At 71.9% G+C, this 54,620-nt stretch carries 49 protein-coding genes and 2 pseudogenes (1 of these 51 cut by a window edge); 28 read left to right on the top strand and 23 right to left on the bottom strand.

Annotation, left to right across the window (positions count from 1 at the left end; genetic code table 11):
- Positions 1–628 (bottom strand): MFS transporter (locus ACFV2X_RS21730; protein ID WP_385618860.1); only part of this gene is annotated, 628 nt, incomplete at its 3' end.
- A 109-nt stretch (positions 629–737) separates the two neighbouring features.
- Between ACFV2X_RS21730 and ACFV2X_RS21725 the strand changes: the two genes are divergently transcribed.
- A complete protein-coding gene (locus tag ACFV2X_RS21725; RefSeq protein ID WP_385618784.1) occupies positions 738–1,511 on the top strand; it encodes an AraC family transcriptional regulator in 774 nt (257 codons plus the stop codon).
- A gap of 14 nt (positions 1,512–1,525) precedes the next feature.
- Here the strand turns inward: ACFV2X_RS21725 and ACFV2X_RS21720 are convergent, their stop codons facing one another.
- Together ACFV2X_RS21720 and ACFV2X_RS21715 are read right to left on the bottom strand one after the other, a co-directional pair.
- Positions 1,526–2,368 carry a hydrolase gene (locus tag ACFV2X_RS21720; protein WP_385618781.1) on the bottom strand — a complete coding sequence of 281 codons (843 nt, stop codon included), beginning with the start codon at positions 2,366–2,368 and terminating at the stop codon, positions 1,526–1,528.
- A gap of 368 nt (positions 2,369–2,736) precedes the next feature.
- On the bottom strand, positions 2,737–3,327 hold the full coding sequence (locus tag ACFV2X_RS21715) for a hypothetical protein (RefSeq protein ID WP_385618780.1): 591 nt from the start codon (positions 3,325–3,327) through the stop codon (positions 2,737–2,739).
- Between ACFV2X_RS21715 and ACFV2X_RS21710 the strand changes: the two genes are divergently transcribed.
- Positions 3,304–5,217 carry a sulfatase-like hydrolase/transferase gene (locus ACFV2X_RS21710; protein WP_385618778.1) on the top strand — a complete coding sequence of 638 codons (1,914 nt, stop codon included), beginning with the start codon at positions 3,304–3,306 and terminating at the stop codon, positions 5,215–5,217. The two genes, ACFV2X_RS21715 and ACFV2X_RS21710, sit on opposite strands and share 24 nt — an antisense overlap.
- Before the next feature lie 12 nt (positions 5,218–5,229).
- Here the strand turns inward: ACFV2X_RS21710 and ACFV2X_RS21705 are convergent, their stop codons facing one another.
- Positions 5,230–6,207, bottom strand: a complete 978-nt coding sequence (locus tag ACFV2X_RS21705) for a zinc-binding dehydrogenase (RefSeq protein WP_385618776.1) — start codon at positions 6,205–6,207, stop codon at positions 5,230–5,232.
- Between the two features lie 172 nt (positions 6,208–6,379).
- Positions 6,380–6,589: pseudogene (locus tag ACFV2X_RS21700) on the bottom strand (transposase); the annotation flags it as partial.
- A gap of 83 nt (positions 6,590–6,672) precedes the next feature.
- Here ACFV2X_RS21700 and ACFV2X_RS21695 point away from each other — a divergent pair.
- The 8 genes and pseudogenes from ACFV2X_RS21695 (at position 6,673) to ACFV2X_RS21660 (ending at position 11,578) form a co-directional block, all read left to right on the top strand.
- Entirely contained in the window at positions 6,673–6,957 is a 285-nt protein-coding gene (locus ACFV2X_RS21695) for a helix-turn-helix domain-containing protein (protein ID WP_385618773.1), read from the top strand.
- 12 nt (positions 6,958–6,969) lie between these two features.
- Positions 6,970–7,476 (top strand): annotated as a pseudogene (locus ACFV2X_RS21690) (RNA-guided endonuclease InsQ/TnpB family protein); the annotation flags it as partial.
- An 82-nt stretch (positions 7,477–7,558) separates the two neighbouring features.
- Positions 7,559–7,723: a zinc ribbon domain-containing protein gene (locus ACFV2X_RS21685; protein ID WP_385618858.1), complete on the top strand. Its 165-nt coding sequence runs from the start codon at positions 7,559–7,561 to the stop codon at positions 7,721–7,723.
- A gap of 177 nt (positions 7,724–7,900) precedes the next feature.
- Positions 7,901–8,314, top strand: coding sequence for a hypothetical protein (locus ACFV2X_RS21680; protein ID WP_385618865.1), 414 nt, complete (start codon positions 7,901–7,903; stop codon positions 8,312–8,314).
- On the top strand, positions 8,272–8,622 hold the full coding sequence (locus ACFV2X_RS21675; RefSeq protein WP_385618855.1) for an amidohydrolase family protein: 351 nt from the start codon (positions 8,272–8,274) through the stop codon (positions 8,620–8,622). The genes ACFV2X_RS21680 and ACFV2X_RS21675 overlap by 43 nt, the downstream gene beginning before the upstream one ends.
- Positions 8,623–8,718: 96 nt before the next feature.
- Entirely contained in the window at positions 8,719–9,564 is an 846-nt protein-coding gene (locus ACFV2X_RS21670) for an inositol monophosphatase family protein (protein WP_385618770.1), read from the top strand.
- A 50-nt stretch (positions 9,565–9,614) separates the two neighbouring features.
- Positions 9,615–11,024, top strand: a complete 1,410-nt coding sequence (locus ACFV2X_RS21665) for a phytoene desaturase family protein (protein ID WP_385618852.1) — start codon at positions 9,615–9,617, stop codon at positions 11,022–11,024.
- Between the two features lie 107 nt (positions 11,025–11,131).
- Positions 11,132–11,578, top strand: coding sequence for a nitroreductase family deazaflavin-dependent oxidoreductase (locus tag ACFV2X_RS21660; RefSeq protein ID WP_385618768.1), 447 nt, complete (start codon positions 11,132–11,134; stop codon positions 11,576–11,578).
- 18 nt (positions 11,579–11,596) lie between these two features.
- On the opposite strand, the gene ACFV2X_RS21655 is transcribed toward ACFV2X_RS21660, so the two are convergent.
- Positions 11,597–12,496, bottom strand: a complete 900-nt coding sequence (locus ACFV2X_RS21655; RefSeq protein ID WP_385618765.1) for a LysR family transcriptional regulator — start codon at positions 12,494–12,496, stop codon at positions 11,597–11,599.
- 97 nt (positions 12,497–12,593) lie between these two features.
- Here ACFV2X_RS21655 and ACFV2X_RS21650 point away from each other — a divergent pair, with 97 nt between their 5' ends.
- Positions 12,594–13,550 (top strand): PhzF family phenazine biosynthesis protein, encoded by a 957-nt coding sequence (locus ACFV2X_RS21650; RefSeq protein ID WP_385618763.1) that lies wholly within the window; start codon positions 12,594–12,596, stop codon positions 13,548–13,550.
- 106 nt (positions 13,551–13,656) lie between these two features.
- Here ACFV2X_RS21650 and hemC read toward each other — a convergent pair whose 3' ends face one another.
- Entirely contained in the window at positions 13,657–14,592 is a 936-nt protein-coding gene (gene hemC / locus ACFV2X_RS21645; RefSeq protein ID WP_385618760.1) for a hydroxymethylbilane synthase, read from the bottom strand.
- A 112-nt stretch (positions 14,593–14,704) separates the two neighbouring features.
- Here hemC and ACFV2X_RS21640 point away from each other — a divergent pair, with 112 nt between their 5' ends.
- Together ACFV2X_RS21640 and ACFV2X_RS21635 are read left to right on the top strand one after the other, a co-directional pair.
- A complete protein-coding gene (locus tag ACFV2X_RS21640) occupies positions 14,705–15,055 on the top strand; it encodes a hypothetical protein (protein WP_385618757.1) in 351 nt (116 codons plus the stop codon).
- Between the two features lie 124 nt (positions 15,056–15,179).
- Positions 15,180–16,853 (top strand): hypothetical protein, encoded by a 1,674-nt coding sequence (locus ACFV2X_RS21635; protein WP_385618754.1) that lies wholly within the window; start codon positions 15,180–15,182, stop codon positions 16,851–16,853.
- Here the strand turns inward: ACFV2X_RS21635 and ACFV2X_RS21630 are convergent.
- Positions 16,850–17,335, bottom strand: a complete 486-nt coding sequence (locus ACFV2X_RS21630) for a CU044_2847 family protein (protein WP_385618752.1) — start codon at positions 17,333–17,335, stop codon at positions 16,850–16,852. The genes ACFV2X_RS21635 and ACFV2X_RS21630 overlap by 4 nt on opposite strands.
- Before the next feature lie 164 nt (positions 17,336–17,499).
- Here ACFV2X_RS21630 and ACFV2X_RS21625 point away from each other — a divergent pair, with 164 nt between their 5' ends.
- The 4 genes from ACFV2X_RS21625 to ACFV2X_RS21610 all read left to right on the top strand — a co-directional run bounded on the left by ACFV2X_RS21625 (position 17,500) and on the right by ACFV2X_RS21610 (position 21,316).
- Positions 17,500–18,972, top strand: coding sequence for a DNA-3-methyladenine glycosylase 2 family protein (locus ACFV2X_RS21625; protein ID WP_385618749.1), 1,473 nt, complete (start codon positions 17,500–17,502; stop codon positions 18,970–18,972).
- A 27-nt stretch (positions 18,973–18,999) separates the two neighbouring features.
- A complete protein-coding gene (locus ACFV2X_RS21620; protein WP_385618747.1) occupies positions 19,000–19,509 on the top strand; it encodes a methylated-DNA--[protein]-cysteine S-methyltransferase in 510 nt (169 codons plus the stop codon).
- 86 nt (positions 19,510–19,595) lie between these two features.
- Entirely contained in the window at positions 19,596–20,144 is a 549-nt protein-coding gene (locus ACFV2X_RS21615; protein ID WP_385618745.1) for a SigE family RNA polymerase sigma factor, read from the top strand.
- Positions 20,141–21,316 carry a hypothetical protein gene (locus ACFV2X_RS21610; protein WP_385618742.1) on the top strand — a complete coding sequence of 392 codons (1,176 nt, stop codon included), beginning with the start codon at positions 20,141–20,143 and terminating at the stop codon, positions 21,314–21,316. The genes ACFV2X_RS21615 and ACFV2X_RS21610 overlap by 4 nt, the downstream gene beginning before the upstream one ends.
- Positions 21,317–21,340: 24 nt before the next feature.
- Here ACFV2X_RS21610 and ACFV2X_RS21605 read toward each other — a convergent pair whose 3' ends face one another.
- A complete protein-coding gene (locus ACFV2X_RS21605; RefSeq protein WP_385618739.1) occupies positions 21,341–22,087 on the bottom strand; it encodes an NAD-dependent deacetylase in 747 nt (248 codons plus the stop codon).
- A 118-nt stretch (positions 22,088–22,205) separates the two neighbouring features.
- Between ACFV2X_RS21605 and ACFV2X_RS21600 the strand changes: the two genes are divergently transcribed.
- Positions 22,206–22,931 carry a hypothetical protein gene (locus tag ACFV2X_RS21600; RefSeq protein ID WP_385618737.1) on the top strand — a complete coding sequence of 242 codons (726 nt, stop codon included), beginning with the start codon at positions 22,206–22,208 and terminating at the stop codon, positions 22,929–22,931.
- 24 nt (positions 22,932–22,955) lie between these two features.
- On the opposite strand, the gene ACFV2X_RS21595 is transcribed toward ACFV2X_RS21600, so the two are convergent.
- Entirely contained in the window at positions 22,956–24,050 is a 1,095-nt protein-coding gene (locus tag ACFV2X_RS21595; RefSeq protein WP_385618735.1) for an ADP-ribosylglycohydrolase family protein, read from the bottom strand.
- 179 nt (positions 24,051–24,229) lie between these two features.
- On the opposite strand from ACFV2X_RS21595, the gene ACFV2X_RS21590 reads away from it, so the two are divergent.
- The gene (locus ACFV2X_RS21590; RefSeq protein ID WP_385618849.1) at positions 24,230–25,363 is read left to right on the top strand and encodes a glycerate kinase; all 1,134 of its coding nucleotides are present in this window, start codon (positions 24,230–24,232) and stop codon (positions 25,361–25,363) included.
- A 135-nt stretch (positions 25,364–25,498) separates the two neighbouring features.
- Here the strand turns inward: ACFV2X_RS21590 and pssA are convergent, their stop codons facing one another.
- From pssA to ACFV2X_RS21550, 8 genes are all read right to left on the bottom strand, one after another.
- Positions 25,499–26,368: a CDP-diacylglycerol--serine O-phosphatidyltransferase gene (pssA, locus tag ACFV2X_RS21585; RefSeq protein ID WP_385618733.1), complete on the bottom strand. Its 870-nt coding sequence runs from the start codon at positions 26,366–26,368 to the stop codon at positions 25,499–25,501.
- A complete protein-coding gene (locus ACFV2X_RS21580; protein WP_385618730.1) occupies positions 26,355–27,002 on the bottom strand; it encodes a phosphatidylserine decarboxylase in 648 nt (215 codons plus the stop codon). Before ACFV2X_RS21580 ends, pssA begins: the two co-directional genes overlap by 14 nt.
- A 183-nt stretch (positions 27,003–27,185) precedes the next feature.
- On the bottom strand, positions 27,186–28,400 hold the full coding sequence (locus ACFV2X_RS21575; RefSeq protein ID WP_385618727.1) for an acyl-CoA dehydrogenase family protein: 1,215 nt from the start codon (positions 28,398–28,400) through the stop codon (positions 27,186–27,188).
- Position 28,401: 1 nt separating this feature from the next.
- Complete coding sequence (locus ACFV2X_RS21570) at positions 28,402–28,908, bottom strand: MaoC family dehydratase (RefSeq protein WP_385618846.1); 507 nt, start codon at positions 28,906–28,908, stop codon at positions 28,402–28,404.
- 5 nt (positions 28,909–28,913) lie between these two features.
- On the bottom strand, positions 28,914–29,933 hold the full coding sequence (locus ACFV2X_RS21565; RefSeq protein WP_385618724.1) for an HpcH/HpaI aldolase/citrate lyase family protein: 1,020 nt from the start codon (positions 29,931–29,933) through the stop codon (positions 28,914–28,916).
- The gene (locus ACFV2X_RS21560) at positions 29,930–31,966 is read right to left on the bottom strand and encodes a protein meaA (RefSeq protein WP_385618722.1); all 2,037 of its coding nucleotides are present in this window, start codon (positions 31,964–31,966) and stop codon (positions 29,930–29,932) included. Before ACFV2X_RS21560 ends, ACFV2X_RS21565 begins: the two co-directional genes overlap by 4 nt.
- The gene (ccrA, locus tag ACFV2X_RS21555) at positions 31,963–33,327 is read right to left on the bottom strand and encodes a crotonyl-CoA carboxylase/reductase (protein ID WP_385618720.1); all 1,365 of its coding nucleotides are present in this window, start codon (positions 33,325–33,327) and stop codon (positions 31,963–31,965) included. The genes ACFV2X_RS21560 and ccrA overlap by 4 nt, the downstream gene beginning before the upstream one ends.
- 361 nt (positions 33,328–33,688) lie before the next feature.
- On the bottom strand, positions 33,689–36,559 hold the full coding sequence (locus ACFV2X_RS21550; RefSeq protein WP_385618718.1) for a Tat pathway signal sequence domain protein: 2,871 nt from the start codon (positions 36,557–36,559) through the stop codon (positions 33,689–33,691).
- A 163-nt stretch (positions 36,560–36,722) separates the two neighbouring features.
- On the opposite strand from ACFV2X_RS21550, the gene ACFV2X_RS21545 reads away from it, so the two are divergent.
- Positions 36,723–38,585: a glycoside hydrolase family 97 catalytic domain-containing protein gene (locus ACFV2X_RS21545; RefSeq protein WP_385618716.1), complete on the top strand. Its 1,863-nt coding sequence runs from the start codon at positions 36,723–36,725 to the stop codon at positions 38,583–38,585.
- A gap of 33 nt (positions 38,586–38,618) precedes the next feature.
- Here the strand turns inward: ACFV2X_RS21545 and ACFV2X_RS21540 are convergent, their stop codons facing one another.
- Both ACFV2X_RS21540 and ACFV2X_RS21535 read right to left on the bottom strand, forming a co-directional pair.
- Positions 38,619–39,440: a TetR family transcriptional regulator gene (locus ACFV2X_RS21540; RefSeq protein ID WP_385618713.1), complete on the bottom strand. Its 822-nt coding sequence runs from the start codon at positions 39,438–39,440 to the stop codon at positions 38,619–38,621.
- Positions 39,441–39,534: 94 nt separating this feature from the next.
- Positions 39,535–41,388, bottom strand: coding sequence for a 3-hydroxyacyl-CoA dehydrogenase family protein (locus tag ACFV2X_RS21535; protein ID WP_385618711.1), 1,854 nt, complete (start codon positions 41,386–41,388; stop codon positions 39,535–39,537).
- 387 nt (positions 41,389–41,775) lie between these two features.
- On the opposite strand from ACFV2X_RS21535, the gene ACFV2X_RS21530 reads away from it, so the two are divergent.
- Positions 41,776–42,453, top strand: coding sequence for a HEAT repeat domain-containing protein (locus tag ACFV2X_RS21530; RefSeq protein WP_385618708.1), 678 nt, complete (start codon positions 41,776–41,778; stop codon positions 42,451–42,453).
- Positions 42,454–42,781: 328 nt separating this feature from the next.
- Here ACFV2X_RS21530 and ACFV2X_RS21525 read toward each other — a convergent pair whose 3' ends face one another.
- The gene (locus ACFV2X_RS21525) at positions 42,782–43,318 is read right to left on the bottom strand and encodes a GNAT family N-acetyltransferase (RefSeq protein ID WP_385618705.1); all 537 of its coding nucleotides are present in this window, start codon (positions 43,316–43,318) and stop codon (positions 42,782–42,784) included.
- A gap of 58 nt (positions 43,319–43,376) precedes the next feature.
- Between ACFV2X_RS21525 and ACFV2X_RS21520 the strand changes: the two genes are divergently transcribed.
- Both ACFV2X_RS21520 and ACFV2X_RS21515 read left to right on the top strand, forming a co-directional pair.
- On the top strand, positions 43,377–44,165 hold the full coding sequence (locus tag ACFV2X_RS21520) for an SDR family NAD(P)-dependent oxidoreductase (protein ID WP_385618703.1): 789 nt from the start codon (positions 43,377–43,379) through the stop codon (positions 44,163–44,165).
- A gap of 48 nt (positions 44,166–44,213) precedes the next feature.
- Positions 44,214–44,570, top strand: a complete 357-nt coding sequence (locus tag ACFV2X_RS21515) for a MerR family transcriptional regulator (RefSeq protein WP_385618701.1) — start codon at positions 44,214–44,216, stop codon at positions 44,568–44,570.
- A gap of 15 nt (positions 44,571–44,585) precedes the next feature.
- Here the strand turns inward: ACFV2X_RS21515 and ACFV2X_RS21510 are convergent, their stop codons facing one another.
- Together ACFV2X_RS21510 and ACFV2X_RS21505 are read right to left on the bottom strand one after the other, a co-directional pair.
- Positions 44,586–45,656 (bottom strand): Rv2578c family radical SAM protein, encoded by a 1,071-nt coding sequence (locus tag ACFV2X_RS21510; RefSeq protein ID WP_385618698.1) that lies wholly within the window; start codon positions 45,654–45,656, stop codon positions 44,586–44,588.
- A gap of 108 nt (positions 45,657–45,764) precedes the next feature.
- A complete protein-coding gene (locus tag ACFV2X_RS21505; protein ID WP_385618843.1) occupies positions 45,765–47,216 on the bottom strand; it encodes an MFS transporter in 1,452 nt (483 codons plus the stop codon).
- Between the two features lie 237 nt (positions 47,217–47,453).
- Here ACFV2X_RS21505 and ACFV2X_RS21500 point away from each other — a divergent pair, with 237 nt between their 5' ends.
- From ACFV2X_RS21500 to ACFV2X_RS21480, 5 genes are all read left to right on the top strand, one after another.
- A complete protein-coding gene (locus ACFV2X_RS21500; RefSeq protein WP_385618696.1) occupies positions 47,454–48,032 on the top strand; it encodes a TetR/AcrR family transcriptional regulator in 579 nt (192 codons plus the stop codon).
- Positions 48,033–48,155: 123 nt separating this feature from the next.
- Positions 48,156–48,605 (top strand): SRPBCC family protein, encoded by a 450-nt coding sequence (locus ACFV2X_RS21495; RefSeq protein WP_385618694.1) that lies wholly within the window; start codon positions 48,156–48,158, stop codon positions 48,603–48,605.
- A 366-nt stretch (positions 48,606–48,971) separates the two neighbouring features.
- Positions 48,972–51,410, top strand: a complete 2,439-nt coding sequence (locus ACFV2X_RS21490) for an MFS transporter (RefSeq protein WP_385618841.1) — start codon at positions 48,972–48,974, stop codon at positions 51,408–51,410.
- 97 nt (positions 51,411–51,507) lie between these two features.
- Complete coding sequence (locus tag ACFV2X_RS21485; protein WP_385618690.1) at positions 51,508–52,458, top strand: hypothetical protein; 951 nt, start codon at positions 51,508–51,510, stop codon at positions 52,456–52,458.
- 113 nt (positions 52,459–52,571) lie between these two features.
- A protein-coding gene (locus ACFV2X_RS21480; RefSeq protein WP_385618688.1) for a SpoIIE family protein phosphatase crosses the window boundary here: on the top strand, positions 52,572–54,620 show its 5' portion. The gene runs 501 nt beyond the window's last position; only the first 2,049 of its 2,550 coding nucleotides appear in the window; it begins with the start codon at positions 52,572–52,574; its stop codon lies off the right edge, out of view.

The following is a 54,620-nucleotide window of genomic DNA, read 5'->3' as shown; positions in this document are numbered from 1 at the left end:
GCCCTTCTTTTTTTACCCACCGCCTCACTATCCCCCCCTCCCCCCCCCGCACCCCGGCCCTGGGGGCCGGGGGGGGCCCCCGGGGGGGGCGCCGCGCGCCCCCCCCGCGCCGGGCCAGGGACCGGATCGCGGAGGCCGTCAGCACCACCCCGGCCACCGCGGGCACCATCAGCCACGGCGATGCGTTCAGCCCTCCGGCGGACAGGACGGGGGATACGGCGACGGGGGCGAGGGCGAAGCCGATGTTGCCGCCGAGGGAGTACCAGCCCATCGCCACATGGCTGCCGCGGCTCGCCGTCCGGGCCAGCCGCGCCGACTCGGGGTGGTAGGCGGCCACCCCGATGCCCGAGAGGGCGACCGCCAGGCAGGTGAGCGCATACGAATCGCCGGGCCCGGACAGGGCGATGCCAAGACCCGCGCCCAGGGAGCTCACGGGGATCAGCCAGGGCATCGTCCACCGGTCGGTCAACGCCCCGAACAGGGGCTGCACGATCGAGGACAGCAGCGTGGCCGCCAGCACGATGCCGGACGCCGCCGCGTATCCGTAGCGGCGCTCGGCCACCAGGAACGGCACCAGGGTGGGCACAGCGCCCTGGTAGAAGTCCACGGTCGCGTGGCCGATGGCCATCATCGTGATCGGTCTGGATACGGAGCGGTCGCGGGAGTGGTTTTTCGGTGTCACGCCGACGATCCTCGGGGCGCGGCGGGTTGGCAGGCTTCCGATAAACTGCCAGGTGATGTCGGTATCCCGCCAAGCGTCCCGCCGGACCGTCCCGGCCCGGCCGCACCGGCCGACGACCACCCGCCTCCTGGACCCGGGCAGCGGGTTGTCCGCACACCGCCATGACGTACACCAGGTCGTCTACGCGGGGCGCGGTGTGCTGTCGGTGACCACCGAGGCCGGGAGCTGGGTCGTCCCCGCCACCCGGGCGATCTGGGTGCCCGTCGGCACCCTGCACCAACACCGGGCGTACGGGCGCACCGTGCTGCACGGCGTCGGGCTGTCGGTGGAGGCCAACCCGCTCGGCCTGGACCGGCCCGCCGTACTGGCGGTCGGCCCGCTGCTGCGCGAGCTGATCATCGCGTACAGCCGCCCGGACGCCGACCCCGGGACGGCGGAGTCCCGCCGGCTGCTCGCGGTCCTGCTCGACCAGTTGCGGCAGGCCCCGCAGCAGCCCCTGCATCTGCCCACGGCCCGGGATCCGCGGCTGGCCGCCGTATGCGCGCTCCTCCAGCACGACCCCGCGGACCCCCGGCCGCTGCCCGAACTGGGCGCCGGGGTGGGGGCGAGCGCCCGCACGCTCACCCGCCTCTTCCGCGCCGAGATGGGCATGACGTTTCCCCAATGGCGCACCCAACTACGGCTGCACCACGCGCTGTTGCTGCTCTCCGACGGCCTGACCGTCACGGCGGTCGCCCACCGCTGCGGCTGGGCCTCGGCCAGCGCGTTCATCGACGTCTTCCGCCGCGCCTTCGGATACACCCCCGGCGACTACCGCACGCAGGGCTGATGCTCGCGTGACGGTCAGCCGCAGCCGATTCGCGCGGTCCCGACGGCGACGTCGTCGTACCAGAGCGTGTCATCGCCCTCGCCGTAGCTCTCCCAGCCCAGCCGCAGATCCGTGGGCGCGGGGCGCCAGCCGCCCCGGGCCAGCCACTGCTGGTCGACATCCTGGGTCGGGGTGCCGTCCACGACCAGGCCGGTGACGAGGGAGCCGTTGACCCAGGTGTCGAGGCGGCCCGCGGAGCGGTCGAGCCGGAACTCCAGACAGGTCCAGGTGTTGAGCGGCAGCGGCGTGGACAGCGCCACGCCTGCCGGGCTCTGCGCGGGGAGGGTCGCGTCGTCGGACTCGCGGTTCCACTGGAGGGCCTTGTTCTGCCCGCCCATCCGCAGGTCCTTGGAGTTGTCGTTGGTGTCGCGCAGGGCGGCGAACGTGACGTGCTGGGCGGGGAGCGCGGTGGTGTGGCGGACCCAGAAGCGCGCGTACAGCTCGGAGCCGGCCGGGACGTCGGACAGGGACGTACCGGCGAAGGCGTGATTGCAGTACCCGGCCTTGCCGGTCACCCGTACGGATTTGGTGCCGGCGTGGGCGACGGTGGAGTCCACGGTCGCGGTGCCGGTGCCGGTGCAGTTGGCCACGGTCGTGGTCCAGCGGCCTGAGGGGGCGGTGCCGGTCTGCGACTCGAAGTCCTCGCAGAAGCCGTTCGCCGCGCACGCGGCGGCGGGGCGGGCTTGGGCAGAGGGAGCGGCGGCGGAGGCGGCGGGGGTGACGGCCGCCGCGGCGGCCAGTGCGGCGGTCGCGGCGGCGAGGGTGCGGAGGCGGTTGGGCTTGCGGGGGTGGGGGTTCGGGCGCGGGTCGGGTGCCATGGGGGGTCCTCCTTCGGGGGTGCGGGAGTTGGCATGTATGGGAGCGCTCCCATCCAAGGAATGTAGCTGTGAGCATGACAGTCCGGAAGTCAGTCGGCGGTGTTTTGAACCGATGCCGCCGACGAGCCGTAAGGGATAACGGCGGCCCAGACCTCCCGAGCCTGGTCCGCCGTGCCACCATCAGGCTTCGCAAGCACGGAAGGAACTTCGGGGTGTCGCTCTTCACGCGCTCTCGTCAGCTGCCGGACAGGGACAAGACGAACGCTGAGGAGGGCCCAGCACCGGACGGCCTCGCGGCGCACTCGCCGGACGGGGCCGCCGCCACGGGTGATGCCGCCGAGAGCGCGTCGTCTGCGGACGAGGTCGCCTCAGGTGGCATGGCTGCGGATGGTTCTGCGGGTGTTGCGGTGCCGGGTGCCCCCGCTGCCGACGAGGTCGTAGCGGGTGACGCCGTGGGCGTCGCCGCCCCTGAGGGTGGCAGCCTCGTGGGTGCCGTCGGGTTGGATGACGCTGCCGAGCATGGCAGCCCTACGGACGCCACCGCTTCGGGTGTCGCCGCTGGGCGCGGGGCCGGTGGCGACACTTCCGTGGGGGACGCTGCGGACGATGCCGCCGCTGGCGGCGCTCCTTCGGAGGCCGCTGCGGGGCGTGGCGCTTCTGCGGGTGCCACCGCCCGCGGCGATGCCTCCGACGGGGGCGCCGGTGCGGGGGGTTCCGCGTCTGATGCGGACGTTGCCGGTGTCCCTGGCGCGCGTGATAGCGGCGATGGGCACACCTCCGCGCGCGCCGCCGAGCCGGCTGCCGCCTCTCCGGGCGATGCCACCCCCGGTGATGCCGCGTCGGGTGCTGCCGCTGGGCGCGGCGTCGGCGGCGACACCGTCGCGGGCGACCTGGCGGGTGGCGCCGCCCCGGCCGACGCCGCCTCCCGAGATGCCGTGCCGGTTGGCGCTGCCTCGCACGCCGCCTCCCCGGGTGCAGCCGACCTGGAGGCCGACGCCCCCGGTGACGACGGCCTGAACCCCGCCACCCCGGGTGACACATCGCCGGGCGATGCCAACGCCGCCCCAGGCGGCGATACCACCACCGACCAACCCCCCACCGAGGCCGCCGCAAGCGGCGGCTGGCGGGGTAAGTACCCCGTCGCCGCACGGGCCTTGGCGTGGGGGGCCACGGCCGTGTCCGTCGCGTTGGTGTTCTTCGCGCTGCTGCTGCCGAATCAGCTTCCCCTCATCCAACCCCGCGCCTTCCTGCACATCCCCGTGGAGGGGGTGCTCGGTGCGGGGGTGTTGCTCATCCTGCCGCCGATTCCGAGGCGGGTGGCCGCGGTGCTCGCCGGGGTGTTCCTCGGGCTGCTGACCATCCTCAACCTCCTCGACATCGGCTACAACGAATTCCTCGGGCGCGGGTTCAACGTGGTGCTCGACTGGATCCTGCTCGACGACGCCCAGTCGTACCTCGAGGACTCGCTCGGCTCGACGACCGCGACGCTCGCCGTGGTCGGGGTCGTGGTGCTCGTTCTCGTCCTGTTCGCCGTCATGGCGCTGGCGTGCCTGCGGATCGGCGAGGTCATGGCACGGAACAACACCGTGGCGACCCGTACCGTCCTCGTGCTCGGGACCACGTGGGTGGTCTGCACGGCGCTCGGGCTGCAGGTTTCCGGGGCGCCGATCGCTTCCAGGAATACGGTCGTGCTCGTCCAGAACCGGGTGAAGTGGGTGAAGGCGACCCTCAAGGACGAGCGGGAGTTCAAGAAGGTGGCGGCACGGGACTCCTATGGGAACGTCCCGGGCGATCAGCTACTGACCGGACTGCGCGGCAAGGACGTCATCTTCACCTTCATCGAGAGCTACGGCCGCAGCGCCATCGAGGACCCGGAGATCGCGCCGGGGGTCGACGCGGTGCTCGACGAGAAGACCAAGGAGCTGAGCGACGCCGGGTACTCGTCCAAGAGCGGCTGGCTCACCTCGGCGACGTACGGCGGCAACAGCTGGCTCGGCCACTCCACCTTCCTGTCCGGACTGTGGATCGACAACCAGAGCCGCTACCGCACCGTCACCGCGGGCGATCACACCACCATCACCAGCGCCTTCAAGCGCACCGGCGCCTGGCGCACGGTCGGCATCATGCCGGGGGTCACCAAGGGGTGGCCGGAGGCGAAGTTCTACGGCCTCGACAACCTCTACGACTCCCGGGACCTCGGTTACAAGGGCCCCAAGTTCAGCTGGTCGACCATGCCCGACCAGTACGCCCTGACGGCTTTCGAGCGTCTTGAGCACGGCAAGAAGCACGACAAGCCGCTGATGTCGGAGATCATCCTGACCTCCAGCCACCAGCCGTGGGCGCCCATCCCCAAGATGATCGGCTGGGACGAGGTCGGTGACGGCTCGGTCTACGACGACATCAAGAAGGCGGGCAAGGACCCCAAGGACGTGTTCACGGACTCCACCCAGGCGCGCGCCGAGTACGGCAAGTCCATCCAGTACTCGCTGAACAGCCTCATCGACTACGTGGTGAAGTACGGCAACAAGAACACCGTGCTCGTCTTCCTGGGCGACCACCAGCCCATGGCGAAGGTCAGCGGCGACAAGGCCAGCCACGATGTGCCGGTCGCGATCGTCGCGCACGACCCGGCCGTGATGAAGCGGATTTCCGGCTGGGGGTGGCAGGACGGGCTGCGGCCCGGCGCGGACACCCCGGTGTGGCGGATGGACACCTTCCGGGACCGCTTCCTGAACGCCTACGGTCCGCAGCCCGGCTCCGGAGCGCCCGGCTCGGGGTCGTCCGGTTCCGAGGCGTCCGACTCACAGCCGGCCGGCTCCAAGTCCACCCGTTCCAAGTCGTCCCGCTGAGCCGATCGGCGATCAGCCTCCGATGTCCAGCACCGCCTTCCCTCGTACCCGCCGCCCCAGCAGCGCCGCCACCGCCTCCGGCGCCCGCTCCCACGAGCCGCGCCAGCCGATCTGCGGGTCGAGTCGGCCCTTGGCCAGCAGGCTCACCAGATAGGCGAGGTCCGGGCCGAAGGGGGACCGTACGACGAAGGGTTCGAGCCGCCGGTCACCGCCCGTCAGCCGTTCGCGCTCGAAGTCGATGGTGGTCGGTTCGAGCGACGCCTTGCCGATGGACTGGGCCGAGCCTCCGGGCTCGACCAGGGCGAACGCCTCGGCCAGCAGCGGGCCGCCCACGTTGTCGAGGACGCCGAAGACCGGTGCGGTGACGTGCTCGAGGCCGACGACGACCTCGTCGGCGCCGAGTTCGCACAGCCCCTCGCCGCGCTGTGGGCCGCCCACCGCCGCGATGACGTACGCGCCCGCGAGCGCGGCCAGTTGCACCGCGAAGCGTCCCAGGCCGCCCGAGGCGCCGGTGATCAGCACTCGGCGGCCGATCACCGGGCCCAGCGCGCGCACGGCCTGGAGCGCGGAGACCCCCGCGCCCGGCAGCGCGGACGCCGCGCCGAGTTCGACGGCGTCCGGGACCACGGCGAGCTCGGCGGTGTCGACCGCCCGCCGCTCGGCCCACGCTCCCGGTGGTCCGAAGGACACCACGCGGGTGCCGGCCGCGGGGCCGGAGCCGTCGGCGGCGGCGTGGACGACGACGCCCGCCGAGTCCAAGCCGAGCACCTGCCCGGGACGCGCTCGCTCCTCCCGGTAGGCGAGTTCGCCGAAGTTGAGGGATGCCGCGTGGACCTCGACGAGGGCCTGTGCGTCGTGGGGCACCGGCTCCGGGGCCTCTCCGAGCCGCAGGCCCTGGGGAGCCTCGGGGTCGTACAGCAGAGCGCGCATCGCGGTCGCGTCCCTTCCGGTCGTTTCGTCCGGCGCCGCGTCGGCGCCGTCGCGTTTCACGCTGCCTCCGGGATCCGACCGCTGTCCAAGACCTCTTGTTATAGCCATCCGTTATCAGGGGGGAGCCGTGGGGCGGGGCGCTTGCAATCGGCTGTCCGGCATTTCGTCCTTCCCTTGAGCCGTCCTCAAGTGCCGGACCGGCCGGGTGAGTCCGAGTGGCTGGACGGAGCCTGCGTGAGCTGACGCCCTTGAGGGAGTTGTCGAGCGTGGTGAGAGCGACCTTGGGCGGGAAGGTCACGAGTGGGTGGACGGGGCTGGCATCGCCGTCGAACTCGATGAGCTCGGTTCCGGAATCCGCGCACACGGCCTGCGTGATCCTCTCCATGTGCCGCGCATGCTGGTTCAGCGAACACGTTGTGCCTGTACTTCGTAACGAAAACAAAGCATATAGAGAAGAATGAGACAGTTTATGTCTGTTCTGAACTCTCGGACTCGCCCATAAAGCAACATCCGTACGATGCCAGCATGCAGCTTCGCTTCCAGTACAGCGTCACCTTGACGCCCGCCCAGCGCATCCGCGCTGCCCGGGTGTTCGGGTGTCGGCGCGTGGTCTGGAACGACGCGCTGGCGATGCAGAAGCCGCGCAAGGCGTCGAACAAGCTGCTCGGCCCTCCGAAGGACCGGATCGCCGAGGGCCCGTATCAATCGATCCCGAAGAACGCCGAGCTGGGCAGGACGCTGATTACGGCGGCGAAGAAGACGAAGGAGCGGGCGTTCCTGCGCGAGGCGCCGGTCGGCGTCATGCAGTAGACCCTTCGCGATCTGGACGCGGCGTGGAAGGCGCACGAGGACTCCAAGGCTGGTAAGCGCAGAGGACCGAGGGTCGCCCCGCCGAAGTTCAAGAGCCGCAAGGACAATCGGCAGACCGCGCGGTTCACCCGTTCCGACCGCTGGTCGATACTCGAAAACGGCAGGCTCCGCCTTCCGGAGATCGGTGATGTGAGGGTCAAATGGACCCGCGACCTGCCGTCCGAGCCCAGCCCGGTGACGCTGGTCAAGGACCGTTCCGGCCGGTACTGGGTGTCCTTTCACGTAGAGACCGACCCGACCGCCGACATCCTCCCGCCGGCCGATGGGGATCAGGGCATAGACCTTGGCCTGGTCCGTTTTGCGGTGCTCGCGGATGGCTCGCACATCGCCTCCCCGAAGTACCTGAGGAGGGCGGAGAAGAAGCTGAAGAAACGGCAGCGGGAGCTGTCGCGCAAGAAGAAGGGCAGCAACAACCGGGACAAGGCCCGCATCAAGGTCGCCCGTGCCCACGCCGCCGTGGCGGACGCGCGCCGGAACTTCGCCCACCAGTGGTCTCACAGGCTGACGCGCCGCCTGCGGACACCGGGATGGCCCCAAACCCCTGCACATCCGCACCTGGACCTGCCCGAACTGCCGGACGACCCACGACCGGGACTGGAATGCGGGGCGGAACGTCCGCGACGAAGGCCGCCGCATCCTCGCGGGCGACAAGACAGCACCACCCACGCCCGGACCGGGGGCCCCGTGCCGGCAACGGCACGGGTAAACGCCTGTGGAGCGCCGTTAAGACCAGGGGATGCCCTGGCAGCGCGTGTAACCCCCACCCGGGTGGGGAGGAAGCAGGAACCCGCCCGAAGTCGGTGGTCTCTCATCGCGAGAAGCCACCGTCAGACGGAGAATCCTCGGCCTTCAGGCCGATGGAGGAGGTCAAGCCTACGACGACATGACCGAGCCCCTGATCGCCTCCGGTATGGCCTTCACCCCGACCTTCGGGCTGTCCGGCGCCGGTCTGCCCGCCACCCGGGCGGCGCTCTACCGCTATGCCGAATGGGCGGTCGGCGACCGGCGGCTCACCTCGCTGATGAGCGAGGCGGAGTACGAGGAGTTCCGCGGTGGCGTGGCGGCGGCGCAGCAGACCGTCCCCACCGACCTGCTGGCCTTCGTCGCCCGGCACGGGGCGACGGTGCGCAGGCTGCTGGAGGGCGGGGCGCGCGTCGGAGTGGGCACCGACAGCCCGCTCGTACCCCCGGCCATCTACTACCACCTCAACCTCCAGGCCATGGTCCGCTACGGCGCCACCCCCCCCACCAGGCGCTGCGCTCCGCCACCGCCGAGGGCGCGCGGGCGCTGGGCATGAGCACGCGGATGGGCACCCTGGAGCCGGGGCAGCTCGCCGACCTGGTGCTGGTGGAGGGCGACCCGCTGAGCGACATCCGCGCGGCCGCGGCGGTGCGGAGCGTGGTGCTGGGGGGTGCGGTGCACTCGGTGGACGACCTGGTGAGCGGGAAGTCCTCGGGCACGGTGGCGGGCGTACGCAGCGCCGCGGCCGTACGCGGTACCTCGTCCGTACGGGGGGCCGCGGCCCCGGCCGACGTACCGCAGGGCCCCGCCCGCGAGCGCTACTGGTGGCACCAGGAGGAGCACGCCCACCACTCCTGCTGCTGAGAGCCGGGAATCGGCTGCTGAGGCCGTTCACGCGGCGGCCATTCTGTGGCCGCCGCCTGGTCACCGGCCGTCGCCGGGACATGGTTCCATGAGGGCATGTTCGAGCAGTTTCTGGTCTCCGGTGCACTGTCCGATGTCGAGGAGGCGGTGCGCAAGGCGGCCGCCGCCGAGGTCATGCCGAGGTTCCGGCGGCTCGCCGACCACGAGATCGTCGAGAAGAACGGCCCGCACGACCTGGTGACGGTCGCCGACCGCCAGGCCGAGAAGCAGCTGACCGCCTCGCTCACCGCGCTGCTGCCCGGCTCGGCCGTGGTGGGCGAGGAGGCCGTACACGCCGATCCGTCCGTGCTCGGCGCGCTGGGCGGGGAGGCGCCGGTGTGGATCGTCGACCCGGTCGACGGCACCCGGCAGTTCGTCCACGGCGACCCGGGCTTCGCGATGCTGGTCACCCTCGCCCACCGCGGCGAGCTGCTGGCCTCGTGGACCTACGCCCCGGCGCTCGACCTGATGGCCGTCGCGCACCGCGGCGGGGGAGCGGTGCTGAACGGCGAGCCGATACGCGCCGGCCGGCCGGAGCACGGCAAGGATCTCGAAGTCGCCATCTCGCACCACGACTTCACCACGGACGCCGAGAAGCGCACCCTGTCCGTACTGCGGACACCAGGTGTCGCGCCGCGCCCGTGCGGCTCGGCCGGCCTGGAATATCTGAACGTGGCCCGTGGCCTGCTGGACGCGGTGGCCTTCACCTGGGAGAACGCCTGGGACCACGCCGCCGGGCTGCTGCTGGTCGCCGAGGCTGGCGGCGCGAGCGCGACGCTGGCCGGCGATCCGTTCCGTATCACGGGCGGAAACGCTCTTCCTTTCACCGCGGCGCGGGACGCGGCGACCGTACGGCATATCCTGAGCGTGCTGGGCGCCCCGGCCGACCGGGCCGCCGGCTGACAAAGCTTCAGGAGTCCTCAGGACGGGGAGGGAGACCCGACGTGCCGTCCATGCTCGACGCGGTCGTGGTGGGTGCCGGGCCGAACGGGCTGACCGCGGCCGTCGAACTGGCCCGCCGCGGCTTTGCGGTGGAGATCTTCGAGGCCGCCGGGACGATCGGCGGCGGCGCCCGCACCGAAGAGCTCACCCTCCCCGGCTACCGGCACGACCCCTGCTCCGCGGTGCACCCGCTGGGCATCGGCTCCCCGGCCTTCCGCGCCATGCCGCTCGCCCGGCACGGCCTGGAGTGGCTGCACCCCGAGCTGCCGCTGGCCCACCCCTTCCCGGACGGCACGGCCGCCGTCCTGGCCCGCTCGGTCGGCGAGACGGCCATGTCGCTGGGCCCGCGCGACGCCGGTACGTACCGCCGGCTGGTCGCCCCGTACGTCGGCAGATGGGACAACCTCGCCCGCGACTTCCTGCGCACCGCGTGGGACGGGGTGCCCGCCGACCCGGTGACCTGGGCGCGCTTCGGGCTGCACGCCATCCAGCCCGTCACCCTCCTCAGCCGCCGCTTCCGCGACGAGAAGGCGCGCGCGATACTCGCCGGGATGGCGGGCCACGCCATCTCGCCGACCAGCGGCATCGGCACCGCCGGCCTGGCGCTGTTCTTCGCGCTCGCGGGCCACGCCGTCGGCTGGCCCGTCCCGCGCGGCGGCTCGCAGTCGATCTCGGACGCGCTCGGGTCGTATCTGCGCGAGCAGGGCGGGGCGATCCACGTGGGCGTTGAGGTCAAGCGGCTGGACGAGCTGCCGCCCGCCCGCGCGTACATCTTCGATACGTCACCGACCGCCCTGGCCCGGATCGCCGGGCTCGGCAACGCGTACCGCCACTTCCGCTACGGGGCCAGCGTCTTCAAGATCGACTACGCCCTGGACGGCCCGGTGCCCTGGACCGCGCAGGAGGCCCGGCGCGCCGGAACCGTCCACGTCGGCCCCACCGCCCGTGAGATCGGCGCCGCGCTGCGGGCCGCCACCGAGGGGCGCGCCCCCGGCGTCCCCTTCCTGATCACCGCCCAGCCCAGCGTGGTCGACGACTCGCGCGCCCCGGCGGGCAAGCATGTCTTCTGGGCGTACGGCCATGTCCCGCGCGGCTGGGACGGGGACGCGACCGAGGCCATAGAGCGGCAGATCGAGCGCTTCGCGCCCGGCTTCCGGGATCTCGTACTCGCGCGGGCCGTGGCCGGGCCGCCCCAGCTCGCGATGCGCAACGCGAACTACGTGGACGGCGACATCGCATGCGGCGCCTTCGCGGGCCTGCAGACCGTGATCCGCCCCAAGCTGGCGCGCGTCCCGTACGCCACGGCCCACCCGTCGGTCTTCCTGTGCTCCTCGGCCACCCCGCCGGGGCCCGGGGTGCACGGCATGTCCGGGCACCACGCGGCGCGCGCGGTGTGGCGGCGGCTGCGCGGCCGGGGCTGACCCTGGCCCGGCTGTCCGGCGGCCCCGCTGGAATGCCGGGGCGGCGGCCGGGCGTTGCACCCTGCGAGAGGGCCAGTCACGAGTCGTTCGACGATGGGACGGAAGCCATGCCTCTGCAGGGCGAGTACGAGCCGAGCCCCGAGAAGTGGGTGCGTGATCAGGTCGAGCAGATCGAGAGCTCTGGTGGCACCAAGGGGATGTCGATCCGGGGACTGCCGGTCATCCTCCTGACCACCCGGGGCGCGAAGACCGGCAAGATCCGCAAGAGCCCGCTCATGAGGGTCGAGCACGAGGGCAGCTACGCCGCGGTCGCCTCGCTGGGCGGCTCCCCCAAGAACCCCGTCTGGTACTACAACGTCGTCTCCGACCCCCGGGTCGAGCTGCGGGACGGCACGGTGAGCCGGGACATGACGGCCCGGGAGGTCCACGGGGAGGAGAAGGCCCTGTGGTGGGCGCGCGCGGTCGAGGCGTACCCCGACTATGCCGACTACCAGCAGAGGACGGACCGCCAGATCCCGGTCTTCGTCCTGGAGCCCGCGGCCGAGGACCACTGAGGATCGCCAGCGGCTGATCTACCGGCCGATCAGACGTGTCAGCTCATCGGCGACCACCTGGCCCGCGGGCGAGATCCAGCGTCTGCGGTGCCGGGTGAGCTGGACCGGCACGGGCGGCACCGGCGGCCCGTCGACCCGGGCCAGGAGGCCGTCGCGCAGCTGCCGCTCCAGGGTCGCCTGCGGCAGCAGCGTGAGCCCGAGCCCGGCGGCCACGCAGGAACGGGCGGCCTCGATGCTGCCGAACCGGGTCAGCCGGGGCCGCGCGTCGGGGAGCGCGAGCAGGGAGCGCACCAGCCGATCGCTGTACGAGCAGCCCTCCTCGTGGACGAAGAAGCTCTCGTCGGCCAGCTCCGGCCACCCCGCCTCGCGCCCGGCCAGCCGGTGGCCGGGCGCGGCCACGTACACCAGCGGCTCGTACGCGATGGGCTGCGCGACCAGGTCGGCGGCCTCGATCTCCGGCTCCAGGAGAAGCGCCAGGTCGAGCCGCCCCGAGCGCAGCCCCTCCATGGCCGCGGCGGTGCCGGCCGCGTGCAGATGGACGTCCACGCCCGGGTGGGTGCGCCGCAGCGAGGCGATCACCCGGGGCAGATGCGACGAGCACAGCGACTCGCCCGCGCCGAGGGCCACCTGGCCCTCCACCGCCCCGTCCGCCCCCGCGCCGTTCCCCGCCGCCGCGGTCGCCCGCAGCCGGGCCTCGGCGTCCAGCACCCGCTCGGCCTCTTCGAGCAGCCGCCGTCCGGACGGGGTCGGGGTGGTGCCGGCGGGCAGCCGGTCGAACAGGCGCGTGCCGAGCTCCCGCTCCAGCGAACGGATCTGGACGGTGACGGTGGACTGGGCGAGATGCAGCTCGGTGGCCGCGGCGGTGAAGCTGCCGGTGCGGGCCAGCGAAACGAAGGTGCGCAGAAGTCTGGTGTCCATCAGAACCTCAGCCTAGCCGGGGCTATCGATGTTCTCGATGGGTGCGAGCGAAAAGAATCGTTGGACGCGATGGGTGGCCCGGTGAAACGGTATCCCCATGACCGCACACACGGCACCCACCGCAGACAGCACCTCCACCGCACACGGCGCACTGACCGCCGAGACCGATCAGGTCCTGCGCTACTCCGCCTTCACCACCGACCCCTCCGGCGGCAACCCCGCCGGCGTGGTGCTCGACGCCACGGCGCTCGAAGACGCCGAGATGGTGGCCGTAGCCGCCCGGATCGGCTACTCCGAGACCGCGTTCATCACGGCGCGGGACGAGGCCGCGCGCCGCTACGGGCTGCGCTACTTCAGCCCCCGCGCCGAGGTGGCCTTCTGCGGACACGCCACGATCGCCACCGCGGTCGCGCTCGCCGAGCGCATCGGCCCGGGTGAGCTGGTCTTCGACACGATGGCCGGCGAGATCCGCGTGGCGACAACCCTGGATGAGGGAGCGGAGGGGGGCCGCGGGAACGGCGGGAACAGCCGGGCCCCGCAGGCCACCCTCACCAGCGCGCCCACGCACTCCCACCCGGCCGACGAGGCCCTGACCGAGCAGGTGCTGAAGGCCCTGCGCTGGACGCGGGACGACCTGGACCCGGCCCTTCCGCCGCATATCGCCTTCGCGGGCAACGACCACCTCGTCCTCGCCGCCGCCACCCGCGAGAGGCTGGCCGCCCTGGACTACGACTTCGACGCGCTGGAAGAGCTGATGCGGGTCCACGGGTGGACCACGGTCCACCTGGTGTGGCGCGAGGCCGCGGACCGCTTCGACTTCCACGCCCGCGACCCGTTCCCGCCCGGCGGCGTCGTGGAGGACCCGGCCACCGGCGCGGCGGCCGCGGCCTTCGGCGGCTATCTGCGGGCGCTCGGGCTGGTGACGGAGCCGACCAGGGTCCGGATCCGGCAGGGCGAGGACATGGGGCGGCCCAGCGATCTTCTCGTCGACATACGCCCCGACGAGGAGCGGGTGCGGGTCACGGGCCGAGCGGTGGCGATCCCGGGAGCGTAGGGGTGCGTCGGTCACCTGAGTTCGCGGTGAGTACGAGACAGGGACACGCCGACGACACGGCGTGTCCCTGTCTCCTACTCACCGCAAAGTGCCGGCGCTCAGTGCCTCAGTGCGGGATGGTGTCGATCACCTCGCGCGCCCCCTGGCGCAGCAGGGCCACCGCCACCGAGGTGCCGAGCGTGGCCGGGTCGAGCGGGCCCGCCCACTCGTGCGCGTCCAGCACCGTCTTGCCGTCCGGGCTGAACACACGGGCGCGCAGGGAGAGGCGGCCGTCGCGCTCGGCCCTGGCGTAACCCGCAATGGGGGAGTTGCAGTGGCCCTGGAGCACATGCAGGAGCATGCGCTCCGCCGTGATCTCCTTCCAGGCGTCGGCGTCGCCGAGCCCGGAGACCGCGTCGATGGTCGCGGTGTCGTCCTCGCGGCACTGCAGCGCCAGCACCCCGGCCCCGATCGGCGGGCACATCGTCTCGACGGGCAGGATCTCGCTGATCCGGTCCGTACGGCCGATGCGCTCGAGCCCGGACACCGCCAGCAGCAGCGCGTCGCACTCGCCCGCGTCCAGCTTCTCCAGGCGGCGGTTGGCGTTGCCGCGCATCGGTACGCACTCCAGATGCGGGTGGGAGACCGCCAGTTGCGCGATGCGGCGCACCGACGAGGTGCCGATCCGCGCGCCCTCCGGCAGCTGATCCAGCGTCAACCCGCCGGGGTGTACCAGCGCGTCGCGGATGTCGTCACGCTTGAGGTAGGCCGCGAAGACCGTGCCCGCGGGCAGCGGCCGGTCGGCGGGGATGTCCTTGACGCAGTGCACGGCCAGGTCGGCCTCGCCCGCCAGCAGCGCCGCGTCGACCTCCTTGGTGAACGCGCCCTTCCCGCCGAGCGCCGACAGATCGCCCATCCACCGGTCGCCGGACGTGGTGACCGGCACCACCTCGGTACGGATGCCCGGACGCAGCGCGGCCAGTTCGGCGCGGACCCGCTCGACCTGTGCGAGGGCCATGGGGGAGGAGCGGGAGACAATGCGGATGAGGTCGGTGGACGACATGGCGTACACCATAGGCCCTCCGCAGCGCGCCCCCGGCACCGGCCGGTGGCGCCCCCATGCGATTCCCCATCGGTGCTGGTGGGAGTGGGGGCGGGGACGACGCGGAGCCGTGGTGTGGGTACTGCTGGGCATTCTCGGGGCCGTCGCCGTGCTCGGGATCTTCTCCTCGGTGCTGTACACGCTGGTCATCCCCCGCTCCAGCTTCATGGTGTGCCGAGCGTTCCGGCTGGTGGCCGACCAGCTGCCGGGCGCCGAGGCCCAGGACCGGGCGCTCGCGCCCGTGGCTGCAGTGGCCATTGTCGTCACGCTGATCGGCTGGCTGATATCCATCACGCTCGGCCTGCCAGCTCGCCGTTGGCCTCGGTCAAGACGTAGACGGCGGGCCGCGAGGAGGGCTTGCGGTTCGGCAGCTGCTGATTCGGTTGTTGGCCATGGTTGGCCAACGCATCCCCCGTCAGGGTGAATGGGGCCGTTTTCCGGGACGGCATGTGTGCGGGGAACGCATGATCGGTGGTGGCAAGTGGGTTCGTGGTGCTCCGAGGGAGAGAGGGAGGCCGGTGGCGCGTCAGCGGGGGAGGAACCGTCTGTTGCGTGCGATCGCGCCAGCGTTCACTGTGGCCGCGCCCTCGGGTGCCCGGATTCGGGACCGGCTGCGGGTCGATGGCGCGGACGAGACGGTCCTCACCTTGGTCGGGCAGCACCTGGGCCGTCATCAGCGGGCTGATCTCGCCGAGCGGGTTGCGATGGGCCTGGTGCCGGTGAAGGAGACCCGGCGGGCCGGGCGGAAGAGGAAGCTGACGGCGGTGTCGTCGTCGCCCTGGGCGGGGGCGATGACCCGTGCCGCCGAGGACCAGTACCAGCTGAGCATGCGTTGCCTGTACGACGAGCGTGCCGGGCTCCGTCGCGCCATCGGGAAGGTCGCCCGTCGCCTCGCGGTGCCGTGCGGGCAGCGGAAGGGCAGGGTTCGCGGCTACCAGGACCGGGGCGAGCGCTTCCAGAAGCAGCGCCGCCTCCAGGCAATCCAAGCCCGTCTTGCCGTGGTCGAGCAGCGCATCGCCGAGGGGCGGCCGTCCGTGGTCGTGGGCGGACGTCGTCTGGCGAAGACCCGGCACCACCTTGCCGACGCCGGGATCACAGCCGGGGAGTGGCGCGAGCGGTGGGATGCGGCCCGGCTGTTCCTCACCGCGGACGGCGAGTCCGGGGCCCCGTACGGGAACTACACCATCGCGGTGGATCCGGCGGACGGCAGCGTGACGATCGTGCTGCCCGAACCGCTCAGGCATCTGGCGAACGCGCCGCGTGGCCGCTACCGGCTGGCCTGCACCGTCACCTTCCACCACCGCAGGGCGGAGTGGCTGGACCGCGTCACCGCGAACCAGGCCGTCCGCTACGACATCGTGCGCGACCCCGGGCGTGGCCGCTGGTACCTCGACGCCTCGTGGTCGGCGGCGAAGAGCATGCTGTCGTCGCCGCAGGAGATCCGGGCGGCGGGCGGGTACATGCTCGGGGTCGACCTGAACGCCGACCATCTCGCAGCGTACGTACTCGACCCGCACGGTAACCCGGTCGGCGAACCTGTCACGGTGCCACTGGAGTTGACCGGCCCTGCCTCCCGGCGGGACGGCAGACTGCGGGCCGCTGTCGCCTCGCTGATCAGGACCGCCAGGATGCACGGCTGCATGGGGATTGTGGTCGAGAATCTGGGCTTCGCCGACGCCAGGCAGACGGGCCGGGAGACGATGGGGCGCGGTCGGTGTGGCAAGGCTTTCCGGCGCACGGTGGCCGGTATCCCGACCGCCCAGTTTCGGGAACGGCTGCGCGGTATGGCCTGCCACCAGGGGCTGGTGGTGGTCGCCGTGGACCCGGCCTACACCTCCCGGTGGGGCGCCCAGCACTGGCAAGCGCCCCTCGACGATCAGTCGACGACCACTGTCACCCGGCATCACGCGGCCGCGGTGGCGATCGGCAGACGCGGCCTGGGACAACGGATCCGGCGTCGGCCAGGTGTGACCGCTCCCGACCGGAGGATCGGACAGCGGAGAGCTACCGGCCAGACCGCATCCGTACCCGGGCCGCATGGGACCACGAGCCCGCCCAGGACCACAGGCACGCCCGATGGGGGCGGTAAGACCTGCCGGAGCCGAAGTGACCAGCTCGTGCTGTTCCCCGCACCCAGGACCGTTCGGAGTGCACCCGGCACCAGACGCCCTCCTCCTGGCCCGGAACGCGTTGATGCGGCCAACACCGGCCAACAACGCTAGGAACGGTGTGGAACCACCCCATGGCCGGAGCCGTCGCCCGGCCGTGTGGCGGCAAGCTGGCCCTGGCCGTCTGCCTGACCGCCGCCCGGCCTGCCCGCCTCGGCCGCCAGCTGCCAGGTGGCCGAAACCGTCAGGCTGGCCTGCCCGTTGGCGCCCACGATGCCCAGCTTGAGGTCCTGTCCCACCTGCACACCGAACTGCACATTGATCTCATGCGGCGGGTTCGGCGCGGCGCACACCGCGTCGTGCACCTCCTGCAGCAGCGGGCCCAGCGGCCGCAGCACCGTACGCAGCGCGTCGGTGGCCAGCGCCGCCGCGGCCCGCGAACCGCGCCCCACCGGGGTCACCCCGCCCACCCCGCCGAGCCCGCCCGGCTTGGCGGGCTGGGTGCCGCTCGCGGCCGTGCCCGCGGGGGCCAGCTCCAGGCGTACGGAGGTGTCGTCGGCAAGCACTATTTCGGCGTAGTCCGTCACACCTTCCATGATGCCGATCACAGCGCCTCTGGACTGCCCTTTCGCGCCAATATGCCGTGGCTCGGCGGGGCGAGTGGACACCCACGGACCCACCGCGGAGCCACCTTCGCCCCCCAGACGTCGATGTCGGATTCTCGCGAGCCAGGGGCCTTCCGATGGCCGATGCTTGAGCCATGCATACCGACACCGACCGGTGCCTGCGCGCCGCCCAGGCCAAGGACGCGCGGTTCGACGGATGGTTCTTCGTGGCCGTCGTCACCACCGGCATCTACTGCCGTCCGAGCTGCCCGGTCGTCGGCCCCAAGCCCGAGAACATGCGCTTCCACCCGAGTGCGGCGGCCGCCCAGCAGGCCGGGTTCCGGGCCTGCAAGCGCTGTCGCCCCGACGCCAGCCCCGGCTCGCCGCAGTGGAACGAGCGCGCCGACCTGGTCGCCCGCGCGATGCGGCTGATCGCCGACGGGGTGGTCGACCGCGACGGGGTGCCCGGCCTCGCCGCCCGCCTCGGGTACAGCACGCGCCAGATCGAGCGGCAGCTGCGCGCCGAGCTCGGCGCGGGTCCGCTCGCCCTGGCCCGGGCGCAGCGCGCGCAGACCGCGCGGCTGCTCATCGAGACCACCGGGCTGCCGATGGCGGAGATCGCCTTCGCGGCCGGCTTCGCCAGCATCCGGGCGTTCAACGACACCGTCCGTGAGGTGTTCGCGCTGTCGCCCACCGAGCTGCGGCAGCGGGCCAAGCGCGGCGGGCGGTCCGCCGCGCCGGGCGCGCTGACTCTGCGGCTGCCGTTCCGGGCGCCGCTGTGCCCGGACAACCTCTTCGGCCACCTGGCCGCCACCGCCGTGCCCGGGGTGGAGGAGTGGCGCGACGGCGCGTACCGCCGCACGCTGCGGCTGCCGTACGGACACGGGGTCGTGACGCTGCGCCCGGAGCCGGACCACATCGGCTGTCAGCTGTCCCTCACCGATATGCGCGACCTGGCCGGGGCGATCAGCAGATGCCGGCGGCTGCTGGACCTGGACGCCGACCCCGTCGCGGTCGACGAGCTGCTGCGCACCGACCCCGACCTCGCGCCGCTGGTCGACAAGGCGCCGGGGCGGCGGGTGCCGCGTGCGGTGGACGCCGACGAGTTCGCGGTCCGCGCGGTGCTCGGGCAGCAGGTGTCCACGGCGGCGGCCCGTACGCACGCGGCCCGGCTGGTGACCGCACACGGTGAGCGGATCGAGGACCCGTCGGGCGGGCTGACCCATCTCTTCCCGACCGCGCGGGCCCTGGCGGGCCTCGACCCCGAGGCGCTGGCCATGCCGCGCACCCGCCGCGCCACGCTCCTCGGCCTGATCGACGCGCTCGCCTCGGACCGCCTCGCACTCGGCATCGGCAGCGACTGGGACGAGGCGCGGGCGCGCCTGGCCGAGCTGCCCGGGATCGGGCCGTGGACCGTCGAGGTCATCGCGATGCGCGCGCTGGGCGACCCGGACGCGTTTCTCCCGACCGACCTCGGGGTGCGGCACGCCGCCGCCGAACTGGGGCTGCCCGCCACCCCGGGGGCGCTGACCCGGTACGCGACCCGCTGGCGGCCCTGGCGCGCGTACGCCGTCCAGTACCTGTGGGCCACCGGCGATCACCCGATCAACTACCTGCCCGCATCGTAGGAAACCCGGAATCGAGAGAAACCCAGCATGTCCCGCACCCACACCACCATTGACAGCCCGTACGGGCTACTGACCCTCGTCGCCGACGAAACCGCCCTGGCCGGGCTCTATATGACCGACCAGCGCCACCGTCCGGCCGAGGAGACCTTCGGCGCCCCCGGCGACCCCGACGAGTCCCCGTTCGCCGAGACCATCCGTCAGCTGAGCCGCTACTTCGCGGGCGAGCTGACCGAGTTCGACCTGCCGCTGCGGCTGTCCGGCACCCCGTTCCAGCGCCGTGTCTGGTCCGAGTTGCAGCGCATCCCGTACGGCGAGACCGTCTCGTACGGACAGCTCGCCGACCGCCTCGGCCGGCCGACCGCATCCCGCGCCGTGGGCCTGGCCAACGGCAAGAACCCGGTGGGCATCATCGTCCCCTGCCACCGCGTGGTCGGCTCCACCGGCAGCCTCACCGGCTACGGCGGCGGGCTCGACCGCAAGCGGCAGCTGCTGGACTTCGAGGCGCGGGGGCGGCAGCCGGGCCTCCAACTTTTTTGACCGGCCCGGCATAGCGGAGCGCCCCCGCACACGTCCAAGGAGGTGAGAGACGACCGCGAGACGAAGACGACCGATCACGGGGAACCATGAATGACGAGGAAGAGCGCCGCTTCCGCGAATTCGTCGCGGCGCGCTCGCCCGCGCTGATGCGCACGGCGACCCTCCTGACCGGCGGCGACACCCACGCCGCCGAGGACCTGCTGCAGACGGCGCTGGCGAAGGCAGCGGGGCGCTGGGGCAGGCTGGAGAACCCCGAGGCGTATCTGCGGCAGGTGCTCTACCGGCAGCAGGTGAGCCTGTGGCGGCTGCTGCGTACGCGCCGTGAGACCACGGTGGCCGAACTCCCCGACGCCGCCGGGCGCGAGGACGTCACCGGCGCGGCCGAGCTGAGAATCCAGCTGCGCCGGGCGCTCGCCCGGCTGACGGCGCGTCAGCGCTCCATGTTGGTGCTGCGTTACTTCGAGGACTGCCCCGAGGGGGAGGTGGCCCAACTGCTCGGCTGCTCGGTGGGCACCGTCCGCAGTACGACACACCGGGCGCTGGCCAAACTGCGCAAGCTCGTACCGGAGTTGGCCCCCGGCGCCGTCTCCTGTGGCCCCGATTTCGGCAACTCACCTGCGGAGGTGTGGAAGTGAACGCTGACCAGCTGTTGCGGGACACGCTGCGCGAATGGGCCGAGGAGACACCGACCCCGGCCCGGCCCGACCTGGCCGGCCGGGCCCTGCTGCGCCGCCGCAGGCGCCGGGCCACCGCGGTGACGGTGACGGCCGCCGCCTTCGCGCTGCTGGCGGGCGGCGTGGCGGTGCCGGTGCTGGCGGAGCACGATCAGCCCGCCCAATCGGGGCCGGCGCAACGGATGCCCAACGACGTGTCCGCGTACCCGCGCGAGTCCCCGCCGCGCCATCTGATCGCCGCCGGGGGCGTCGCGGTGTCGGCGTATCAGGCGGACCGGAAGACCCGGAAGCAGGACGGGGTCGAGCGGACGACGTACACCTGGTATCTGTACGACCCCGGGACGCAGCAGTACGAGAAGACGCGTTGGGGCTGGCTGGATGTCGCCCCCGGGATGCGCCGAGCGGCCGTCCTGGAGAAGACACTGCCCGCGTCCCGGGTCGGGATCCTCGATCTGGACACCGGGAAGGTGACGAAGTGGATCCCGCTGGAGCGCAAGGCGGGCGGGGTGCAGTGGTCGCCGGACGGAAAGCGGCTGGCGGTGACCACGTACAGCGGCTATCCGGATGTCGAGACCGATGCCCGCAACCGGTTCACGTCCCATGCGAGGACCGGCTATTACCTGGTCGACGTCGACTCGGGCCGGAAGGAGTACCGTCCGAAGGGCGTCGACACGGATGACACGTTCATCGGCGTCGGCCGTCTGGACGTGCGGTGGAGCCGGGACGGCAAGCTGTTGCTGGTCCCGTTGCCCCCGGGCGGCGCCATGGAGACCTGGTACGACCTGGAAGGGCGGTTGAGCAAGAAGGCCCCCGCGTACGAGGAGGGCGTGGTCGGGCCGTTTGCCGGCCTATCGCCGGACGGGCGCTACTACACGGTGGGCGACGGCTGGACGGCGACCGTGAAGGAGACGCGGACGCACCGGACGGTCGGTGCGCCGGGCGGGATGACGGTCGCCTGGGCCGACAACGACCGCCTGGTTCGCTGGGACTGCCCGCCGGATCGGCGCTGCACACGCGATATGGGTGAGCGGCTGGTGCTGACCGACACCACCGGGCGCATCAAGATCCCGCTCACCGGCTACCGCTACAGCGACACCCCCCAGGACTGGGACCCGCTGATCACCCGCCGCTGACGGGCGCCCGGTTGTCCCCGGCTCTCACCCTTCCGCCGCGATGCGCTCCAGCAGCGCCGGCAGGGCCGTGCCGATGGGCTCGCGGATCAACTGATCCGCGAGCTCGTCGTACGACGTGGGCTCGGCGTTGACGATGATCAGCCGGGCCCCCGACTCCGAGGCCATCCCGGTGAGCGAGGCCGCGGGCTGGACCTGGAGGCTGGTGCCGACCGCGATGAAGATCTCGCACGCCTTCGCCACCGCGACCGCGCCCGTCAGCACCTCCGGATCGAGGCTTTCCCCGAACATCACCGTGGCCGACTTCAGGATCCCGCCGCACGCCAGACAGGCCGGGTCGGGCTCACCGCCCGCCACCCGCTCCAGGGCCTCCGCCATCTCGGAGCGCACCTTGCAACGCGTGCACTGCACGGCCCGCGCCGTGCCGTGCAGCTCCAGGACCTTGCGCGCGGGGAGCCCGGCGAGCTGGTGCAGTCCGTCCACGTTCTGCGTGATCACCCGGACCGGCGTGCCTGACCGCTCCAGCCGCGCCACGGCCTCATGCGCCTGGTTCGGCTCGGCGCGCAGCGCCTGGCTGTCCCGCCGCATCTGCCAGGAGCGGCGGCGGATGTCCGGGTCGGACATGTAGTACTCGTACGTCACCAGCTTCTCGGCCTCCGGATCGCGCCGCCACAGCCCTTGCGGGCCGCGGTAGTCGGGGATCCCGGAGTCCGTGGAGATACCGGCCCCGCTCAGGATCGCCACGAGCGGTCGGCGCGTCGCTTCGGTGCTCATGGGGCGAGCGTACGCACCGAGTAGGGACGGCAGCGAGCGCGTTTATCCGGACCGTTTATACGGAGCGGTAAAGTCCGCCATCGAACATGATCGGCGCGGCGGAGGCGGAGAGTTCCAGATGACGCGGTCTGTGTGGCTGAGCGATACGAGCGTGCGGCGAAAGGGGGATCCGCCGCCTCAGGACGGGCGCGTCACCCTGGAGATACGCACCTCCGACGGCCCCGACCCCGAGGGCGGCGAGGTGATACGGACCGTGGCCTACCCCGAGCGGCGGCTTCCGCCCGGCGGCGGCCACGACGAGTACCGCGCTGCCCGCAAGCAGGGCGTCCGCGCCTTCGCTCTCTGGGCCGACCCGCACCGCACGCAGGTGTTCGCCCAGGTCGTGACCAAGTCGGCGGCCAAGGGCGCCCCCGCCACCTACGAGGTGCTGGGCGCGGCCGGCGAGCCACTGGCTCTCGTCGTCCGCGAACCGGCCATGACGGGCGGCCGGATCCGCACCCGCTGGACCGTCCAGCCGGCCGGGGCGCAGCCCGTCACCGGGCTCAAGGGGCGGGCCTTCTGGTGGGGCGTGTGGTGGCTGATCTCCCCGATCCAGCTGGCCATCATGGTCGGCAGCCTGATCGCGGCCAGCGGCGACGTCGCGCGCATGCCGCGCCGTACGAAGTGGCGCGCGGGGGACCGGGTTGTCCTCGACTACCACAGCGGGGTGGGGGACAGCTTCGTGCTCGACGCGGTGGCGGACGGATGGGACGAGCGCGTGACCGCGTCGCTCCTCGCGCTGCTCGACAGCTACGACAGCTGGCTGGGCGACGCGTGGGACGCGGTGGACCGGACCCGCGCGTAACGGCTCGGCCCTCTGGGCACATGCTCAGCCCACAGCCGCCCCCGCTCCCGCCCGTGCCATCGCCAGCCGGTGCGTGCGCGCCGCCAGGTCGCTGATCCGGGCCCCGTCGAAGCCGAACACCGCGCTGCGCACCCGGTCCCGCAGCGGTTCGGTCCACTGCGGGGGGATCGCCGCCGCGCCGTACAGGACGCCCGCGACCGACCCGGCCGTCGCGCCGTTGGAGTCGGTGTCCAGGCCGCCGCGCACGGTGAGGGCAATGGTCGAGGTGAAGTCGCCCTCGCCGTAGAGCAGCCCGGCCGTGATGACGGCCGCGTTGGGCACGGTGTGGATCCAGTGCAGCCCGCTGGTCTCCCGCTCCAGCTGGTCCAGCGCGTCCGGCCGGCTCACCCCCGCCTGGTACAGGGCGGCGGCCTTGCGGACCGTACGGGCCAGGCGGCAGCGGGGCGGGATGCGGTCCAGCGCCGCTTCGATCGCGTCGCGCGGGCCGTCGGCCGTGAACGCGGCGGCGATCAGGGCGGCCGCCCACATCGCCCCGTACACGCCGTTGCCGGTGTGCGACAGTACGGCGTCGCGCCGGGCCATCGCGGCGGCGGTGCGCGGGTCGCCGGGGTTGACCCAGCCGTGGATGTCGGCGCGGATGAGGGCGCCGATCCACTCCTGGTAGGGGTTGTCGAGGGTGGCGGTGAGCGGTGGCTTCACCCCGGCGGTGAGGTTGCGGTAGGCGACCCGCTCGGCGGTGAAGGTCTGGAGATACGGCAGGCGCAGCAGCCACAGGTCGCCGACCTGCTCGGTGGTGAAGTCGAAGCCGTGGGTCTCCAGGAGCTGCAGCCCCAGCAGGGTGTAGTCGATGTCGTCGTCCCGGCAGCTGCCGTGGATCCGGCCCCGGGTGCACTCCTGCCACTCCGGGCGCAGCTCGAACTCCACGGGGTCCGGCGGCGGCTCCAGCGCGGGGAAGTAGTCGGTCAGGGGCAGGGCGTCCGCGCGGCGCAGATAGCGGTCGATCCGCTCCCGGGTCCAGTGGTCACCGCGCTCCACGGGCTTGCCGAGCATGTTCCCGGCGATGCGGCCGAGCCAGCCGCCGAGGATCCGATCCGCGAGTGTGCTCCCGCCTAGGGCCATGTGGTCAGGTTTACCCGAGCCGGTGCGCATACGCAGGCCGGACCGCCCGATATAGGGTCCGGCTGAGGGGTGGCGGGTCGTCGGCCGGGGGCGGAGAGCGAGAGGTTACGACGGTGACGGATGCTGCGAAGGCAGGGGCGCGGGGCCGGGACGGGATACGGCCGGGGGCGCCGAGGCGGGTGTTGATCGCCGCGGACAAGTTCAAGGGCTCGCTGACGGCCGTGGAGGTCGCCGAGCATGTGACGGCCGGGCTGCGGCGCGGGGCGCCGGGCGGGGCCGGGGCGGTGAGCGTCGAGGCGCTGCCCGTCGCCGACGGCGGCGACGGGACGGTGGACGCGGCGGTCGCCGCCGGGTTCGAGCGGCGTACGGCACGGGTGACGGGGCCGCTGGGCGAGCCGGTGACCGCGGCGTACGCGCTGCGCGGCGAGGTGGCGGTGGTGGAGATGGCCGAGGCGTCCGGGCTGCGCCATCTGCCCAAGGGGGTCTTCGCGCCGCTGACCGCGACCACGTACGGCAGTGGTGAGCTGCTGCGCGCGGCGCTGGACGCGGGCGCCCGCACCATCGTCTTCGGGGTCGGCGGCAGCGCGACCACCGACGGCGGCGCGGGCATGCTGGCCGCGCTGGGCGCCCGGCTGCTGGACGACGCGGGCGAGCCGGTCGAACACGGGGGTGGTCCGCTGCGGGGGCTGGCCACGGGGGATCTGAGCGGGCTGGACCCGCGCCTTGCGGACACCGAGATCGTTCTGGCCAGCGATGTGGACAATCCGCTGACCGGGCCGAAGGGCGCGGCGGCGGTGTACGGCCCGCAGAAGGGCGCGACCGAGGCCGATGTCGCGGCCCTGGACGCCGCGCTCGCCCACTACGCGGAGGTGCTGGGGCGGGCGGTGGGGTCGCGGGCCGCGGAGTGCGCGCAGGCGCCCGGCGCGGGCGCGGCGGGCGGCATCGGCTACGGCGCGCTCGTCGGCCTCGGCGCGGCCTTCCGCCCCGGGATCGAGGTGATGCTCGACGTCCTCGGCTTCGCGCCCGCGCTGGCCCGCGCCGACCTGGTGATCACCGGCGAGGGTTCCCTGGACGAGCAGACCCTGCACGGCAAGGCCCCGGCGGGCGTGGCGGCCGCGGCGCGGGCGCGCGGCGTCGAGGTGGTCGCGGTCTGCGGCCGTCTCGCACTGCCCCCGGAGGCCCTGGCCGACGCGGGCATCAGCCGTGCCTACCCCCTGACCGCCCTGGAACCGGACCCCGCCCGCTGCATCGCCGAGGCCGGCCCCCTCCTGGAACGCGCGGCGGAACAGCTCGCGGCGGACTTCCTCGCCTGAGCCGGTTCCGTGGCCGGAGCACCAGTGGCCGGAGCTCTATACGTACGATCCCGAGGGGCCGCGAGAACACCGAAACGGGGTGGGCCCCAGCGATTCGCGCGGGGCCACCCCCATTCCGTATGGCGGGTAGCCGCGCTACCGCCGCTGCGCCGCCCACGCCCCCCCGCCGGTGTGGCGGAAGGCGGTGACCCCGCCGGCCCAGGGGAAGAGGGGGATCACCGCGCCGAGGACCAGCTGCAGGGCGCAGGCGGTCTGGAGCAGCAGCTCGCCGCCGGGGGCCTCGAAGGCCCAGGCCGCCAGGAGGGCCATGCTGGTGACGATCCAGCTCAGCATGGCGACCGCGAGCCGGCCGCGGGGCTTGGGGTACTCCACGCGGCTCACCATCAGCCAGGCGACGCCGACGATGGCCAGCAGTGTGGGGACGAACGGCAGGCCCAGGAGCACGACCGACACCACGGTGAGCGCGCCGAAGGGGCTCGGCATGCCCTGGAAGACGCCGTCGGGCATGGTCACGCAGGAGAATCTCGCAAGCCGCAGCACCACCGCCAGCAGCACCACGATCGCGGCGACCGCCGTCACCCGCTGGTACGCGTCGGGGGCGGCGACCATGCCCCACACCACCACGAAGTACGCGGGGGCGAGCCCGAAGCTGATCAGGTCGGAGAGGTTGTCCAGCTCCGCGCCCATCGCCGAGCTGCGCAGCTTGCGCGCGACGAGCCCGTCGAACAGGTCGAAGACGGAGGCGAGCAGCATCAGCATGACCGCGGAGGCGGCGCTGTGCCGGGTCATGCCGCCGTCCTCGCTGCCCGTCAGGTGCGGGATGAGGACGCCGGTGGTGGTGAAGTACACCGCCAGGAAGCCACAGGTCGCGTTTCCGAGGGTGAGCGTGTCCGCTATCGACAGGCGCGTCGACAGCGGCATGTCGTCCGTCTCGTCGATGTCCTCGTCCACCTCGGCCCCGGGGGCCCAGGCGGCGGCCTGTGTTTCGGGATCAGTGACGGTCAAGGCGAGTCACCCCCGCTGTGGTGGTCTGGCCGACCTCGACCGCGACGTCGATGCCCTTGGGGAGGTAGATGTCGACGCGCGAACCGAAGCGGATCAGGCCGATCCGCTCGCCCTGCTCCACCTTGGTGCCCTGGGGCACATACGGCACGATGCGCCGGGCGACGGCACCGGCGATCTGCACCATCTCGATGTCGCCGAGCTCGGTGTCGAAGTGCCAGACAACCCGCTCGTTGTTCTCGCTCTCCTTGTTGAACGCGGGCACGAAGCCGCCGGGGATGTGCTCGACGGACGTCACGGTGCCGGCCAGCGGGGCGCGGTTGACATGGACGTTCAGCGGGCTCATGAAGATGGCGACGCGGGTGCGCCCGTCCTTCCACGGCATGATGCTCTGCACCACGCCGTCGGCCGGAGAGATGACCCGGCCCTCAGCGATCTCTCGCTCAGGGTCGCGGAAGAACCACAGCATGCCCGCCGCGAGAGCGGTGGCGGGCACGGCGACCGCCGCCCAGCGTCCGGAGCGGCGGGCGCGAGTGAGGCTGACCGCCGCCGTGGCGACGGTCGGGAGGAGCCACGGCGACGCTCCGCGCGCGAGGCGGACGCGGCCGCGAGGTGCAGAGGATTGGCTGTGGGGCATGGATGACCTTCGTAGCGGAGGGTGCCGCAACATAACACTTGGGGACGGCGGCTTTCCGGGATCGTATCGGTTGCGAGCGGTAACTGGGCAAGCGCCGGGGCCTGTCGGTGGCTGAAGTCTCCCCGGCATGGTGTGATCTTCTTCTCGCGGTCACCACCGCAATACCATGCCAAAAAGGTAAATTCAGCCGTTGATACGGTACTCCTCCAGCAGTCGTCGTCCGATAATCATTTTCTGGATCTCGGCGGTCCCTTCGCCGATGAGAAGCATCGGGGCTTCGCGGTACAGGCGCTCGATCTCGTACTCCTTGGAGAAGCCGTAGCCGCCATGGATGCGGAAGGCGTCCTCCACGACCTCCTTGCAGTACTCGGAGGCCAGGTACTTGGCCATCCCCGCCTCCAGGTCATTGCGCCTGCCCGCGTCCTTCTTACGGGCCGCGTTGACCATCATCGCATGGGCCGCCTCGACCTTTGTGGCCATTTCGGCCAGTTTGAACTGGATGGCCTGATGTTGCGCGATGGGTTTGCCGAAGGTGTGCCGCTGCTGTGCATATGCAACGCCGAGCTCGAAGGCGCGGCGCGCCACACCGCAGCCACGGGCGGCCACATTGACCCGCCCGACCTCCACTCCGTCCATCATTTGGTAAAAACCGCGGCCGGTCGTGCCGCCGAGGACGCGATCCGCCGGAATGCGCAGTCCGTCCAGGATGAGCTCGGTGGTGTCGACGCCCTTGTAGCCCATCTTCTCGATCTTGCCGGGGATGGTCAGCCCGGGGCGGACCTCGCCGAAGCCCGGCTCCTTCTCCACCAGGAAGGTGGTCATGGACTTGTGCGGCGCCAGTCCCTCGGCTCCCTCGGCCGTCGTCTCATCCGTACGGCACAGCACCGCCACCACCGTGGAGGTGCCGCCGTTGGTCAGCCACATCTTCTGGCCGGTGAGCAGATAGTCGTCGCCGTCCCGGACGCCCTTGGTGGTGATCGCGGACACATCCGAGCCCAGGCCCGGCTCCGACATCGAGAAGGCGCCGCGGATCTCGCCCAGCGCCATCTTGGGCAGGAAGTACTCCTTCTGCTCCTGGGTGCCGTGCTGCTTAAGCATGTACGCGACGATGAAGTGGGTGTTGATGATGCCGGACACGCTCATCCAGCCGCGGGCGATCTCCTCCACGCACAGCGCGTAGGTCAGCAGCGACTCGCCGAGCCCCCCGTACTCCTCGGGGATCATCAGCCCGAAGACGCCGAGCTCCTTCAGGCCCTCGACGATCTGGGCCGGGTACTCGTCGCGGTGCTCCAGCTCGGTGGCGACCGGCAGGATCTCTTTGTCGACGAAGTCCCTGACGGTCGCCAGGATCTCCTGCTGGACGTCCGTCAGGCCGTCGGTCTGCGCGAGGCGGCTCATCTCAGTCCTCTCCCAGCTGGGGCCGGCCGGGCTGCTCGCCGCCCCGCTCCTTGATGTATGTCGCCGTCGGCACCATCACCTTGCGCCGGAAGACGCAGACGAGCGTGCCGTCCTGCTTGTAGCCCTTGGTCTCCACATGGACCACGCCCCGGTCGGGCTTGGACTTCGACGGGGTCTTGCCGAGCACCGTCGTCTCGCCGTAGATCGTGTCGCCGTGGAAGGTGGGCGCGACATGGCGCAGCGACTCGACCTCCAGGTTGGCGATGGCCTTGCCGGAGACGTCGGGGACGGACATGCCGAGCAGCAGCGAGTAGATGTAGTTCCCGACCACCACGTTCTTGCCGAAGTCGGTCGTCTTCTCGGCGTAGTTGGCGTCCAGGTGGAGCGGGTGGTGGTTCATGGTGAGCAGACAGAAGAGGTGGTCGTCGTACTCGGTGACGGTCTTCCCCGGCCAGTGCCGGTAGACATCGCCCACCGAGAACTCCTCATAGGTCCGGCCGAACTGCATGGCGCTCACGCCTCCGGGGTCTCGAAGCGGGACGTACGGGCCATACCGGCGGCCCGGCCCTTGCCGGCGATCACCAGCGCCATCTTGCGGCTGGCCTCGTCGATCATCTCGTCGCCGAGCATCGCCGAGCCCTTCTTGCCGCCCGCCTCGGACGTGTAGTACTCGTACGCGTCCAGGATCAGCTCGGCGTGGTCGTAGTCCTCCTGCGAGGGCGAGAAGACCTCGTTGGCGGCCTCGACCTGGCCCGGGTGCAGCACCCATTTGCCGTCGAAGCCGAGCGCGGCGGCGCGGCCCGCGACCTCGCGGAAGCCGTCCACGTTCTTGATCTGGAGATACGGTCCGTCGATCGCCTGGAGGTCGTTGGCGCGGGCGGCCATCAGGATCTTCATGAGGATGTAGTGGTAGGCGTCGGCCGGATAGCCGGGCGGCTGCTCGCCCACGACCAGCGACTTCATATTGATCGAGGCCATGAAGTCGGCCGGGCCGAAGATGATCGTCTCGATGCGCGGGGAGGCCTGCGCGATCGCGTTGACGTTGTTCAGGCCCTGGGCGTTCTCGATCTGCGCCTCGATGCCGATCCGGCCGACCTCGAACCCCATCGTCTTCTCGATCTGCGTCAGCAGCAGGTCGAGCGCGACGATCTGCTCGGCGTTCTGCACCTTCGGCAGCATGATGCAGTCGAGGTTGGGGCCCGCGCCCTCCACCACCGTCACCACGTCGCGGTACGTCCACTCGGTCGTCCAGTCGTTGACGCGCACCACCCGGGTCTTGCCCGTCCAGTCGCCCTCGTTGAGGTACTTGACGATGGTGTGCCGCGCCCCGGGCTTGGCCAGCGGTGCGCATGCGTCCTCCAGGTCCAGGAAGACCTGGTCGGCGGCCAGGCCCTGCGCCTTCTCCAGGAAGCGCGGGTTGCTGCCGGGCACGGCGAGGCAGGAGCGGCGCGGGCGGAGACGGTTGACAGAAGGAAGGGACGCGGCGGAGCCGCTCGCTGGAAGGGTGGTGGCGGGCGACGGGAGGGCGGTCATGCGGGGACCTCCAGGGGGTCGAGGTGGTTCGCGGTGCGGATCTCGTCGACGATACGGCCGATGATCTCTGTGATACCGAAGTCCTTCGGGGTGAACACGGCAGCCACTCCGGCCTCGCGCAGCGCCACGGCGTCCGCGGCCGGGATGATCCCGCCGACGATCACCGGGATGTCGGGGGCCCCGGCCTCGCGCAGCCGGGCCAGTACGTCCGGCACCAGCTCGGCGTGCGAGCCGGAGAGTATGGAAAGACCGACGCAGTGCACGTCCTCGGCGACGGCCGCCGAGACGATCTGCTCGGGGGTGAGCCGGATCCCCTGGTAGATCACCTCGAAACCGGCGTCCCGGGCCCGTACGGCGATCTGCTCGGCGCCGTTGCTGTGCCCGTCCAGGCCCGGCTTGCCGACCAGCAGCCGCAGCTTGCCGACGCCGAGGTCGGCGGCGGTCGCGGCGGCCTTGGCGCGGACGGCGGCGAGCGGGGTGCCCTCCTCGGCGGCGACCGCCACGGGCGCCCCGCCGACCCCGGTCGGGGCGCGGAACTCGCCGAACACCTCCCGCAGCGCCCAGGACCACTCGCCCGTGGTGACGCCCGCGCGGGCGCACTCCAGGGTCGGGCCCATCAGGTTGTCGCTGCCCGCCGCGGCCTTCTTGAGCGCGGCCAGGGCGTCCTGGGCCCGGCCCTCCTCGCGCCGGTCACGCCAGGCGACCAGCGCATGGACCACCCGCGCCTCGCTCGAAGGGTCCACCGTCATGATCGCGGTGTCCAGGTCGGCGGTGAGCGGATTGGGCTCGGTGGACTCGTAGCAGTTGACGCCGACGATCTTCTCCTCGCCCGCTTCGATGCGCGCCCTGCGCTCGGCGTGCGAGGCGACCAGCCGCGCCTTGAGATAGCCGGACTCGACGGCGGCCATGGCCCCGCCCATCTCCTGGATCCGGTCGATCTCGGCCAGCGCGGCCTCGGCGAGCGCGTCCACCTCGGCCTCGATGACGTGCGAGCCGGCGAAGATGTCGTCGTACTCCAGCAGATCGCTCTCATGGGCGAGGACCTGCTGGATGCGCAGCGACCACTGCTGGTCCCAGGGGCGCGGCAGCCCCAGCGCCTCGTTCCAGGCCGGGAGCTGTACGGCGCGGGCGCGGGCGTCCTTGGAGAGGGTGACCGCCAGCATCTCCAGCACGATGCGCTGGATGTTGTTCTCCGGCTGGGCCTCGGTCAGCCCGAGGGAGTTGACCTGGACGCCGTAGCGGAAGCGGCGGTGCTTGGGGTCCTGGACGCCGTAGCGCTCCAGGGTGATCCGGTCCCAGATCCGGCCGAAGGCGCGCATCTTGCACATCTCCTCGATGAACCGGACGCCCGCGTTCACAAAGAAGGAGATACGGGCCACCACATCGCCGAAGCGCTCCTGGGGCACGTGCCCGGAGGCCCGTACGGCGTCCAGCACGGCGATCGCGGTGGACATCGCGTAGGCGATCTCCTGCACCGGGGTGGCCCCGGCCTCCTGCAAGTGGTAGCTGCAGATGTTGATCGGGTTCCACTTGGGGATGGCGCCGACCGTGTACGCGATCATGTCGGTGGTCAGCCGCAGGCTCGGCCCGGGCGGGAAGACATGCGTCCCGCGCGACAGGTACTCCTTGACGATGTCGTTCTGCGTGGTGCCCTGCAGCGCGGCCACGTCGGCGCCCTGCTCCTCCGCGACCACCTGGTACAGCGCCAGCAGCCACATGGCGGTGGCGTTGATGGTCATGGACGTGTTCATCCGCTCCAGGGGGATGTCCTGGAACAGCCGGCGCATGTCCCCGAGGTGGCAGACCGGGACGCCGACCCGGCCCACCTCGCCGCGGGCCAGGATGTGGTCCGGGTCGTAGCCGGTCTGGGTGGGCAGGTCGAAGGCGACGGACAGGCCGGTCTGGCCCTTGGCGAGGTTGCGCCGGTACAGGTCGTTGGACGCCTCGGCGGAGGAGTGCCCGGCGTAGGTCCGCATCAGCCAGGGCCGGTCCTTCTTCCTCCGTTGTTCCCTCCGCTCTTCGCGGGCCGTCATGCGGCGTCCCGGAAGATGTTGATGGCGTCGATGTGGCGTTCGCGCAGCTCCGGGTCGCGCACGCCCAGGCCCTCCCGGGGGGCGAGGCACAGCACGCCGACCTTGCCCTGGTGGACGTTGCGGTGGACGTCGTGGGCGGCCTGGCCGGTCTCCTCCAGGGAGTAGACCTTGGAGAGGGTGGGATGGATCTTGCCCTTGGCGATCAGCCGGTTGGCCTCCCACGCCTCGCGGTAGTTGGCGAAGTGGGAGCCGACGATGCGCTTGAGCGACATCCACAGATAGCGGTTGTCGTACTCGTGGGTGTAGCCGGACGTGGACGCGCAGGTCACGATGGTGCCGCCCTTGCGGGTGACGTACACGCTCGCGCCGAAGGTCTCCCGGCCCGGGTGCTCGAAGACGATGTCCACGTCCTCGCCGCCGGTCAGCTCGCGGATGCGCTTGCCGAGGCGCTTCCACTCCTTCGGGTCCTGGGTGTGCTCGTCCTTCCAGAACTTGTAGTCCTCGGCGCTGCGGTCGATGATCGCCTCGGCGCCCATGGCCCGGCAGATCTCGGCCTTGCGGGGCGAGGAGACCACGCAGATCGGGGTGGCGCCGCCGGCGAGGGCGAACTGGGTGGCGTAGCTGCCGAGGCCGCCGCTGGCGCCCCAGATCAGCACGTTGTCGCCCTGCTTCATCCCGGCGCCGTTACGGGAGACCAGCTGCCGGTAGGCGGTCGAGTTGACCAGACCCGGGGCGGCGGCCTCCTCCCAGCTCAGATGGGTGGGCTTGGGCATGAGCTGGTTGGACTTGACCAGCGCGAGCTCGGCGAGGCCGCCGAAGTTGGTCTCGAAGCCCCAGATGCGCTGCTCGGGGTCGAGCATGGTGTCGTTGTGGCCGTCCGCGGACTCCAGCTCGACGGACAGACAGTGTGCGACGACCTCGTCGCCGGGCTGCCAGATGTTGACGCCCGGCCCGGTGCGCAGCACGACGCCCGCGAGGTCGGAGCCGATGATGTGGTACGGCAGATCATGCCGCTTGGCGAGCGGGGAGAGCCTGCCGTACCGCTCCAGGAACCCGAAGGTGGGCAGCGGCTCGAAGATCGAGGTCCACACGGAGTTGTAGTTGACCGAGGAGGCCATGACGGCCACCAGGGCCTCGCCGGGGCCGAGTTCGGGCACCGGCACCTCGTCCACGTGCAGGGACTTACGGGGGTCCTTCTCCTTGGTGGTCTGGCCGGTGAACATCTCGGCCTCGTCCTTGTGCACGGTCACCGCGCGGTACGACTCGGGGACGGGGAGGGCGGCGAAGTCCGCGGGCCCCAGGGCGGGGGAGCCGTGGTCGGGCGCTGTCGACGCCAGGATCGCGTCCAGGATTTCGTTCATCGGTGCCTCCGGCGAAGCGTCGGGGGACGCTTGAGGGAACGCTGGGCTCTTTGACGGGTGCTGTGCTGCTGGTGCCGTCGGTTCGGCGGAGGTGGTGCTGAGCAGCGCGCGGGTAGCGCGGAGGGTGCCTGGTGACGCAGGCGGTCCGGGCGCGCAAAGCGGCTTGCGGGGACAGTCGGCGCGCCGTTGTTCGTGCTGCGCGTCGTCCGCTCGGACAACATCACCGTATGGCACCCTGTGCCAGGTCGCAAGACACTGCGTGCCAACAAATTCTCTCAGTTGTCATCTTGAGGGCACACATGAGCGGCGACGGCCGCCCCGGATGGGACGGCCGTCGCGTTCGGTGCGTGATTGCGTGGGGTCAGCCGCTCTTCTCCAGCGTGAGCGCGAAAATATGCCCCCTCGCGGTCCCCGACGGGGCGCCCAGGGTCACGGTGGACAGCTCCTTCGCCGGGTCCAGCTCCACCTTCTGGTGGAAGATCGCCGCCTTGGTGCCCAGCGGGCCGGTACGGGTGTGGATCTGGCTGGTGCGCACCGCCTCCGTCTCGCCGTACTTCGGGCCCGACAGCCAGGCCGTGAGTGCGACGTTCACCTTCGCGGTCGAGCCGTCCGCGTAACCGAGCTCGGCGGGCACCGTCACATCCGCCGTATCGCCCGAGCCCAGCACATGCAGCCTGGCGTAGGCGCCCGCCGGGACGGAGATCTTCTGGCCGGCCGCGATGACGTTGTTGTTGGAGCCCTCGCTGCCGTTGGTGAACGAGAAGGTGATCCCGTCGTCCTCCGTCTGCCCGGTCTGGGGCAGCTGGGCCATCGGATACGTCCGGCCGGTGCCGTCGAAGTCGCCGTCCCCGTAGTACATCTCGGTGGTGATGGCGTCGTTGTCGAAGTGGCCGACCAGATCCACCGGGGTGGCCGCGCCCGTCTCCGGCAGCGCCGGCAGCCCCCAGCGCTCGGCGGGCTCGGTGACCTTCACGGGCGCGATCTCGAAGTCGGGCCGCGACCCCGCCGGGTACACCACCGCCTCCTCGTCCCGGTCCAGGTCCAGCTCGATCACGCCGTCGGCCACCTCGCGCCACTTCGGCGCGGGACCGCCGACCCCGGCCACGGTGATCCGCCCGCCGATCGAGTGCCGGACGCGGCACGGCTCCCCGGCCAGGCTGCGTACCCGCACCCAGCGCGTCGTACCGCCCTTGCGCACCCCGCTGACCAGGAACGCGCCCTGGGTGCGGAAGTCGTGCAGGGTGACGTCCCGCCACTCGCCCGGCACGCCCGGGAAGAAGCGGATGGTGTCGCCCCAGCTCTGGCAGAGCATGTCGTGGATGGACTGCGCGCCCGACAGCGGGGTCTCGATGACCGGGCCCGCCTCGTAGTAGTGCGTATTGGGCTGGATGAACCGCGCCACCAGCTCGCGCAGATACTTCAGCGCGTCATCGCCCCGGCCCATCTGGGTGGAGATCGAGGCCGCGCCCGAGAAGCTGTAGCCGCGCAGCGCGCCCTCGAAGCTGATCCAGTGGTCCAGCGAGCGCGCGATCAGGTCGCGGCTCTCCTTCTGGTCCCAGTTGACCAGGTAGAGGGGGTAGACGGAGAGCATGTGCGAGTAGTGGCGGTGCGACTTGGCGAACGGCACCCCGGTGCCGATCATGAAGCCGTTCTCGTCCACCGGGTAGTCCACCAGCTTGTCCAGCACCTCGCGCCACTTCGGCGCCAGCTCGTCGTCCTTGCCCAGCAGCTCGACGGTCTCCAGCAGGGTTTTGCAGCTCCAGCGCAGCAGCGCCAGGTCGTAGTTGCAGTCCGGGGCCGACCCGTACTCGGGGGAGAAGGTCTTCGGCAGATGCAGCTTGCCGTCCGGCTGCTCCTGGAGAAAGTGCAGGTAGTAGTTGGTGGAGCGGCGCAGCAGCGGATAGAGCACATCCTCCAGCAGGCCCCGGTCCATGGAGTGCCGGTAGGTCAGCCATACGTTGTGCAGCGCCCACGGCAGATTGCCGACCTCCGGGTCACCGACGCCCGGGACCGGCATCGAGCCGTTGTCCTCGCACTGCGCGTCCGTGGAGCGGCGCAGCCCGGCCGAATCGGCCTGGTACTCGGGCTTGAGCGCCTTGATCAGGACGTCGGTGTTCTCGGTGAGGGTGCGCGGGATCGCGTCCAGCTCCAGGTGGTTGGAGCCGTAGACCGGCCAGTACTCCAGCTGCACATTGAGGTTCCACCACACCCCGGGCCAGGGGGTGGGCTCCACCCAGGGGCCGGTGGTGGCCATGACGGGGGCGTGCTCACGGGCCGCGCAGGCCAGCTTGTAGAGCTGGATCCAGTAGAAGCTCTGCAGCATGCCGTCGGGGACGGAGATGAAGCTCTTGCGGTAGAAGCGGTGCCACCAGTCGCGGTGGGAGCGCAGCAGGCTGGAGACCGGGAGCGCGGACGTCTTGCGGACGGTGGTGCGGACCCGGCCCTCCGCGTCCGTACCGGGGAAGGAGTGTGCGACCGCCAGGTAGTACGTGCGCTCCCGGCCCGTACCGCGCTCCTTGTACGCGCTCGCCGTCTGCCCGCCCGGGACCAGCGACTGGACGGTGATGCCCATCCCGTCCTCGGTGCGGCTGACCGGGGCCGGGTTCGGCTCGAAGCCCGCCGGCGGGTTCTCGCGGACGATACGCGGGCTGATCGCGGGGGAGGGGCGGTACTCCCAGCGGAAGCCCTCCTCGCCCTCGCTCGCCTCCACGGTGGCCAGCAGCATCGTCCGGTCGTTGTGCACCAGGGCGCGCAGCTTCAGCGTGCCCTGGCCGGTGGTGATGGTGCCGCGCACCTCGGCGTTCCACAGGTCCAGGCGCAGATCGACGCCGGTGATCGCGCCGACCGGGCGCAGCAGCAGATTGCCGACCGGCAGCCGCGCCACGCCCCAGTCGCTGCCGCCCTCGGCGGGGCGGTGGTCCTGGGACTCGCTGTGGTGGACCGTGAAGCGCAGGGCGTTCTCGCCCGGCTCCTGGTAGACGATCGAGCCGAACAGTCCATTGCCGAGGAACGGCCCCTCGTACCAGGTGCGCGGCATCCGTTTCCAGAGCAGGTCCTGCCCGGAGAGGAACCGTTCCCACTCTCTGTCGGTCCGCATCCCCCGCAGGGTCACGGCCTGCTGCGCCGCCGTCGGCGTGGCGGCGGCGGCCGGCTCGGCGAGGGCCCCCGCCGTCGTCCCGGCGGCCGCGCCGACCGCCACCCGGCCCAGGAATCCACGTCTGCTGACTGCCATCTTTCGATCAGCTCCATCCAACACAGCAAACAGATTGATCCGATGATTTGGCTAGACGGGAGCGTAGGAACGGGCTAATGATGCGTCAAGACACCGGATAGATCAGATGTATCGAGCCGTACTCCTGTCGCATTCCTAGAGCCGACTCCAACGGGAGGGAACGTTGCGCGTCATACGATCCAGGGTCACCAGAGCCGCGGCGGCCATCGCCTGCGCCGTGGCCGTCCTCGTACCGCTACGGGCGCAGGCCGACGCGAAAGCCGACGCACGGACCGACGGTCACAGCTGGCGGCTGACCGGACAAGGCCAGGTCAGCGGGCAGCTCACGCTGACCAGCGACGGCGGGCTGACCCTGTCGGCCCAGCACGGCCGCACCACCGTCCTGCGCCCCTCCGCGCTCGGCATCCGCACCGCCGACACCGACTTCAGCGCCGGGCTGCGCTACGAAGGACGCAGCGACCGGCGGATCCACGAGACGTACACGACCGTCAGCGGACGCCGCACCCACCACACCTCCGACGCCTCCGAGTCCACCTTCACCTTCCGCAAACAGGGGCAGACCCTCAAGGTCGTCGTCCGGGTCGCCGCCGACGGGCTGGCCTACCGCTACGTACTGCCCGGCAAGGACACCGTCACCGTGCTCGGCGAGGCGACCGAGTTCGCTGTCCCGCCGACCGCCGACTCCTTCCTGCTGCCCTACGACAACGGCCGCCAGGACTACGAATCGGCCCACGACCACACCACCGTCGCCGACGCCAAGGCCGGCGACTACGGCTACCCCTCGCTGTTCCACATCGGCGACAGCTGGCTGCTCGTCGAGGAAGCCGACCTCAACAGCTCCTACGGCGGCTCCCGCCTCACCCTCGACGCCACCACCGACCGCTTCGAACTGACCCTCCCCGACCCCGCCGAGGTCAGCTCCCCCGGCCTCACCACACCCTGGCGCACCCTCGTCATCGGCGACCTCGCCACCGTCACCGAGAGCGACCTGCCCACCGACCTCGCCGCGCCCTCCAAGGTCGCCGACACCTCCTGGATCAAGCCAGGCAAGGCCGCGTGGTCCTGGTGGTCCGACGGGCAGAGCCCGACCAGCCTCGCCGCGCAGAAGAAGTTCGTCGACTTCGCCGCCCGGGAGGGCTGGAGCTACGTCCTCGTCGACTCCGGCTGGAGCAACGACTGGGTGCCCGAGCTGACCGCCTACGCCAAGGAGAAGGGCGTCGGCATCTGGCTGTGGGCGCGCTGGCAGACCATCGACGCGCAGAGCGAGCGGGACCGGCTGATGCCGCTGTGGAAGTCCTGGGGCGTCGTCGGGCTGAAGATCGACTTCCTGGAGTCCGACGGGCAGGACCGGATGCGCTGGTACGACGCGGTCTTCAAGGACAGTGCGAAGTACCAGTTCATGCTGAACTTCCACGGCGCCACCATCCCGCGCGGCCAGGAGCGCACCTGGCCCCAGCTGATGAGCACCGAAGCCGTCAAGGGGGCCGAGGGCACCCGTCCCAAGCCCGGCCGCGAACCCTTCCCGGCCGCGCACTACACCACGCTGCCCTTCACCCGTAACCTCATCGGCTCCATGGACTTCACCCCCGTCACCTTCACCGGGGTACGGCCCACCAGCGACGGGGCGGAACTCGCGCTGTCCGTGGTGTACGAGTCGGGGGTGCAGCACTTCGCTGACAGCGTCGAGTCGTACGACGGCAGGCCGCTCGCCCGGAAGTTCCTGCGGACCGTACCCACGGTGTGGGACGACACCAAGCTCGTCGACGGCGCCCCCGGCGACCGCGCGGTCCTCGCCCGCCGCTCCGGCGACGACTGGTACCTGGGCGCGATCACCTCAGGCGATGCCCGCACCCTGGACGAGCCCCTGACCTTCCTGGGCGCGGGTAACTGGCGCGCCGAGCTCTACAAGGACGGCGCGGACGGCCAGATCGTCACCGAGACCCGCGACGTGACGTCCGCCTCCCGCCTGTCGATCGCCATCCCGAAGAACGGCGGCTTCGCGGTCCGCTTCACGCAGGCGGGGTAGAAGGGGTTCCAAATTACCCGCCGTGGGCCTGGGCTACCGCTTCAGCGCCTGCTCGATCGTGCGCATGACCTCGTCCAGCGGGGCGTCCGTGCGGGCGACCAGCACCATTACGTCCTCCTCGCCCTTGGCCGACACCGTGGCCGCCGGGCGGGTGGGGACGGGGCGGGCGGCGCCGATGCCTGTGCCGAAGGCCTGGCGGACGATGTCGAAGGCGTGGTCCAGCTGTCCCTCCACATCGCCCACCCCGCCCGCGCGCAGCCAGCGCCGCAGGACGTGGTTGTGCGCGGTGACCACGGCGGAGGCGGCGACCTCCGCGAGCAGCGGGTCGTCGTCGCCGTCGTGGTGGGCGCCCTCGTCGAAGTGGCCCAGCAGATAGCTGGTGAACAGCCGCTCGTAGCGGGCCACCGAGGCGATTTCGCGCTCGCGCAGGGCGGGCACCTCGCGGGTCAGGCGGTAGCGCTCCACGGAGACCGCGGGGGCGGCGGCGTACATCCGCATGACCTCCTTGATCCCCCGGCACACCGTGTCCAGCGGGTGCTCGTGCGGTGGCGCCGCGTCCAGTACGTCCGCGGCCCGCACCAGTGTGTCGTCGTGGTCCGGGAAGATCGCCTCTTCCTTGGAGCGGAAGTGGCGGAAGAAGGTGCGGCGGGCGACCCCCGCTCGCGCCGCGATCTCGTCGACCGTCGTCGCCTCGTAGCCCTGGGTGGCGAACAACTCCATGGCCGCGGCCGCCAGTTTGCGGCGCATGGTGAGGCGCTGCGCGGAGGCCCGGCGGTTGCCGGCGCTGCCGCTGCCGGAGGAGGAGTTCGAGCGGTTCGTACGCGGCGTACGAGTGGCCTTCAGAGGCTGGGACATGTGGGGAACGTACTGCATTTCCCCGGGGGATGCCCCCTGGACCCCTGGGGTCGCCGGGGCGGGCTCCAGCAGCCCGCCCCAGGCCGGCCGCTCCTCAGGCCTTCGCATACTCGCGGAAGCCGCGCCCCGTCTTCCGCCCCAGGCACCCCGCCGCGACCAGGTGCTCCAGCAGCGGCGCGGGCGCCAGACCGGGCTCCCGGAATTCGCGGTGCAGCACCTTCTCAATGGCCAACGACACATCCAGGCCCACGACGTCCAACAGCTCGAAGGGCCCCATCGGATAGCCGCCGCCGAGTTTCATCGCGGCGTCGATGGCGTCCGGCGAGGCGTAGTGCTCCTGGACCATCTTCACCGCGTTGTTGAGATACGGGAACAGCAGGGCGTTGACGATGAAGCCGGCCCGGTCGCCGCAGTCCACCGGGTGTTTGCGCACGGCCCGGCACACCTCGTGTGCGGTGGCCCGCACGTCGTCCGCCGTGAGGACCGTACGCACCACCTCGACCAGTTTCATCGCGGGTGCCGGGTTGAAGAAGTGCAGGCCGATCACGTCCTGCGGGCGCGAGGTCGCGCGGGCGCAGGCGATGACGGGGAGGGAGGAGGTGGTCGTGGCCAGCACCGCGCCCGGTTTGCAGACCTTGTCGAGGGTCGCGAACAGCTGCTGTTTGACGGCCAGGTCCTCCGCGACCGCCTCGACCGCCAGGTCCACGTCCGCGAAGGCGTCCAGCGATCCGGCCGGGGCGATCCGGGCCAGCGTCTCGTCGCGGGCCTGCTCGCTCAGCCGGCCCTTGGCCACCGACCGCTCCAGGGACCGGGCGATCCTGGCCTTGGCCGCCTCCGCCTTCTCCGGGGCGCGGGCGGCCAGTACGACGTCGTGGCCCGCCTTGGCGAAGACCTCGGCGATCCCGCTCGCCATGGTGCCCGAGCCGGCGACCCCCACCGTACGGACCGGGCGCGCGGCGGCCGCGGCCCGGGCGGCGGGGTCCGGGGTCAGCGCGTCCGGGACGACGGCGCCGCTGCCCGGCGCCTCGTACGTATAAAAGCCGCGGCCCGCCTTGCGGCCGGTAAGCCCGGCCTCGGCGAGCTGGCCCAGGACGGGCGCGGGCGCGTGCAGCCGGTCGCCGGAGGCCGCGTACATCGCCTCCAGGACGGTACGGGCCGTGTCGATGCCGACCAGGTCGAGCAGCGCCAGCGGGCCCATCGGCAGGCCGCAGCCCAGCCGCATCGCGGCGTCGATGTCCTCGCGCGCCGCGTACTTCGCCTCGTACATCGCGGCGGCCTGGTTGAGATAGCCGAACAGCAGCCCGTCGGCGACGAATCCCGGCCGGTCGCCGAGCCCGACGGGCTCCTTGCCGAGGTCGTGGGCGAGCGCGGTGACCGCGGCGACGGCGGCCGGGGAGGTCAGCACGCTGGAGACGATCTCGACGAGCTTCATGGCGGGCGCGGGATGGAAGAAATGCAGGCCGAGAACGCGCTCCGGGTGGGCGGAGTCGGCGGCCAGCCGGGTCACGGACAGCGCGTTGGTGCCGGTCGCCAGGATGGTGTCGGGCCGGACGACGGCGTCCAGGGCGGTGAAGACCTCCTGCTTGATGTCATAGCTCTCCGGCACGACCTCGATCACCAGGTCGGCGTCGGCCGCGGCCCGCAGATCGGTGGAGACGCGGAAGCGGGCGAGCGCGTCCTCGCGCTCCCGCTCGGTCATCCGCTCGCGGCGCACGGCGCGGGCGGTGGCGGTCTCCAGCGCGGCGAAGGCCCGGCGGGCGGCGCTCTCGCTGATGTCGACGCCGATCACCTCGCGGCCCGCGCGGGCCAGCAGTTCGGCGATTCCGGTGCCCATCGTGCCGAGCCCGATGACGGCGACAGTAGTGAGTGAGGCCGAGGAGGGGGAGAGATCTGGGGAGGGCGTACGGCCGGAGGGACGGCCGGCGTCGTTGGTCGGAAGACGGTCCATCGCGGACTCCAGAGGGTGTTCCCCGGAAGTGGGGATGACGTGACGACTGAGAGGAGCTTTCGGTCATGCGCGTTTCGGTCAAGCGCGGTGGGCTGACACGAAACTCCGGCGGAAGGAGCGGAAGGGCTTGCACGCTCCCTGACGGACAGCGCCACACGGAGCAAACTGCCCGTGGGAGACACACGGCCGGCCCTGTCCCGGGGCCACGCCGTACAGAACTGCACTGCCGAACCGACTTCACACGGCGGCTGCGTCACCAGGCCGCCAGAGCAGGGGTGCTGCTCGTGTCGTCAGTTTAACTCGCGGGTAACCAAGATGCCAGGGCACATTTTGTGACCCGCGCGCCGGGGCGCCGGGCGCAGGTCACCGGGGAGGGGAGACCACGACATGGACGAAGAATTCCGCGTACTGACCGACCGGGTGCGGGCCTCGCTCTCATCCCCGGAGGAGACCAGGGCCCACGCGTCGCTGCTCGCGCTCGTACGGCAGGGCAGCCCCGCCGCCCGTGAACAGCTCGCCCGTATCCTCGTCGCGCCCGAGCAGCCGCTGTGGGCGCGGGAGACCGCCGCGTTCGTGCTCGGCAGCGCGGGTGACCGGCGGGCCTTCGAAACCCTCGTGCTCCTCCTCAACTACCGCGAACCGGCCCGCTGCGCGACCGCCGCCCGCGTCCTCGCCCGCCTCGGCGACCCGCGCACCGCCCGCGCCGCGGCCGCCCTGGCCACGAACCCGCTGCGCACCGCCTACTCCCTCCACCCCATCCGCCTGCTCGTCGAACTCCGCGCCCCCGAGTCCGTCCCGGCCCTCGTCGCCGCCCTGGAGCGTCAGTTGGCCGCCCGCGACCGCCACTGGCCGATCGCCCGCGCCTGCGTCGAGGGCCTGGGCGCCATCGGCGACGAACGCGCCGTCCCCGCCCTCACCTCCGCCTCCCGTCACCCCCGCCTGAGCGCCGCCGCGGCGGCCGCCCTGGCCCGTATCAGCGGTGGCGGCGGCCTCGGGGCCGCCCCCGACGCCGGCCCCACCCGCCGCCCGGCCCCGGACAAGTCGGGGCGGGCGCGGGTGCGGTGACGCGGTGGCGGTTCAGCGGTCGGCCGGGTGGCGGTGGGGTCGGTTCTGGGCGGCCCGTCCCTGGGGCGCACTGCCGTGCCCGCTGCCCTGCTGGCTGAGCGTGGCCGCGGTGGCGCCGGCGCGCGTCCAGCGGCGCCGCCCTACGTCGTCCGGCGCCGGACAAGCGGGGGCGCGGGTGCGTTGAGGCGCGGGTGTGCGGTGAACCCGGCGGCGCCCGGTGCGGTGCCGGGCCGTGCGGTTCGGGGCCCACCGCGGCAGTGCCGCGTCCGCGTCCCCCGGGCGGCGCTGCCTGTGGAGACCACCGTCGGGGCGCCGCGCTGTCGTGGCCTCAGACGGCCGTGGGGGCGAGAGACCGGGCGTAGCGGAGTTCGGGGACGGGGACGCCTTCCACCTCGTAGTCCTCTTGGCCGCCGTCGGGGGTGAAGCCCGCGCGCTCGTAGAAGTGACGGGCGTGGGTGTTGCCCTCGAGGACCCAGAGCCGCAGGTGCGGGAAGCCGCGTTCGGCGGCTCTGGTGATGGACTCCGTCAGCAGGGCGTGGCCGATTCCGGTGCCGATCTGGTCGGGGCGTACATAGATCGCGTACAACTCCGCGTCGCCCGAAGGGAGATCGCGGTCCCGGTACGGACCGAGACACGCCCAGCCCACCACCTTGCCGCCCGCGTTCTCGGCCACAAGGTTGACGACGTCCCCCAGGCCCCGGGAGAAGAACTCCCGCCGCCGCGCCGCGTCCTTCTCGACGCTCAGGCCGTCCAGGTGCGCCTGCGGTATCAGCCCCCGGTACGCCGCCTGCCAGCCGCGCACCCGCACCGCCGCCACGGCGTCGATGTCCGCTTCCGTCATGAGCCTCACGCGTACGCCGTCCATCCGACCACCGTAGGCCGCTTGACCCTGTCATTGGCGGCAGGGTCGCACGATCCTCGCCATGAACCACAACAGCGACACCGGCAACAGCGACACCGGCAACAGCGACACCGGCGACAGGGTCGCCCTCGTCACCGGCGCGGGCACCGGGATCGGGCGGGCCACCGCCCGTGCCCTCGCCGGGCAGGGGGCGCGGGTGGTGGTGGTCGGGCGGCGGCCCGGGCCGCTGGAGGAGACGGCGGCGGGCCGCCCGCGGATTCAGCCGCTTCCGGCCGACATCACCGCCGAGGGCGCCGCGGAGGACATCGTGCGGCGCGTGACCGAGTCGTACGGCCGGCTGGACGTGCTGGTCAACAACGCCGGGGTCGTACGCGCCGCGCCGCTGGGCGACATCACCCCCGAGCTGGCCACCCCACTCCTGGCGACCAACCTCCTCGCGCCCGTCCTGCTGACGCGCGCGGCCCTCGGCCCGCTGGAGGAGAGCGGCGGCGTGGTGGTGAACGTCAGCACCTCCGTCGGTCAGCGGGCCTGGCCGGGCAACTCCTTCTACGCGGCGACGAAGACCGCCCTCGAAACGCTGACCCGCAGTTGGGCGGTGGAGCTGGCGCCGCGCGGGGTGCGGGTGGTGGCGGTCGCGCCCGGGGCGATCGAGACCCCGATCGGGGAGCATCAGGGGCTGACGCCCGAGCAGCGCGAGCGGGTACGGGCCTGGCAGCTGGCCCACACCCCGCTGGGGCGGATCGGGCGGCCGGAGGAAGTGGCGTGGGCGATCGCGCAACTGGCCTCGCCCGGGGCGTCGTTTGTGACGGGGATCGTGCTGCCGGTGGACGGCGGGGCGGTGATCGGCTGAGGGGCGGCTGAGCGACAGCTGATAGAAACGGCACCGGAGGTGGGACCGGTGCGGATCGGGGAACTGGCGAAGGCCACGGGCGCGACGCCGCGCGCGCTGCGCCACTACGAGCAGGCGGGGCTGATCACGTCCTCACGCGAGCACAACGGCTACCGCGACTACGACGAGCGCACCGCCGTCCGCGTCCGCAACATCCGCCATCTGCTCTCCGTCGGCCTCACCCTGGACGACGTCCGCTGCTTCCTGCCGTGCCTGGACGGCGATATGACGAGCGCGCGGCCCAGCCCCGAAGGGCTCGGCATCGCCCGGGACCGGCTCGCCGTCCTCGATGCGCGTATCGCCGCCCAGACCGAGGCCCGCGACCGGCTGGCGGCCGCCCTGGGCAACCTGAGCGCGAGGGAATGAGCGTCTGCCGGCCCCTTACAACAGGGTCAGCTGGTCGGGCGCCTCGGCGGCGACCGCACCCGTCCCCGTGTCCGCACCCGCACCCGCACCCGTATCCGTATCCGGACGGTCCGGGACGCCCCGGTGCTCGCCCGCGCGGTACGGGCCGATGCCGTACTCGTCGGCGAACTCGTGGACCATCCCGGTGATCCGCCGCTGATACCACCGGGGCGCGTACGTCCCGCCCTCGTAAAGCGCGTCGTACCGGCGCAGCAGGCGCGGGTGGTGGTGGGTGAGCCAGGCCGTGAACCACTCGCGGGCGCCGGGCCGCAGATGCAGTACGAGCGGGGTCACGGAGGTGGCCCCGGCCGCGGCGACGGCCCGTACGGTCGCGCGCAGCTGCTCGGGGGAGTCGCTGAGGAAGGGGATGACCGGGGCCATCAGCACACCGCATGGGATGCCGTGGTCGGTCAGCGTACGTACCGCCTCCAGCCTGCGCTGGGGCGAGGGCGTGCCCGGCTCGACGGTGCGCCACAGGTCAGGGTCGGTGAAGCCGACCGAGACGGAGACGCCGATGTCGGTGACGCGGGAGGCGCGCCGCAGCAGCTCCAGGTCGCGCAGGATCAGGGTGCCTTTGGTGAGGATGGAGAAGGGGTTGGCGCGTTCGGTCAGGGCGGTGAGGATGCCGGGCATCAGCCGGTAGCGGCCTTCGGCCCGCTGGTAGCAGTCGACGTTGGTGCCCATGGCGATGTGTTCGCCGCGCCAGCGGCCGGAGGCCAGCTCGCGGCGGAGCAGTTCGGGGGCGTTGACCTTCACCACGATCTGGGTGTCGAAGCCGAGCCCGGTGTCGAGGTCGAGATAGCTGTGCGTCTTGCGCGCGAAGCAGTACACGCAGGCGTGGGAGCAGCCGCGGTACGGGTTCACCGTCCATTCGAACGGCATCCGTGAGGCGCCGGGCACCCGGTTGACGATCGAGCGGGCGCGGATCTCGTGGAAGGTGATGCCGCGGAACTCGGGGGTGTCGAAGGTGCGGGTGGTCACCGCGTCCGCCGCGAAGAGGGCGGGCGTGGCGGCCCCGTCGCCGTCGGTCAGGTTGTCCCAGCGCATGGCGTGCACCTCCGGGGGTCTCGCTCGTACCCAGAATTAGAACACATGTTTCATTCATGGGTCAGCCCCCGGAGGTACGTGTCGCGTGTCCCGCGCTCCCGTGTTCCGTCAGCCGCGGGCGCTCGGCGCCGTGGCCCGGGGCTCGGCGCTCGCCGGGGTGCCGGCGGCCCGGAGCGAGCCGGCGGTGAGGCGGGCGCGGTGGGCCGGGACGAGCAGGGCCGCGAGGGTGGCGGCGAGGCAGAGCACGGCGAGCAGGGCGTAGCCGTGGGTGTAGCCGGATTCGTACGGCAGGCCGGAGGGCTGGAGGCGGCTGGTGACCAGCACGCTGGTGATGGAGGCGCCGATGGAGCCGCCGATGGTGCGGATGTTGGCGTTCATGCCGGTCGCCGCGCCGGTCTGCTCGGCCGGGACGCTGCCCACGATGAGGTTGGCCATCGAGGCGAAGGCCAGGCCGATGCCGAGGCCGAAGATCCCGGCGACGAACGCGACCTGCCACTGCTGGTCGTGCCACAGGGTGAGGAAGCCGCAGGCGACGGCGCCGAGCGCGGCGCCCGCCACCAGCAGCCGCTTGGCGCCGAGCCGCGGCTCGAGGCGGCCGCTGAGCACGCCCGCGCCGAACATGGCGATCAGCATGGGGAGCATCAGCAGCCCGGCCCCGGTGACGCTGGCGCCGAAGCCGTATCCCGCGGCGGACGGGGTCTGCGCGAAGGCGGGGAGGAAGGACCAGATCGCGTACATGCCCGCGCCGAACAGCAGCGCCGCGGCGTTGGTGGTCCATACGGCGGGCAGCCGCATCACGCGCATGTCGATCAGCGGGTTGGCGGAGCGGGCCTCGGCCAGCAGCCACAGGGCGAACAGCAGCGCGGCGGCCACGAAGAGCGTGATCACCCGGGCCGACCCCCAGCCCCAGACGGCGGCCTGGCTGAGCGGCAGCAGCAGCGCGATCAGCCAGCCCGAGAGCAGCGCGGCGCCGAGCCAGTTGACGCGTCCGGAGGCGCGGGTGGGGGATTCGGGGATGAAGCGCAGGGCGATCAGCGCGGTGGCGGCGACGATGCCGACGGGCAGCCAGAACAGCCAGCGATAGTCGAGCGCGGAGACGATGGGCCCGGCGGCGACCACCCCGACGCCGCCGCCCGCGGCGATGACCGCCGAGAGGTTGCTGATGCTGGGGCTCACCTCCTCGGCGGCGAACTCGTCGCGGATGATGCCGAAGGAGAGCGGGAACAGCGCGCCGCCGATGCCCTGGATCACCCGGGCGACGATGAGTACGCCGATCGTGGGTGCGAGCGCGGCGAGCAGACAGCCGAGCGTGAGGGCGACGAGGACCGCGACCAGGGTGCGCTTCTTGCCGATCAGATCGCCGACGCGGCCGAGGATCGGGGTGAAGATGGAGGCGGAGAGCAGATACGCGGTCATCACCCAGGTCGCGGTGGACTGCGAGGTGTGCAGGGCGTGCTGCACGGTCGGCAGGGCCGGGGCGATCAGTGACTGGAGCATGGAGAACACGCCGGCGCCTGTCGCGAGGACCGCGAAGGTGAGGCGGGTGGAGCTGCGGGGCATGGTGACCTCTCCGTACAGGACAGGGGACGGGGCGGTACGCGCCTGGGCGCGGCCGACCTGGGGCGCGGGCACTGTGGAACGGTGGGCGCACGAGGGTGCGCGACCGGCGGTGCACGGCCCCGACTGATAAAGTGGAGGTGTACCTCCACTCTAGCGGAGGTCAACCTCCACTTTCAAACCGATTGCTTCGATCCCCGCTTCGATCCCTGTTTCGACTCGTTCCGCCCGGAGGCCCCCGTGACCGTCCCGCAGCTCCCCGTCGACGAGATCGTCGCGGCCCAGCGCCCGTACCGCCGGGATGCCGCGCGCAACTACGACGCGCTGCTGTCCGCCGCGCGCGAGGTGTTCGCCGAGAGCGGCGCGGAGGCGCCGCTGGAGGACATCGCCCGCCGCGCCGGGGTCGGCATCGCCACGCTCTACCGGAACTTCCCGACCCGCCGCCATCTCTTCGAGAGCGTCTACGCCGACGAGGTCGCCGCGCTCTGCCGGGTGGCCGAGGAGGCCGCCGCGCTGGAGCCCTGGGAGGCGCTGGACTCGTGGCTGCGCCGCTTCGTCGGCTACAGCGTCACCAAGCGGGCGATCCGCGAGGCCATGGACGACGAGTCGGACATCTTCCAGGCCTGCCGTGAGTCGATGTACCGGGCGGGCGGCCCGCTCTTCGACCGCGCGCGGCAGGCCGGCCGGGTCCGCGCCGATATCGACTTCGACGACCTGCTGCGGATGGTCGCCGGGATCACCGCGACCAACTTCCTCGACGACGCCCAGCGCGACCGCGTCCTCGGCGTGGCCCTCGACGGCGTCCGCGCCGCGCGCTGATCCGGCCGCCGCCGCTCTACCGGTGGCGGCCTCCAATTAGGCAAAGTCCCAGCAAAAATGGTTGGCTTGCCGCAGTCGAGGGCGCCTCAGGCCGGGGCGCCGGTCAGCGAGTGGAGGAGAGCAATGGGCCAAGTCGAGGCCACCACCGAACGGATCGTCGCGGGCAGCCCCGAGGACGTGTTCGACGCGCTCGCCGACTACAGCGGTGTGCGCGGCCGGCTGCTGCCGGAGCAGTTCAGCGAGTACGAGGTACGCGAGGGCGGCGACGGTGAGGGCACGCTGGTCCACTGGAAGCTCCAGGCCACCAGCAAGCGCGTGCGCGACTGTCTGCTGGAGGTGACCGAGCCGACCGACGGGGAGCTCATCGAGAAGGACCGTAACTCCTCGATGGTCACCACCTGGACCGTGACCCCGGCGGGCGAGGGTCAGGCGCGGGTGGTCGTCACCTCGGTCTGGCAGGGTGCGGGAGGCATCGGCGGCTTCTTCGAGCGGCTCTTCGCGCCCAAGGGCCTGGCCCGGATCTATGATGCGTTGCTCGCCAACCTCGCCACCGAGGTCGCGAAGCAGAAGTAACCGAAGGCTCACCGGATCGGGTGGTTTTCTCTGCGGCGCGGTTAGCCGCCGCACACCCTCCGACCGGGGCGAAAGCCTCTTACGTCCCTCTCCCCACCGGTCAGCGGCGATTCGTCGCGCTTGCTCACAGTTGTCGCGTAATGCGAGAAATGGGCGGCGGTGCAGGCGCGACGAGGGGAGAAGGACGTGGGCGGGATCACCTGGACCCCCCTGGCCAAGGGGGGCGAGCCGGGGCGCGCCACCGGTCCCGTACCCGCCTGGGCCCGGACGGCGCAACAAGCGGCACAACAAGCCCAACAGGCGCAGCAGGCTCAGCAAGCCCAGCAGGCGCAGAAGGCCCAACAGGTCCAGCAGGCGCACGAAACGGTGCGGCAGCCGACGCACCAGACGGCCGATGAGGCGCCAGACCCCGGCCCAGCGGGCGGCGGCCCAGCGGGCGGCGGCCCGGCAGGCGGTGGCGGCGCTCCGGTCGGGCTCAGCCCGGCCCGGGTCCGGATGGTGTTCTTCGGGCTGATGCTCACGCTGCTGCTGGCGGCCCTCGACCAGACCATCGTGGCCACGGCCCTGCCGAAGGTGGTCGGCGAACTGCACGGCCTGGACAAGATGTCCTGGGCCATCACCTCGTACCTCCTCGCCTCGACCATCGTGCTGCCGATCTACGGCAAGCTCGGCGACCTGATGGGGCGCAAGGGCGTCTTCATCTTCTCCATCGCCGTCTTCGTGGCCGGCTCCGCGCTCGCGGGCTGGTCGCGCACGATGGACGAGCTGATCGCCTTCCGGGCGGTCCAGGGCGTGGGCGCCGGGGGCCTGATGATCGGCATTCAGGCGATCATGGCGGACATCGTCCCGCCCCGCGAGCGCGGCCGCTACATGGGGCTCATCGCCGCCGCGTTCGGCCTCGCGTCGGTCGCGGGTCCGCTGCTCGGCGGCTTCTTCACCGACCACATGTCCTGGCGCTGGTGCTTCTACGTCAATGTGCCCTTCGGCCTGGTCACGCTGGCCGTCGTGGTCGTGGCGCTCAAGCTGCCCAAGCCGACCAGGCGGGCGCGCTTCGACTACCTGGGCGCGCTGCTCCTGGCCGTGTCCTCGACCTGCCTGGTGCTGCTGACGAGTTGGGGCGGCACCGAATACCCGTGGAAGTCCCGCGTCATCCTCGGGCTCGCGCTCGGGGCGCTGGGCAGCGCGATCCTCTTCGTCGTCATCGAGTCGGTGGCGGTCGAACCCGTCATCCCGCTGCGGCTGTTCCGCGACTCGGTCTTCTGCGTCACCGGGCTCATCGGCATGGTCCTCGGCGTAGCGCTCTTCGGGGCCGCCAGCTATCTGCCCACCTTTCTCCAGATGGTCGACGGCGCCAGCGCCACCGAGTCGGGGCTGTTGCTGCTGCCCATGATGGGCGGCATGGTCGTGGCCTCCGTCGCCTCGGGCCAGCTCATCAGCGCCACCGGCCGGTACCGGATCTTCCCCATCGTCGGCGGCGTGCTCTCCGCCATCGGCATGTGGCTGCTCTCCCGGATGGACGAGGACACCTCCCGCCCGGACTACAGCCTGTGGATGGGGATCCTGGGGCTCGGCATGGGGCTGGTCATGCCGGTGCTGGTGCTCGCCGTCCAGAACTCCGTACGCCCCGCCGACATCGGCTCCGCCACCAGCGCCAACAACTACTTCCGGCAGATGGGCGGCAGCGTCGGCGCGGCCGTCTTCGGCACCCTCTTCGCCCACCGCCTCGCCGACCGGCTCGCGGTCGAACTCCCCACGGGCAGCGGCGATCCAGGGGCGTCCGGCGCCGGGATCCCCGACCCCGAGTCGGTCACCCCGCAACTGGTGCACTCGCTGCCCGGTCCGCTGCGCGACGGCTATATCGCGGCGTACGCCGACGCCATGCCGCGGATCTTCCTCTATCTCGTGCCGGTGCTCGTTCTGGGCTTCCTGCTCGCCTTCCTGCTGAAGGAGAAACCTCTGGTGTCCCACACCGACTTTGCCGTCCAGCAAGAACCCGTCGTCCCGGCCGCGCGCACCGTGCCCCGCACCGCCCCGACGCCCACCACCGCGGGCATCCCGGTCTGCGGCACCGTCCAGCACCACGACGGCACCACCGTCCCACGGGCGGCGCTCACCCTCATCGACGTCGCCGGACGCCAGATCGGGCGCGGCGCCACCGGGGAGGACGGACGGTACGCGCTGAGCACCCCGGGCGCCGGCTCCTACATCCTGATCGCCGCGGCCGGCGGCCATCAGCCGCGGGCGGTCAGCGTCACCGTCGGCGACCGCCCGGTCGACCTCGACGTCGTGCTCGGCGGCGCGGGGCGGCTCGCCGGGACGGTGCGCACCGCGGACGGCGCGCCCGTGCGGGATGCCACGGTCACCCTCACCGACGTACGGGGCGAGGTCGTCGCCACCACCCGCAGCGGGCTCGACGGGGGCTATGTGATCTCGGAGTTGGTGGCGGGCGAGTACACCCTCGCCTCCAGCGCCCCCGCCTTCCGCCCCGCCGCGCTGCCGGTCACCGTCCAGGCCGCCCGCGAGACCCGGCAGGACATCGAGCTCGCGGGCGGCGCGGTGCTGCGCGGCGTGGTGCGGGCGGGCGGCGGACGGCTCGTCGAAGACGCGCGCGTCACGCTGCTGGACGCGGCCGGCAACGTCGTCGACACGGCGACCACCACGGCCGACGGCGCCTTCCGCTTCGTCGACCTCTCGGCCGGCGAGTACACGGTGATCGCGGCGGGCTACCCGCCCGTCGCGACGGTCCTCCAGGTCGCGGGCGGCGGCCGTACCGAACGCGACCTTCAACTCGGCCACGAGGATTGAGCGCTCCGGAGTAGGGGGCGGTTCGTCTTCGTGCCCTAGAATTCGCGGCCACTGACGAAAAACGCGTGGTCGCAGGCGCGGGCGAGGAGGAGTCGCGATGGCAACGGGGGGATGGGGTCCGCCGAACGGCCCCGGGCAGGGAGGCAACCGCTGGGGACCGCAGCCCCCGGCACCCGATCCGTACGGGCCTCCGCCGACACCGGATCCGTACGGACCGCCGCCGCCGAACCCGTACGGGCCCCCGCCGCCACCCCCCGGGCCCTACCGGCCCGCGCCCACAGGTCGGCGCTGGTACCGGCGGGTGCCCTTCCTCTCCTTCCTCGTCCCCCTGCTCCGCCTGGCGCACCGGCCCGCCCGGAAACTGTTCGACCAGGACGGCGGTGGGCGCGTCCACGACCCCGTGGTCGACCGCGTCCAGATCACCCGCACGGTGCTCGGCCTCCTCGCGACGTGCGCCCTCTACTACACGTACGGATCGGAAGGCGACCTGAAGGACCAGGCCAGCCAGAGCGCCGGCCAACTCATCGTGACCCCGGTCCTGCTCCTCATCGCCGGACCGGTGGTCATCGCCCTCTTCATCCGCTACGCGCCCGCGGAGCGGCGGCGGTTGCTGCGCTCCCGGCTCAGCGTCCCGGCCAAGACCGTCGGCTGGTACGTCCTGACCGTGGCCGTCCTCGCCGCCACGCTGTGGTTGGTCTCGGCCAACCCCGACGTGCTGGAAGGGCTGCACGGGGTGTGGCTGTTCGTGGCCGCGGTCCCGGCGCTCGTGTTCGTGCTGTGGGGGCTGCCGTTCTTCTTCATGGCCTCGGCCTACGTCGCCCGCTCCGCCTTCAACACCGCCTATGTGCACGCCGCGCTGCCGGCCGTGATCACCGTGGTGATGGTGTGGATCATCGCCGTCCTGAACGCGACCGGGGGCGGTATGCCGGGCGGGCCGCTGTGGGCCCAGTTCTGTGCCCTGTTCGGCGGCCCGCTGACGGTGACCGGGGTCTCCCTGTGGGAGCTGCGCCGACTGCGCACCCGCCACGGCGTGACCATCCGCGGCTGAGACAGCGGCTGAGACATCCCCCTATTCGGGTATTGCGGAGCACGGCGCCCCGCGGCGGCCGTACCGTGGGTAGCGGTGGCGCAGATCTTGCCTGGCTAAGGAGTCTTCCCGCTATGGACCATGGCACGTCGCGCGGCGACGACGAGGCGGGCGGGGTGCCCAGGGTGCCGGTGCAGCGGGGTGGCGGGCCCGGGAGGATGCCGCTCGCGGTGGTGGTCATCGATGTCGACGGGCTGGTGACGCACTTGAGTTCCGGTGCGCACAGGCTCTTCGGGCGGAGCCGTGAGGAGGCCGTGGGCTGCCGGGCCGTCGATCTGATGCCGGTCTCGGGCGCGCTGGGCGGGGCCGACTGGGAGGGCGGGGAGCGCGGGCCGGACCTGGACGCCTCGCTGGGCGGGGCGGCGCCCTACCCCACCGCCGGGCGGGCCCGGATGGCCGATGGCCGGGACAACGATTCGGTCGAAGTTCTGTGGTGGGCCTATCCGCTGGTCGGGCCGGGGCCGGAGCGGCTGCTCGTGCTCGCGGCCGACGCCTCCGGCCTGGCCGAGGCGGAGCGCGCGGCCGTCGGCGGCGAGGGGGAGCGGTTCGCGCCCGGCTTCGCCCGGCACACCGAGTTCCCCGGCGCGGACCGGCTCGCCGGGCGGCTGCCGGACATCCTGCCCAACATGGGCCCGGCCAGGGCGGGCCGGATCGTCGCCCAGATCCTTGAACTCGGCTATCCGGCGCTGGAGATCAGCAGGCACGAGCGGGTGCCGGTGACCCCGGACTGGGGCATGCCCCGCTACCGCGAGCGCCAGGCGCGGCAGGAGGCGGCCCGGCGCGCGGCGTCCGCCGGAGGCGGGGGCGGGGGCGCGGGCCAGGGTGGGGGCGCGCGGGAAGCGTCGCACGCCCCCGGTGTGCCGTACGCATCCGAAGACTCGTACGCATCCGAAGCCCCGTACGACGCGGCCGAAGACCTCGACCTGGAGTACGCCGCCGTCCGCGAGCGGCTGGAATTCCTCAACGAGGTCAGCGGGCGCATCGGCAGCTCCCTCGACCTCGCCCGCACCATCCGCGAGGTCACCAGCGCCGCCGTGCCCCGCTTCGCGGACTTCGCCGGCACCCATCTGCGCGCCCAGGTGCTGGCCGGCGAGGGGTTCCCCGACGGCCCGCCCGACGTCACCACCATCTGGCACCGGGTGTGGGTCGAGCACAACGACGAACCGGGCCGCTGGGACGACACCGTGCCGGTCGGGGAGGCCATCGCCTTCCCCGAACACACGCCGTTCTTCCAGTGCATGGTCACCGGCGAGCCCGTGCTGATCCCGTACATCGACGACGCGCTGGGCGACCGGATCTCCGGGGAGTTCGAGAAGCGGGACCTGCGGCCGCTGATCAACGGGCGGTCGCTGCTGATCGTGCCGCTCAAGGCGCGCGATGTGGTGCTGGGCTTCATGGTGCTGATGCGCCGCGCGGGGCGGGAGCGGTTCCACGACATGGACCGTACGACGGGCGCCGAACTTGCCGCCCGCGCGGGCCTGGTGCTCGACAACTCCCGGATGTACACCTACCAGGAGAACGTCGCCGAGACGCTCCAGGACAGCATGCTCCCCCAGGTCACCCCCCGTATGGCCGGATGCGACACGGCCACCCGCTATCTGCCGGGCACCCGGCTGGGCCGGGTCGGCGGCGACTGGTTCGACTGCGTCAAGCTGTCCGGCTCGCGCACCGCGCTCGTCGTCGGCGACGTGATGGGACACGGCCTGAACGCGGCGGCGATGATGGGTCAGTTACGCACCGCCGTACAGACCATGGCCGCCCTCGACCTGCCGCCCGCCCAACTGCTGCGCAGCCTCGACGACCTGGCCCAGCGGCTCGGCGAGCACTACCTCGCCACCTGCCTCTACGCCGTCTACGACCCCATCCGCTCCGAACTGCTGATCTCCAACGCGGGCCATATCCCGCCCGTGCTGGTGCGCGCCCAGGACGGCCGCAGCGAACTGCTCGACCTGCCCACCGGAGCGCCCATCGGGGTCGGCGGGGTGCCCTTCGAGACGGCCCTGGTACGGGTGGCGCCCGGCGACCGCCTGGTGCTGTGCACCGACGGCCTGGTCGAGGTGCGCGGCCAGGACATAGGCGCCGGGCTCGCGGCGCTGTGCGAATCCGCCGCGCATCCGGCGGCG

Source organism: Streptomyces sp. NPDC059679 (genome assembly GCF_042734105.1).
In the GTDB taxonomy this organism is placed as follows: Bacteria; Actinomycetota; Actinomycetes; order Streptomycetales; family Streptomycetaceae; genus Streptomyces.
Note: the sequence above shows the minus strand (reverse complement) of the source record. Positions and strands in the feature narration are given on the sequence as shown.

What these genes read in the sequence shown, in the direction of transcription:
- ACFV2X_RS21725 (WP_385618784.1), top strand. Translation starts at nt 738, where the DNA reads ATGTCGGTATCCCGCCAAGCGTCCCGCCGGACCGTCCCGGCCCGGCCG.
- ACFV2X_RS21720 (WP_385618781.1), bottom strand. Translation starts at nt 2,368, where the DNA reads ATGGCACCCGACCCGCGCCCGAACCCCCACCCCCGCAAGCCCAACCGC.
- ACFV2X_RS21695 (WP_385618773.1), top strand. Translation starts at nt 6,673, where the DNA reads ATGCAGCTTCGCTTCCAGTACAGCGTCACCTTGACGCCCGCCCAGCGC.
- ACFV2X_RS21680 (WP_385618865.1), top strand. Translation starts at nt 7,901, where the DNA reads ATGACCGAGCCCCTGATCGCCTCCGGTATGGCCTTCACCCCGACCTTC.
- ACFV2X_RS21670 (WP_385618770.1), top strand. Translation starts at nt 8,719, where the DNA reads ATGTTCGAGCAGTTTCTGGTCTCCGGTGCACTGTCCGATGTCGAGGAG.
- ACFV2X_RS21665 (WP_385618852.1), top strand. Translation starts at nt 9,615, where the DNA reads ATGCTCGACGCGGTCGTGGTGGGTGCCGGGCCGAACGGGCTGACCGCG.
- ACFV2X_RS21660 (WP_385618768.1), top strand. Translation starts at nt 11,132, where the DNA reads ATGCCTCTGCAGGGCGAGTACGAGCCGAGCCCCGAGAAGTGGGTGCGT.
- ACFV2X_RS21655 (WP_385618765.1), bottom strand. Translation starts at nt 12,496, where the DNA reads ATGGACACCAGACTTCTGCGCACCTTCGTTTCGCTGGCCCGCACCGGC.
- ACFV2X_RS21650 (WP_385618763.1), top strand. Translation starts at nt 12,594, where the DNA reads ATGACCGCACACACGGCACCCACCGCAGACAGCACCTCCACCGCACAC.
- hemC (WP_385618760.1), bottom strand. Translation starts at nt 14,592, where the DNA reads ATGTCGTCCACCGACCTCATCCGCATTGTCTCCCGCTCCTCCCCCATG.
- ACFV2X_RS21630 (WP_385618752.1), bottom strand. Translation starts at nt 17,335, where the DNA reads ATGGAAGGTGTGACGGACTACGCCGAAATAGTGCTTGCCGACGACACC.
- ACFV2X_RS21625 (WP_385618749.1), top strand. Translation starts at nt 17,500, where the DNA reads ATGCATACCGACACCGACCGGTGCCTGCGCGCCGCCCAGGCCAAGGAC.
- ACFV2X_RS21620 (WP_385618747.1), top strand. Translation starts at nt 19,000, where the DNA reads ATGTCCCGCACCCACACCACCATTGACAGCCCGTACGGGCTACTGACC.
- ACFV2X_RS21615 (WP_385618745.1), top strand. Translation starts at nt 19,596, where the DNA reads ATGAATGACGAGGAAGAGCGCCGCTTCCGCGAATTCGTCGCGGCGCGC.
- ACFV2X_RS21605 (WP_385618739.1), bottom strand. Translation starts at nt 22,087, where the DNA reads ATGAGCACCGAAGCGACGCGCCGACCGCTCGTGGCGATCCTGAGCGGG.
- ACFV2X_RS21600 (WP_385618737.1), top strand. Translation starts at nt 22,206, where the DNA reads ATGACGCGGTCTGTGTGGCTGAGCGATACGAGCGTGCGGCGAAAGGGG.
- ACFV2X_RS21595 (WP_385618735.1), bottom strand. Translation starts at nt 24,050, where the DNA reads ATGGCCCTAGGCGGGAGCACACTCGCGGATCGGATCCTCGGCGGCTGG.
- ACFV2X_RS21580 (WP_385618730.1), bottom strand. Translation starts at nt 27,002, where the DNA reads ATGCCCCACAGCCAATCCTCTGCACCTCGCGGCCGCGTCCGCCTCGCG.
- ACFV2X_RS21575 (WP_385618727.1), bottom strand. Translation starts at nt 28,400, where the DNA reads ATGAGCCGCCTCGCGCAGACCGACGGCCTGACGGACGTCCAGCAGGAG.
- ACFV2X_RS21570 (WP_385618846.1), bottom strand. Translation starts at nt 28,908, where the DNA reads ATGCAGTTCGGCCGGACCTATGAGGAGTTCTCGGTGGGCGATGTCTAC.
- ACFV2X_RS21565 (WP_385618724.1), bottom strand. Translation starts at nt 29,933, where the DNA reads ATGACCGCCCTCCCGTCGCCCGCCACCACCCTTCCAGCGAGCGGCTCC.
- ACFV2X_RS21560 (WP_385618722.1), bottom strand. Translation starts at nt 31,966, where the DNA reads ATGACGGCCCGCGAAGAGCGGAGGGAACAACGGAGGAAGAAGGACCGG.
- ccrA (WP_385618720.1), bottom strand. Translation starts at nt 33,327, where the DNA reads ATGAACGAAATCCTGGACGCGATCCTGGCGTCGACAGCGCCCGACCAC.
- ACFV2X_RS21550 (WP_385618718.1), bottom strand. Translation starts at nt 36,559, where the DNA reads ATGGCAGTCAGCAGACGTGGATTCCTGGGCCGGGTGGCGGTCGGCGCG.
- ACFV2X_RS21540 (WP_385618713.1), bottom strand. Translation starts at nt 39,440, where the DNA reads ATGTCCCAGCCTCTGAAGGCCACTCGTACGCCGCGTACGAACCGCTCG.
- ACFV2X_RS21535 (WP_385618711.1), bottom strand. Translation starts at nt 41,388, where the DNA reads ATGGACCGTCTTCCGACCAACGACGCCGGCCGTCCCTCCGGCCGTACG.
- ACFV2X_RS21530 (WP_385618708.1), top strand. Translation starts at nt 41,776, where the DNA reads ATGGACGAAGAATTCCGCGTACTGACCGACCGGGTGCGGGCCTCGCTC.
- ACFV2X_RS21525 (WP_385618705.1), bottom strand. Translation starts at nt 43,318, where the DNA reads ATGGACGGCGTACGCGTGAGGCTCATGACGGAAGCGGACATCGACGCC.
- ACFV2X_RS21520 (WP_385618703.1), top strand. Translation starts at nt 43,377, where the DNA reads ATGAACCACAACAGCGACACCGGCAACAGCGACACCGGCAACAGCGAC.
- ACFV2X_RS21510 (WP_385618698.1), bottom strand. Translation starts at nt 45,656, where the DNA reads ATGCGCTGGGACAACCTGACCGACGGCGACGGGGCCGCCACGCCCGCC.
- ACFV2X_RS21505 (WP_385618843.1), bottom strand. Translation starts at nt 47,216, where the DNA reads ATGCCCCGCAGCTCCACCCGCCTCACCTTCGCGGTCCTCGCGACAGGC.
- ACFV2X_RS21495 (WP_385618694.1), top strand. Translation starts at nt 48,156, where the DNA reads ATGGGCCAAGTCGAGGCCACCACCGAACGGATCGTCGCGGGCAGCCCC.
- ACFV2X_RS21485 (WP_385618690.1), top strand. Translation starts at nt 51,508, where the DNA reads ATGGCAACGGGGGGATGGGGTCCGCCGAACGGCCCCGGGCAGGGAGGC.